The following is a 56124-nucleotide window of genomic DNA, read 5'->3' as shown; positions in this document are numbered from 1 at the left end:
TCCCGGTCGTGGACTCCCCGGTCATGGTCTACGTGTCCGACGGGCTCGACGCCGGGCTGGAGGCCGCCCGCGACCCGGAGGCGAAGGCGTTGGTGACCGCCGTCGACCGGGTGCTGCGGCACGCCGACTCCGTGCGCCGGATGCAGGTGCGCGCCAACGCCGACACCGCACAGGACGCGCGGCGCGCTCGCGACCGGGGAGCCCAGGGGATCGGTCTGTGCCGGACCGAGCACCAGTTCCTCGGCGACCGCCGGGTGTACATCGAGCGGCTCGTGCTGGCCGACGCCGGCGACGCACCCGCCGCGCTGGCCGACCTGCTCCCGCTCCAGCGCGCGGACTTCGTCGGGCTGCTGGAGGCGATGGACGGCCTGCCGACGACGATCCGGCTCATCGACCCGCCGCTGCACGAGTTCCTGCCGGACCTCACCGAGCTGGCCGTCCGCGTGGCCACGGGCGAGGGGGACGCACACGACGCGACCGTGCTGGCCGCGGTCCGCCGGATGCACGAGCAGAACCCGATGCTCGGGCTGCGCGGGGTCCGGCTCGGCCTGACCCTGCCGGGCCTGTTCGCGCTGCAGGTGCGGGCGATCGCGGAGGCCACCGTGTCCCTGCGACAGGACGGCCGGGACCCGAGGCCCGAGATCATGGTGCCGCTCGTCGGCTCGGTCCGGGAGCTGCAGCTGGTGCGCGAGGAGGCCGAACGCGTGCTCGCGGAGGTCTCTGCCGAGACGGGCGTCCCGCTCGACATCCCGATCGGCTGCATGATCGAGCTCCCGCGCGCGGCCCTGACGGCGCACCGGATCGCCGAGGAGGCGGACTTCTTCTCGTTCGGCACCAACGACCTGACGCAGACTACCTGGGGGTTCTCCCGCGACGACGTCGAGCGCGCGTTCTTCGCGGACTACCTGCAGAACGGCGTGCTGACGATCTCCCCGTTCGAGACCCTCGACGCCGACGGCGTCGGCCAACTGGTGCGGGCCGGCGTCGAGGGCGGACGGGCGACCAAGCCGGACCTGCACCTGGGCGTCTGTGGCGAGCACGGGGGAGACCCGGAGTCGATCCACTTCTTCCACGAGGTCGGGCTCGACTACGTGTCGTGCTCGCCGTTCCGCGTCCCGATCGCCCGTCTGGAGGCCGGCCGCGCGGCGGTGTCCGGGCCGTGAGCCGTCGCGGTGGGGACGTGCGGGGCTACGCGCGGTCGCCGGGCTCGTCGATGTCGGCCCGGTCCTGGTCGAGGTCGCCGAGGATCGGGAACCCGATGCCGACGGGGTCGTCGTCGGGCAGGTTCTGCTCGCTCCGCTCTCGCTCCTCGTCGTCCGAGCGGAACGGGTCGTTGCTTCCCGCGATCGGGTCGGGTGTCGTCTGGCTCATGGTGTCGCTCCCCAGGTGAGGGTGTGGGGGACCACGCTGCTGGAGCCCGTACGGCGGCGGCCGGATCGGCCGTGCGCCGTTCCGACGATCATGCGCCCGGGCAGTGCACGCCGCGACCGCTGCAGATGCGTGGCGGGCGACCGGGTGCGACCGTCGAGCGATGACACGTTTCGGCTACACGCTGATGACCGAGCAGTCCGGACCGAAGGACCTGGTCCGCTACTCCATCGCCGCCGAGCGCCTCGGGTTCGACTTCGAGGTGGCCAGCGACCACTACTTCCCCTGGCTCGATGCGCAGGGTCATGCTCCCTACGCCTGGTCACTGCTGGGCGCGGTCGCCCAGGCGACCCGGTCGGTCGAGCTGATGACCTACGTGACCTGCCCGACCCTGCGGTACCACCCAGCCGTCGTCGCGCAGAAGGCAGCGACGCTCGGGGTGCTCTCCGACGGTCGGTTCCAGCTCAACGTCGGTGCGGGAGAGAACCTCAACGAGCACGTGGTCGGCGAGCGCTGGCCGGCGGTCGGGGAGCGGCACGATCTGCTCGAGGAGGCCGTCGAGATCATCCGGGCTCTCCTGACCGGTGAGCGCGTGAACTATGCGGGCGAGTTCTTCCAGGTGGACTCGGCGAAGATCTGGGACCTCCCCGACGATCCCGTCGAGATCGGTGCTGCCGTCTCCGGACCGGACTCGATCGCACGGTTCGCGGCGCTCGTGGACCACCTCGTGGCGGTCGAGCCGGACGGCGGAGCGATCCGCGCCTGGGACGACGCCCGCCCCGACGGCGCTCCCGCGTCGCGCAAGATCGGCCAGGTCCCGGTGTGCTGGGACGCCGACCGGGACCGCGCTGTCGCCCGTGCGCACGAGCAGTTCCGCTGGTTCGCGGGCGGCTGGAAGGTGAACGCCGACCTGCCGACGACGGAGGCGTTCGACGCGGCGAGCCAGTTCGTGCGGCCGGCCGACGTCGCCGAGCAGATCGCCTGCGGACCGGATCTGGACGCGATCGTCGAGTCCGTCTCGGCGTACTGGCAGGCCGGCTTCACCGACGTCGCCATCGTGCAGGTCGGCGACGAGGGCCAGGACGAGTTCCTGGCGACGGCCGCCGGACCGCTGCTGGACCGGCTGCGCAGCGCAGCACCCACCGACTGAGGGGGCGAACCTGGCTGTGACCGCGTTCCGACGAGCCGCCGGCTGCGCCGGACGCGCGGCCTGCCCCCCGGGCCGAGCTCCCGCTCGCCGGAGCCGGCGGCCGACGGGGCGCCGTGACCGCCGGTCCGCTCAGGCGTGCGTCGGCTCGGCGTCCCGTGCCGCCCGGGCACCGTTCCGCGAGGCGAGCACGGCGACGGTTCCCTCGATCTGGGCGAGCAGGGTCCCACCGAGACCACCCTCGGCGGCGGCCGCGGACCGGATCTCCTCGGCCAGCACGCGCACCCGCACGTTGCTGTGCTGCGAGATCAGGGCGAGGCACGTGAACGCGGTCTCGCCGTCGACGCCGCAGGTCGACATCACGACCCCCTTGGCCTGGTCGATGACGGAGCGGGACTCCAGCGCGAGCGCGAGCTGCGCGTTCACCGCCTCGGCCACCGCCCGGCTCCGGGGCGTCGTGACGTCGACGAGCAGGCCCACCACGGTGCCGTCCGGCTGAGCGTCGACGGCCAGGGTCACGATGAGGTCCCTGCCCGCCAGGTCGACGAGCCGGTACTCGCACCCGGCCGGCTCGACGTGCCCGGCACCGACCACGAGGGTCACCTTCGCCCGGTCGTCCGGGTGAACGTGCCGCAGGAAGAGGGCCGCCGTGGGCACGACGGCGCCCGGCTCGATCCCGTGCAGCGCGAACAGGCCGTCGGACCAGACCCAGCGGTCGGTCCCGGGCTGGATGGTGAACCGGCCGGTCGGGGTGAGCGGCGGGGTCGTCCCGGCGGGTGGTTCCTCGTTCTGGTCCACTGGATCTCCTCGTGGTCGCTTCGACGGCGGAGCGCACGGGCGGTCAGGCACCGCGGCGGGGGCCGACGGTGCGCCGCACGGGGGTGCGTCCGCACTCGGAAAGGGCGGGGAATGCTGGGGGAGCGCGCGACACGGTCGGCCGCGTTCCATATACCTTCCGGACTTCGCTCGACGGCACGCACCTGTGGCACACCAGATTCACGTCCGGCGACGTTTCCTGCCCCGGACCGCGGAAGGCGGATCGACGAGTCGACCCAGCAGATCGGACGTTAGGCCACCGGCCGGGCGTCTGCCACTCGAACGGACGCCGGCACTAGGCCCGCTGCTGGAAGCTGTCCGCCTCGCTCGGTTCGCTCCCGGCGACCCTCTCGACGATCGCGGCGGCGACGTCACGGAGCTTGACCTTGCGATGTCCCGACGCGCTGCGCAGGATCGCCATCGCCTCGGCCGGCGTGCAACGGTTCTCGGCCATCACGACGCCGATCGCCTGGTCGATCACGGCCCGTGATGCCAGGGCGGCTCGCAGGTCCGCGTTCAGCTCGGCCTGGTCGGCGCTGCGCAGGCTGAGTGTGACGGCGCGGGCGACCTCGTCCGCGTAGATGTCGGCGACGGCGATCGCGGCGTCGTTCCAGGCGTGCGGCGCGTCGGCGTAGAGGTTCAGGGCGATGTGCGCACCGGGTCGCACGTCTCGGGGGAGGGCCGCCGCCGACGCATAGCCCTTCCGCAGCGTCACCGCTCGCCACTGCGGCCACCGGGTCTCGGTGGCCAGGTCGGGCACGTGCACGATCCGGCCGAGGTCGATCGAGCTCAGGCAGGGGCCGTCGTCGGCGGCGTACTCGACCTCGTCGCACTCGGCCGCCCGCGGGTCGCTCGCCGCGACGAGGGTCGCGCGTCCTTCCCGGCGCAGCGTGATGGTCGCGGAGGTCGCGGGTCCGACGTGCAGGGCCGCCGCCTGGGCGACGCCTTCGAGGAAGTCGTCGACGGTCGCGGTCGTGAGCAGCACGTCCTGGAGCTCGACGATCGCCGCGCTCCGCGTCCGGTCCTCCATGGTCTCCTGGTCCTCCTCGTGCGACGGGTCGTGCTTTTGCGACGGTACGCCACCGTTCCTTCATGCGCCGAGGAGCCATCGCAGGGTGCGGGCGTTGCGGACGGCGTTGCCGCCGCCGTCGTTGTTGAAGTACACGAGGACGTCGCGCCCGCCGTCGGCCCACTCGCGGATCCGGTCCGCCCACCACCGGAGGTCGTCGTCGGAGTAGGAACCGCCGTACAGGTGGTCGTGGTCGGGGCCGTGCATGCGGACGTAGACGAACGGCGCGGTCGCGCGCAGGACGCACGGGAGGTGGGCGCCGCTCATCACGCAGGACGCGGCACCGTGCCGTTCGAGCAGGCCGAAGACCTCGTCGGTCTGCCAGGACGGGTGGCGCAGCTCGACGGCCACGCGGATCCAGCCCGGCAACGAGCCCAGGAACCAGTCCAGGCGGGCGTCGTCGCGCTGCTGGTCGGGGCGCAGCTGCACCAGGAGGACCTCGCGCCGGTCGCCGAGCTCGTGCCACGACCGCGCGATGCGGTCCGACCAGGCCTCGGGTGCGTACAGGCGCTTGGCGTGCGTCAGCCCGCGCGGCGCCTTGACCGACAGCCCGAACCCGGCCGGGAGCCGGCGCCGCCAGCCGGCGAACGTCGCGTCCTTCGGCCAGCGGTAGAAGCTGGCGTTGAGCTCGACCGTGCCGAACTCCTGCGCGTAGCGCGCCAGGCGGTCGCGCACCGGGAGGCCCGGCTCGTACAGGACACCCTCCCAGTGGTCGTACGACCAGCCCGACGTCCCGATCCGGATGCTCACGCCGCGGCCCGCGAGCGCCGCCTCAGGCGGAGTTCAGCGGGCCGTCGGGCGCGGGGTCGTCCGTCGGGTGGTCGGGCGCGTCCGGGATGTTGCCGGGAAGGTCGGGCGGGTCGGGGATCTGCTCGGGCACGTCGCCGGGCACGGTGCCCTGGTCGGGGTGGTCGGGGTGGTCGGGTCCGGGGACCTGGGGGATGCTCATCGCGCACACCTCGTACTGGGTCTCGTCCGAGGTCCCGCCTGCTCGAGGCCTGTGGCGCCGGCGTACGCCGCGCGCTCGTCGTCGATCATGCGTCCTCACGCGCCCGGCCGCGACCCGGCGGGTGGGTCAGCCGCTGATCCGGTCGAGGTGCTGCAGGAGGTCGTGGGCGGCGAGCTCGACGTCCTTGTGGCGCCACTGCGACGCGCGGTACACGCACGCGATCAGTGCGGTGCGGTGCACCCGGCGGAAGTCGCCCGCGACGAACGCGTACCGGGCCTTGGTCTCGTCTGTCGCGCCCTCCGTCAGGCCGAGGTGCCATGCCGCGTACTCGGACCACGAGTGCTTCTCGAGGTAGGCGTTCTGCGCCTCGGCGTCGGGCTGCGCCTCGCCCCAGTCGCTGTCCAGCACGTACTGGCGGGCGTCGATCAACGACCGGAGGTGGGCGACGGCCGTCGGGTTGGAGGTGTAGCTCGCCATGACGACGAGCATAGGAACGGCGGCGCGGTGGCGCAGGTGCACGGCCCGTGATGTTCTCGGACGATGCGCTACGGCACCCTCGGGAACAGCGGGACGGTCGTGTCGAGGCACTGCCTCGGCACCATGACGTTCGGGTCGGAGGCCGACGAGTCGACCTCCGGCGAGCTCCTCACCGCGTTCGTCGAGCACGGCGGCACGTTCGTCGACACGGCGGACGTCTACTCGGCCGGCGCGTCGGAGGAGATCCTCGGCCGGTGGCTCGCGGCTCACCCGACCGAGGCCCGGCAGCTCGTCGTCGCGACGAAGGGACGGTTCGCCACCGGGGCCGGACCCAACGACCTCGGGCTGTCCCGCCGGCACCTGCGCGACGCGCTCGACGCCTCCCTGCGCCGGCTCGGCGTCGAGCACGTGGACCTCTACCAGCTGCATGCCTGGGACGCGCTGACCCCGGTGGACGAGACGCTGCGGTTCCTCGACGACGCCGTCGCCGCGGGCAAGATCTCGCACTACGGCTTCTCCAACTACCTCGGCTGGCAGCTGACCAAGGCGGTGCACGTGGCCCGCGCGCACGGTTGGGCGCCGCCCGTCACGCTCCAGCCGCAGTACAACCTGCTGGTCCGCGACATCGAGCACGAGGTCGTCCCCGCCGCGCTCGACGCCGGTCTCGGCCTGCTGCCGTGGTCGCCGCTGGGCGGCGGGTGGCTGTCCGGCAAGTACGAGCGCGACGTGCCGCCGCAGGGCGCGACCCGCCTCGGGGAGAATCCCGCGCGGGGCATGGAGGCTTGGGAGGCACGCAACGCCCAGGAGCGCACGTGGCGGGTCGTCGACACCGTCCGAGAGATCGCCGACGGGCGCGGCGTGCCGATGTCGCAGGTCGCGCTGGCCTGGTTGGGCAGCCGTCCGGCGGTCACCTCGGTGATCCTCGGCGCCCGCACGGTCGACCAGCTCGTCGACAACCTCGGGGCCGTCGACCTCGAGCTGTCCGACGACGAGCTGGGCCGCGTGACGGACGTCAGCGCCCCGGTCGTCGACGACTACCCGTACGGCGGGCCCGGCGTCTCCCAGCGCTCCCGCCGGCTGACCGGCGGCCGTGACGGGTGACGGTCAGGCGCGGACGGGCGCCACGCCGAGCTCGTCGAGCAGCGTGAGGATGCGGCCCCGGATCTCGTCGCGGATGGGCCGGACGGACTCGATGCCCTGGCCCGCCGGGTCCTCGAGCACCCAGTCCTCGTAGCGCTTCCCCGGGAAGTACGGGCACGCGTCGCCGCATCCCATCGTGACGACGACGTCGGACGCCTGGACCGCCTCGGTGGTCAGGACCTTGGGCTGCTCGGCCCGGATGTCGATGCCGACCTCCGCCATCGCCTCGACGGCGACGACGTTGACCTTGTCCGCGGGCATCGAGCCCGCCGAGCGGACCTCGACCTCCCCGCCGGACAGGGCGGTGAGGAATCCGGCGGCCATCTGCGACCGCCCGGCGTTGTGGACGCAGACGAACAGGACGCTGGGCTTGTCGGTGGTCACGGTGCTCCAGTCAGGTGGGGGACGAGGTGGTCGACCCGGCGCGCGAGGTCGTCGAACGCCGCGTCGAACGCGGCGTCGTCGCCGGCGGGCACCGGGTCAGGGATGGACCAGTGCAGGTCCGCGACGGCGCCGATCTCCTCGTGCGCGTTGTCGCAGACGGTCACGACGAGGTCGCCGTCGTGGCGGACGTCGTCGAGGAGCTGGGGCACCGCGTCGCGGAGCGAGAGGTGGCGGCGCGCTGCGACAGCCAGCGCGCCGGGTGCGACGGCCCGCGCCGGGTGGGTGCCCGCGGAAGCCACGGCGATCGGGCTGCTGCGCCGCCACAGGGCCACGGCGAGGTGCGAGCGCGCGGAGTTCGCCGTGCAGACGAACAGCACCCGCGCCGGGCGCGGCAGCATCCAGCCGGACGGGACGGCGGCCGCGTCGGAGGTGAGGTGCAGGTACGTCCGCCGCCGGTCGCCCTCGGACCTGCTCCGCGAGACCAGCCCGTGCTCGGCCAGGACCCCGACGTGGTGGGCGACGAGGTTCGAGGCCATCCCGAGCGCGGCGGACAGCTCCGAGGGGGAGAGGTCGCCGAGCGACAGCAGCTCGACGACCGCGAGCCGGCCGGGGTCGGCAAGCACCGCGTGCAGCGTCGCGCGCCGCTCGATCTCCTCGTGCCACTCAACGTTCATTGAGTCAATTCTGGCTGAGTGATGTCTGTCGCGTCAACCGGCTGCTCGTCGCGCCGTGCCTGCGCCAGGGCGAGTGCCGCGAACAGCTCCGGGGTGATCACAGGACCACGACGCCCTTGCCGCCGACTGCCCCGGCCTCCATGTCGGCGTGAGCCTGGGCGATCTCGTCGAGGCGGTACACGCGTCCGACGGGTACCCGTGCCCGGCCGTCGGCGACCGCGTCCAGGAACTCCTGGAGCACGGGGGCGGGGAGGTTGGCCGACTCGCCGGAGTAGGCGGTCAGGCGCGTGCCGTTGGGGATCCAGTCCATCGGGTAGAAGTCGGGGATCGTCCAGTGGTCCGAGAGCATGCCGGTGAAGCAGACGGTGCCGCCCGCGCGGACCGAAGCGAGCGTGTCCCGCAGCACGTCGACACCGACCAGCTCGACCGCGCCGTCGGCCCCGTCGGGGTACAGCTCGCGCACCTGGGCGGCCACGGACCCGTCGTCGACGAGGGCGTGGTCCACGCCGACGCCCTCCAGCAGGCCGCGTCGGGCGGCGGACCGCGTCGTCGACAGCACGGTGAGGCCCTGCAACCTGCCGAGGACGGCCAGGGTCAGGCCCACCGACGACGTCCCGCCCCGGACGAGCAGCGTGTCTCCCGACGAGGGTCGAACCCCGACCGAGAGCGTGCCGTGCGCGGTCTGGAGCATCTCCGGGAGCGCGCCGAGCACGTGCCACGGCAGGTCGCTCGTGAACGGGACCACCTGGGCTGCCGGGACGAGCACGTACTGCGCGTAGCCGCCGTCGAACGAGCGACCCATCCCGCCCATCATCGTGACGACCTGGGTGCCCGGCGCCAGCTCGCCCCCCGGGGCGTCCTCGACCACGCCGGCCGCTTCGATGCCAGGGACGCGCGGGAAGGAGCCGGAGGATGCCTGGCCCCGTCGGAAGTGGAGCTCGGAGCGGTTGAGCCCGAAGGCGTGCACCCGGACGAGCACCTGTCCGGGCTCCGCCCTGGGCACGGGGAGGTCCCGCACCCGCAGGACCTCCGGACCGCCCGGGCCGTCGACGACGACCGCACGCATCGTGGCGCTCACGGGGCCACCACCGTCAGGCGGTCCAGGAGTCGTCCGAGCAGGGCGGCGTCGGCGGCGACGTCCTCGTCGGCCAGGTGCGCGGCGAGCTCGGCCTCGAGCACGGCGACGCCGGCGTCGTGGGCGGCGTCGCCGGCCGCGGTCAGCGCGACGACCGACGAGCGCCGGTCGTGCGGGTTGGCGCTCCGCTCGGCCAGACCGTCCCGCTCGAGGCGGTCGACGAGCTTGCTGGCCGCGCCCACCGTGATGCCGAGCTCGTCGCTCAGCTCCTGCACGCGGCCCGACCCGGCGTGCCGTCGCGCGACGCGCAGGGCCATCAGGTTGCCCAGCGACACGGCGCCGGCGGACCTCAGCCTGTCGTCGAGGTGGTTCCAGAGGTAGGTCTCATAGCGGACCAGGCGGTCGAAGAACTCCATACCCCACCACAAGTACATTCGCCAGAACTATATTCCCGAGAATCGAAGGTATATCGGCACATGAGGCCGAGACGCGGACCAGGCAGGATAAGGGGCCTCACCACCCCCGCCGGCGAGAGGCACCCCATGGAAGCAGCGGCCCTGTACCTGGTTGCGGCGGTGCTCGGCGGGCTCCTCGCGGTCACGCTCCGCTTGCCGCCGCTCGTCGGCTTCCTCGCCGCCGGCTTCGCGCTGGGCGCGGTCGGCGCTCCCGACCTGCCCTACCTCGACTCGATCGCGAAGTTCGGCGTCATCCTCCTGCTGTTCGCCATCGGCCTCAAGCTCGACGTCCGCACGCTGCTGCGGCGTGAGATCTGGCTGACGACCCTCGTGCACATCACGCTGAGCGTCGCGATCGCGCTCGGCTTCCTCGGCCTGATCGCCGTGATCGGCTTCGGCTTCGTCGCCGACGAGTCGTGGGGCGCGCTCGCGCTCGTCGGGTTCGCTCTCTCGTTCTCCTCGACCGTCTTCGTCGTCAAGGTGCTCGACGACCGCTCGGACACGACCTCCCTCTACGGGCGCATCGCCGTCGGCGTGCTCGTCATGCAGGACGTCGCCGCCGTGATCTTCCTGTCGCTGTCCAGCGGGGAGGCGCCCAGCCCGTGGGCGCTGCTGCTCTTCCTGCTCATCCCCGGCGCGTGGGTGCTGCACCGGATCTGGGACCGCGTCGGCCACGGCGAGCTGCAGGCGCTGTTCGGGGTGACGGTCGCCGTCGTGCTCGGGTACGGGCTGTTCGAGTACGTCGGCATCGACGGCGACGTCGGCGCGCTCGTGGTGGGGGTGCTGCTCGCGTCCCACCCGCAGGCGGGCGAGCTGTCCCGGTCCCTCATGACGTTCAAGGACCTGCTGCTCGTCGCGTTCTTCCTGCAGATCGGGTTGCACGGCACGCCGCACCCGCTCGAGATCGGGCTCGCGCTGCTCCTCCTGCTGCTCCTGCCGTTCCAGGTCGCGGCCTACGCCGTCGTCCTGTGGATCATGCGGCTGCGGCGGCGCACGTCGTTCCTCGCGGCGCTGGTGCTCTCCAACTTCTCCGAGTTCGGGATCATCGTCGTCGCCGTCGGTGCGAGCACCGGCCTGCTCGACGACCAGTGGGTCGTGGTGGTCTCACTCGCGGTCGCCTTCAGCTTCGCCCTGTCCGCGATCATCAACCGCCGCGGCGTCGAGCTCGCCACCCGGCTCTCGCGCATGCTGCCCCGGCGGGACACCGACAAGCTGCACCCGGACGACCGGCTGGTCGACGTCGGCGACGCGGACGCGATCGTGCTCGGCCTCGGCCGCGTGGGCTCCGCGACGTACGTCCGGCTGCGCGACGAGTACGGGCTGTCCGTCGTCGGCGTCGAGCACGACCAGACGCGCGTGTCCGCCCTCGAGGAGGAGGGGTTCAAGGTCGTGCGCGCGGACGCGACCGACCTGGAGTTCTGGATGCGGGTCCAGCGCGCCGGCCGCGTCCAGATGGCGGTCCTGGCGATGCCGTTCCACAACGCCAACCTGATCGCCCTGGCGCGCCTGCAGGCCGCTGGGTTCAGCGGCAAGGTCGCGGCGGTCGCGCGCTACGACGACGACGTCGCCGAGCTGGAGCGGCACGGCGCGGACGCGGTGTTCCATCTCTACGGCTCGGCGGGCTTCGCGCTCGCGGACCACGCGGCCGAGGTCCTGGTCCGCGGCCGCACCGATGCGATGCCCGAGCCACCGGCGGCCGAGCCGGCCGACGAGAGCGACGCCCTCGACCGGAGCACCGGGCCGGCCTGATGTCCGGCTCCGCCGCGGCGTGGGTACAGGCCCGGGTCGACGCCGTGCGCGACGACCCGGTGGCCCGCCTCGCGGCCCGGACGGACCACGGTCCGTCCGGCCGGGCGCCGCGCCACCACATCCCGCTCGTCCGGGACGCGGGGTTCGGGTGGTCCGCTGGGCGGTAGCGTCTCAGCAACCGACCCCGGAGGGCCCCATGACACCGGTGAGCCAGCCACCGACCGACGATGACGGGCTCGGTGCCGTCGAGGACAACCTCGGCGGACCGCGGCTGAGCAAGGAGGCGTCCGAGCTGTCCGCCGCCGAGGAGTACACCAAGCCGCGGCGCGGTCCGCGCTCGGACGTCACGATCCACGCCGAGATCGTCGTAGCGTCGGCCGACACCGGCGAGCGCGGCGAGTGACGCGGTGTTGTCCGCGACCTTGTGGTGACGCTTACGCCAGGAGCTTCCAGGCGCTCCAGGCCGTGCCCGGGGTGACGCCGGAGGTCCACCACTGCGCCTGGTAGGTGTGGCCGAGGTAGGTCACCTTCTCGCCGCCGACGTAGACGGTCGCTGCGCTCCATGCGGGGAAGGAGCCGGCCGGGACGGGCGCCGGCACCTCGGTCCACGGTCCGCCGACGCCGCCCGGGACCTGGTTACGGGTCCACCACTGCGCCTTGTACAGCTTGGCGTTGTAGACGACCACGTCGCCGGCGTTGAAGACGCGCGACGGCGTCCAGATCGCGGTGCCGTCGGCGGCCGTCGCGAGCTCCTCCCAGGAGCCGTAGGCGCTCGAGCCGGGGACCTCGCCCGAGGTCCACCACTGCGCGCGGAACACCTTCCCGGAGTAGGTCACCTTGTCGCCCGTGGTGTAGATCTTCGACGAGATCCAGGCGGCTGGTCCCGGCGGTACGCCCTGCCCGCCCAGGCCCAGGTCACAGCTGACCCGGCCGCTGTACAGCGCGTGCCCCTCGCCGGGCGTGCCCGCGCCGGTTCCCCAGAGGCCGTCGTCGGACCAGACGACCTCCTTGGTGCCGTCGACGCACGTCGAGCTCGGCGCCACGGCGAAGCCCTCGATGTTGTCCACGGGCAGGGTCGTCGGCCGGCTGTATGCGACCTCGGGGACGATCGTCCCGGTCGAGCTCACCTTGAGCACCGTCGAGGTGACCCCGCACGTGTTGTCGCAGAGCGCCCAGATCCGCTGGGCGTCGGCGTCGTACTGCACGTCCATCACGTGGCCCATGCCGGTGTCGACGGTCGCGACGCGGTGGAACGTGTGGTCGCTGTTCAGCGCGTAGGCGTAGAGCTTTCCGTCGTTCTCCAGCGCCGCGAAGTACAGGCCGGTGCCGTGCAGCGGGTAGCTGCTCGGCGCGTAGGTCAGGCCCGTGGAGGCGTCGACGAAGCCGTTGGCCACCAGGTAGCTGTCGGGGACGAACGTGACGCCCTCGAACCCGAGGTTCGCCTCGGTCTTGCTGCCGGCGTGCAGCTCGGGGAACTCGGCGGTCAGGTTCCACTGGTCGGTGGCGACGAGCTGCGTGCCCGGCTGGGTCGGGTCGATGCGGAGCACCGAGTTCAGCGGGACGGTGTTCGCCGCGTTGTTGCGCTCGGTGGTCACGTACAGCGCGCCGTCGGGGCCGACGGTCAGGCCCTCGGAGTCGGGCTGGTTCGTCGCGGTTTCCGTGCTCCCGGGGAAGAAGATCTGCTTGCCGGCGCCCCAGCCGTTGCTGGTGTCGGGGACCCAGAGGGTGCCCTGCTTCACCAGCCGGTACACCCAGCTCTTGTTCTTCACCGAGTACAGGACGTTCGCGTTGCTCGGGTCGAAGACCAGACCGCTGACGTCGCGTCCCTCCGGACCCGTCGACGTGATCCATGCACACTGCGTGTCCGCGACGGCGACCGTGGCGGAACCCGGCCAGGTGCCCGGCACGAGGGCCGTGGCGGGCAGGGCGCCGGCCGGGTCCGGTGCCTCGGGCTGGCAGAGCAGCGTGGTGCCGCCGCCGGGCGTGCTCGGGTCGGTCGCGGGTGTCTGGCACGCGGTCGCGTTCGAGGCGCCGAAGCTCTTGGTCGTCACGGGGACGAAGGCACCCGAGCCGTCGGGGCAGCGCGCGTACGCGCCCGCGCCGAAGCCGTTCGTCTCGTCGGAGCCCGCCTGGCCCGCGGTGTACGACACCGAGTCGACCAGCGTCCCGGCGGTACCGGACGGGCCGTCGGGCAGGTAGATCTTCACGCCGTCACCGCCGCTGCCCAGACCCTTCGTGGAGCCGAGGTAGACGAAGCCGTGCGCCGCGACGACCGTGGTCGCCGTGCCGTCGGGCAGCCTTGCCGCCAGAGGAGCGGCCGCGCTGGCCAGGCCGCTGTCGATCTGCAGCCAGCCGGCGATGCTGACGTCGGCCGCACCGCTGTTGTACAGCTCGATCGCGTCACCCACGGGGGTGGCCGTGTTGTCCGAGGAGACCTCGTTGATGCGGACGTCGGCCCAGGTGCTCACGGGCGCGACCGGCGCGAACCGGCTCGTGCCCGGCGAGCCGACGTCGCCCACGGTCGAGGCGCGGGACGCCTCGGCGTCAGCGACGACCGAGACCTGCCACTGCGACGCGTCGTTGGCGCCGAGCGCCGCCGCGGTCGTCGGGACCCCGGCGACGCCCAGCGTGCGCGGACCCTTCACGGTGCCGGTGCCCTGGTCGTTGTAGGTCAGCCGGTCGACGAGGTCGGCGGCCGCGTCGGGCCCGTCGAAGAGGTTGATCTCGTCCGCGCGGCCCAGGTTGGTGGTGTTGCCGGCAAGGATCTTCACGGGCCCGCTCAGGCCCCACTGGCTGCGGAACGTCCCGTCCGCGGACTCGGTGATGATCGCGGACTCACCGACCGCGAGGCTGCCCAGCGCGTCCAGCGGCACCGTCCCCGGCGCCCTGCTGTCGTCGTCGAACGACCAGCCGGCCAGGCTCACCGGGGCCGTGCCGAGGTTGGTGATCTCGACGTACTCGCCCGAGGAGAGGACCGGGTTGTACATCCACTCGGTGATCCTGACGGCAGGCGCCGCCTCGTCGGCGGACGCCGAGACGGGCAGCGCGATCGCCAGCGCGCTCACGGTGGCCAGCAGGGCGAGGGGCGCGACGGCGCGCGAGATGCCAGGTTTCACGTGCAGAGTCTGGCGAGGCCGCACATACGGACAAAGACGGCAGAGCCAACGTCAGGGAAACAGCTGGGGGTGCGTCAGTGCGCGTCGTGCTGGCGGATCTCGTCGGCCACCTTGTGCTCGACCAGCACGGGCACGAAGTCGCGGACGACCGAGCCGTCGAGCTCCGCCACCGCCGCGTCCACCTGCTCCTGCACCTGCTCGGCCGGGACCTGCGGGAACTTGGCCTCGATCCGCTCGACCACTTCGTGGAGGGCCTTCGCTTCGTCTTCGATGGGCATGGATCGAGCGTGACAGATCTCCCGGGCGCGCGCCCATCGGGCCCGTCCGGATGCGTCGGCGGCTCTCCGGTGCCACCGTCGACCGGAGACACCGACGACCGTCGAGCGAGAGAGGAACGGACATGGCTGTGACCGCATTCGGAGACTTCCCGCTGGCCGACCGCGACCGCGCGTGGGACGGCGACGCCGCCGAGAGGCGCGTCCGCGAGTGGGCGAAGGCGACGGACGAGCCGAACGAGAAGTACCGCGACGCGCACGTCTGGTACGACGCGGATGCGAAGGAGAACTTCACCGCGTACAAGCTGCTCATCGCGGACGTGGTCGACGGTCGGCTGAAGGCCGTCCCGCGTGGGGTGTTCGCGGCGGCCGCCGTGATGCAGGGTTCGCGGGGCGGCGTCGACGTGCCGGACAAGGACCGCGACCGGATCAAGAGCCATCTGGCCAAGTACTACGCCAAGCTCGACGACACGCCGCCCTGGGACGACTGAGAACTCGCGACAGGGTCTTGCACCTCACGTTGCGTGAGGGCCTAGCGTCGTGAACCGCAACGGTCCCGACGACCCGAGGAGCCCACGATGACGAAGCTGGTTCCCTACCTGACGGTGCACGACGCCGAGGCGGCGATCGCGTTCTACGCCGCGGCCTTCGGGGCGCAGGAGGTTGGCGGGCGCGACGAGGGCGGCGGCCGGATCGGCTTCGCCGCGCTCGCGGTGGGCGACGACGCGTTCTACCTCTCCGACGAGTTCCACGAGTACGGCGCCTACGCGCCGGCGACGCTGGGCCACAGCTCCTGCGCGATCGTCCTCGAGGTGGCCGACGTGGACGCCGTCTACGCGGCCGCGGTCGCCGCGGGCGCGACCGCCGACCGTGAGCCGGCGGACCAGGGCGACGAGCGGCGCGGGTGGCTCGTCGACCCGTTCGGGCACCGGTGGGCGCTGCACACACCCCTGGCGTAGACGTGTCCGAGGGCGGCGAGACCTCCTGGCGGGTCGGCGAGCTCGCCGAGGTGTCCGGCCTGACCGTGCGGACGCTGCACCACTACGACGACATCGGGCTGCTGCGCCCCGATCGCTCAGCCGCCGGTCACCGGGTGATCGAGGCGCCGGACGCGAGCGTGCTGGCCCAGCTCTTGTACGGCCGGGAGCACGTCGAGCGGCTGTACCGCATCAGCGTCCTGCGCAGGTTCGGCGCGACGCTCGACGAGGTCGGTCGCGCCCTCGACGACCCCGCGTGGAGCCTCGACGGTGCGCTGCGCGGTCATCTGGCCGCGCTCGAGGACCAGGTGCTGCGCATGGAGCGGTTGCTGCACCGGCTGACCGACGTGCGGGCCGACGAGCTGGTCGAACGCGCCGACGAGAACGTCTGCCGCCGCCTCCTCGCCGTCCTGGAGGACCGGCCCGTGGCCGCCATCGAGCCGCTGCGCCGGATCGCGGTCCTGGTGTACTCCGACCTCGAGGCCGCGCACCGGCACCTCGTCGACGTCTTCGGGCTGGAGCCGGGGCCGCTCGTGCGGGACGACGACGGGGTGGTGGTGCACGCCGAGGTCCGCACCGCCGACGGCATCGTCATGCTCCACCGGGTCGCCGCCCGGTGGCGGCTCGCCTCCCCGTCGATGCTCGGCGCGGCCACCGGGATGCTCGTCGTCACGGTCCGGGACGTCGACGCGCACCACGCGGCAGTCGTCGCCCGGGGCGGAACGATCACGTTCCCACCGGAGGACCAGGCCTACGGCGTGCGGGAGTACGGGGCGCTGGGGCCGGAGGGGGAGCCGTGGTCGTTCTGGGCGCCGCTGCCGAAGGGCTGACGCGTCAGACGCGTTCGAGGACGGCCGCAAGGGCCGGCACATGGTCTCCAGGGCGGCGAGCGTACTTTGCGCGCAGGGTCGTCGACGTCAGCACAGGTCGGGCCCTGGGCGGCCGGCACCGACCCATCGTTCGAGCGCGCTCGGGGCGAACACCTCGTCGATCACCGTGAACGCGACGCCGGTGATGCCGACGACGTCGCTGTCGAGCGAGCGAGCGATGACGAGGTCGCGCGTCGCGAGGGGCAGCGATCGCTCGTAGATCGCCTGCCGGACGGCCGCGAGGAGGAGGTCTCCCGACTCGGCGACGTGCCCGCCGAGGATGATGAGCGCAGGGTTGAGCGTGTTGATCAGCGACGCGAGCATCTCGCCCACCCGACGCCCCGCGGTCCGCAGGAGCTCGGCGGTCGTGCGGTCGCCGTGCTCGGCCGCTTCGGTGAGGTGCCGGACCGTGAGGGTGCCGTCCCGGTCGAGCAGGCCGGCAAGGATCGGGCTCGTGCCGTCCTGGGCCGCGCCACGCGCCTGGGCGACGAGTGCCGCGCCGCCCGCGACCGCCTCGAGGCAGTCGGTGCGCCCGCACCGGCACGGCACGCCGAGCTGCTCGCGTACCGCGATGTGACCGACGTCGCCGGCGACTCCCTGGGCTCCCCGGTGCAGGCCGCCGCGGGACACGACCCCGGCGCCGATGCCGGTGCCGATCTTGACGTACACCACGTCGCTGCGGCCGCGCGCGACGCCCGTGCGGAGCTCGCCGAGCGCCATGGCGTTCACGTCGTTGTCGACCCACACGGGCACGGGCCACGTGCGCTGGACGTGCTCGCGGATCGGGTAGTCGTCCCAGCCCGGCATGATCGGTGGGGACACGGGACGCGCGGTCGAGAACTCCACCGGACCGGGCACACCGAGACCCACGCCCCACACCCGCGCCTCGGGCTGGTCGACGGACACGGCGTCGAGCAGCTCGCGCCACAGCTCCAGGACGAGGTCGAGGGCRGGTACCGGTCCGTCGGCGATGCTGTGCGTCCGGTAGGTCTGCGTCAGCACCTGCCCGGAGAGGTCGGCGAGCCCGGCGCTCACGCCCGTCGCGCCGAAGGCCGCGACCAGGACGAGTCCGGTCTCCGGCTCGAACCGCAGCCGGCGAGGTGCGCGCCCACCGGTCGACGGGCCCAGGGCGCCCTCGGACAGGAGTCCGAGCTCGATCAGCTCGGCGACGCGCTGGGCGACGACCTTGCGCCCGAGCCCCGTCAGGTGCTCGACCTCGGACCGGGTGGTGGCGCTGCCGCTGCGCACGAGGTCGAGCACGGCGGACAGCGACGTGATGCGGGGGTCGAGCACGGACCGCGACGGCGCGGAGGGCGACGGGTTCATGGCTACCACCGGGACATCATGGCCGACGAGGGATCGCCGCATGGCTGGTTCGGTGCGTGAGGTGTCGAACCATGCACATCTGCGCCCGATCGGCGGGCAGTGCGCGAAGGCGGGTCCGCCTCGACGAGGACGGACCCACCTTCGTGCAGCGATCGAGCAGGGAAGGTCAGAACCTGACGGTCTGGAGGTACTCGAGACCTGCGAGGCTCGGACCGAACGGGTCGTAGGTCGGGTCCGTGAACGGCGGGTCGCGCTCGATGACGTAGTACTTGATGCCCTTCCCAGCCGCCGCGAAGATGCTCGGGAAGTCGATCGTGCCCTGGCCCACGGTGGTGATCGACCCGTCAGCAGCCATGTCCTTCACGTGGAACAGCTTGATCCGGTCGCCGTACTTGTGAATGACCGTGATCGGGTCGACGCCGGCCTTGGTGACCCAGTAGAGGTCGAGCTCGAAGACGACGTTCTTCGACCGGGTGTACTTCTGCAGCAGGTCGTAGCCTGTCGTGCCCTCGACCGGCGCGAACTCCCAGTCGTGCGAGTGGACCATGTACCGCAGTCCCTGCTTGCGGGCCAGCTCGCCGAAGTGGTCGATCTTCTTCGCGAACGCGATCCACTCCGCGGCCGTCGTGAACGTCCTCGGGTCGGCCCCGGCTCCGACGTACGGCGAGCCGATCTCCTTCGCGATCGCCACCTTGGCGTTCCACTCGTCGTCCGTGGTGTCCATGGTGATCGACGTGTGCAGCCCCGACGCCTTGAGGCCGTACTTGTCCAGCAGCGCCCGGTACTGGGCCGCACCCAGACCCTGGAAGCTCGTGTAGTCGACCGGTTCGACGTTGCGGTAGCCCGCCGCGGACAGCCGGCTCAGCACCTCCTCCTGGCGGGCCTGCGCCTCGGGCGACGCGTCGAACCCGATGTAGGCGAAGAAGTTGAAGAGCTGGACGCTGATCTCGTGGTCGGAGATCGACTTCCCGTGCTTCTGTGGTTCATGACCGCCGCCCGGGCCTGCGGACGCGGCCCCGGCGAAGCCGAGAGTCATCGCTACCGCCGTGGCCGCGACCACGGCCAGTCGTCCTGCAGTGGACCTCTTTATCCATCGCAACGCCATCACTCCTTCGATCGGAGCCACCCTTGGCTCCTCGGTGCGGACTCAGACAGGTTCTGCGCGTTGCGCGCATAAGTCAAGCCTTGACGCACGGAAGTTTGTCTGATCTGCCGGAGATCTCCGCCGTTCCGCGGGGCAGATCGACGCGCAACCGAACCAGTGGCCCGTGGCGGGTGGGCGCACCTGACGCGTCCGGCGTGTTCAGGCGTCGTGCGTGACCGCGATCCAGTCGGGCGAGCGGCTGCCGGGACGATAGGGCGCCGACCGCCGCTTGGCGACGACGCCCGCGAGCCGGTTCGCCCGGCTCGCGGCCAGGACGTCCGACCCTGGGCCGTCGAACGACGGGGGAGTCTGCCAGAACGCGCCCGTGAGGGCGAGGCCCTCGAGCAGGCTGCGGCGCTCGTCGTAGGAGAGCGCGACCGTCGACGTCCCGTCGAGGTGGAGCACGTCGAACACGAGATAGACCACGGGCACGGTGCGGGCCAGCCGTCGGGCCGCCGGCGCGTCCGTCACCTGCACGCGCTGCTGGAGCAGGCCGTCGTCCGGGGCGCCGCCGGAGTCGAAGGCCACGAGCTCCCCGTCGAGCACCACGGGCGTCGAGCCGACCTGCAGGCCCATCGCGGCGATCTCGGGGTAGGAACGCGTGATGTCCTGGTCGTCGCGGGACATGAGCCGCACGCGGCCGCCGTCGACGTACGCGACCGCGCGCACGCCGTCCCACGTCATCTCGTACGCCCAGTCCTCGTCGTCGGTGGGCAGCCCGCCCGCGGACGCGAGCATCGGCCGGACGAGGTCCGGCAGAGGCTGCCAGTCCGGCCGCGTCGGCGGGTCCATGCGGTGCACCATCCAGCTCTTGCCGTCGTCCGGGGCGCCGGCCGGCCGGCCCTTCGGGCGGGTGGCGAACAGCACGTACCGACCCTGGACGCGCTCGCCGTGCAGCACCACCTGCACCTCGCGGTCGGACCACTTCACCAGGTCGTACGTGCCGTGATCCCAGACGGTGACCTGACCGCCGCCGTACTCGCCCTCTCCGATCCGGCCCTCGAACGTCGCGTACTCGAGCGGGTGGTCCTCGGTGTGGACCGCCAGGTGGTTGGTCATCTGGTCCTGCGGCAACCCCTTGGGCACCGCCCAGGACACGAGCACCCCGTCGCGCTCGAGACGGAAGTCCCAGTGCAGCGCGCGGGCGTGGTGCTCCTGGATGACGAACGACCGGCCGTCACCCGGCGGCGGTCCCTCGCCCGGCGCCGGCACGGGCTCGGGTGTGCGCGCCGGGTCCCGCTTCGCGCGGTACTCGGCGAGCCGCTCGCCGTCGTCGCTCCGATCGGGCACGACCCGAGTCTCCCGCCGTCGGGCCCGGACGGCGAGGGGATCGACGGCGGCGAGAGGGTCTGGTCGACGGCGCCCGCGGACCGTGCGACGACGGACGCGGCGTCAGTCATCCGTCCCCGCTTCGCCAGTGCCTGAGAGGAAGGCCCCGACCCCGGTCAGCGGGTGAGCTGATCCCGCAGCCGGGCGAGCCGGTCCCGCAGGGCCGACGGCACCCGGTCGCCGAAGATCGCGAAGAACTCCTCGGTCAGGTCGGCCTCGAGAGCCCAGGAGTCGGGGTCGATCGCGAACAGCTGGTCCAGCGCCCCCTCGTCGAGGTCGAGTCCCCGCGTGTCGAGGGCCCCGGGCGCGGGCAGCAGGCCCACCGGACTCGGCACGGCGCCCACGTCCGTGCGCAGGCCGCGCGCGCGGTCGACCTGCTCGACCATCCAGGCGAGCACGCGCGAGTTCTCGCCGAACCCGGGCCACAGGAACCGGCCGTCGTCGTCCTTGCGGAACCAGTTGACCTGGAAGACGAGCGGGCGGTGCGAGGCGTCGAGGGAGGCCCCGACGCGCAGCCAGTGCGCCCAGTGGTCGGCCATGTCGTAGCCGCAGAACGGCATCATCGCGAACGGGTCGCGACGCAGCTCGCCGACGACGCCCTCGGCCGCGGCCGTGCGCTCCGACGAGATCGTCGCGCCCATGAACACGCCGTGCTCCCAGCTCTCCGCCTGGGCGACGAGCGGGACGTTGGTCGCCCTGCGGCCGCCGAACACGATCGCGTCGAGAGCCACGCCCTCGGGCGCGTCCCAGCCGTCGGCGATCGTCGGGCACTGGTCGGCCGCGACCGTGAACCGGGAGTTGGGGTGAGCGGCCGGGCGGTCGGCGTCCGGGGTCCAGGCGCGACCGGTCCAGTCCACGAGGTGCGGGGGAGCCTCCTGCGTCAGCCCTTCCCACCACACGTCGCCCTCGGGCGTCAGCGCCACGTTGGTGAAGATCGTGTCGCGGCGCAGCGTCTCGATCGCCGCGGGGTTCGTCGTCGGACTCGTGCCCGGCGCGACCCCGAAGAAGCCCGCCTCCGGGTTGATCGCCCGCAGCGAGCCGTCCGGGCCGGGGCGCAGCCAGGCGATGTCGTCGCCGATCGTCTCGACGCGCCAGCCCGGCAGCGTGGGGACGAGCATCGCCAGGTTCGTCTTGCCGCAGGCCGAGGGGAACGCGGCGGCCACGTGGTAGCGGCGACCCTGTGGCGAGGTGAGCCGGACCAGGAGCATGTGCTCCGCCAGCCAGCCCTCGTCGCGGCCCATCACCGAGGCGATGCGCAGCGCGAAGCACTTCTTGCCCAGCAGCGCGTTCCCGCCGTAGCCCGAGCCGTACGACCAGATCTCGCGGGTCTCGGGGAAGTGGGCGATGTACTTCGTCGGGTTGCACGGCCACGGCACGTCTCGCTCGCCGTCCTGCAGGGGAGAGCCGAGGGAGTGCACGGCGGGCACGAACGGCGCGCCCGCCTCGACCAGGTCGAGCACCGCGCGCCCGACGCGGGTCATCACGTGCATGCTCACGACGACGTACGGGGAGTCGGTGACCTGGACGCCTACCTGGGACAGCGGTCCGCCCACCGGGCCCATCGAGAAGGGCACGACGTACATCGTGCGGCCGCGCATGCTCCCGGCGAACACCGTGTCGAGCTCCGCGCGCATGGCGGACGGCTCGCGCCAGTTGTTGGTCGGCCCCGCGTCGGCCTCGTCGGCCGGGCAGATGAACGTCCTCCCCTCGACCCGCGCGACGTCGTCGGGGTCGGAGCGCGCAAGGTAGCTGCCCGGGCGCAGGTCGGGGTCGAGCGGCAGGAGCGTCCCGGTGCGCACCATCTGCTCGACGAGCGCCCGGCGTTCACCGTCGGAACCGTCGCACCACACCACGGCGTCCGGCTCGGTCAGCTCGGCGACGGCCTCGACCCACGCGTGCACGTCGCCCCTGACGGCCGCCGCCGTGACGTCCGCGAGGGAGGTCACGTGACTGCGAGCAACGACGGGGGACTCGGACAGCAAGGTCATCTCGGTGTCTCCTTCGGCGGACCTCCGGTGGTCCGCGCTCTGCGATATCACCATCGTTTCGTCACACCGAGTCGATCTGAGGCCCTCGCGCGGCGTCAAGAATCAAGGAATTTGACCGAGAGTCAGATTCGACGCGGTCTCGACGGGTCCCCGGCTCGCGATGAGCCGTCGACGGGCGCCATCGGGTCAGCTGAGCCGAGCGGCGAGCTCCTCGGAGCCCCGTGCCAGGAGCGTCACGTCGGCGCCAAGGAGCACGAACGACGCGCCGGCATCGACGTACGAGCGCGCCAGGGCCGGGTCGAACGCGTTGACACCGACCGGCTTGCCCGCCCCGCGCACGGCCTCGAACGCCCGGTGCACGGCGGCGACGACGTCCGGGTGGCCCTGCTCGCCGAGCAGCCCCATCGAGGCGGCGAGGTCCGACGGCCCGACGAAGACGCCGTCGACGCCGTCGACCGCCGCGATCGCGTCGGCAGCGTCCACGCCCTCGGCGGTCTCGATCTGCACGAACAGCGACACGTGGTCGTCGGCGTGCTCCAGGTACCCGTCGACGCGGTTCCACCGGGCCGAGCGCGCGAGCGCGGAGCCGACGCCACGGCGTCCGCGGGGCGGGTAGCGGACGGCCTCGACAGCGGCCCGCGCCGACTCCGCCGACGACACCATGGGCACGAGGAGGTTCTGCGCCCCGAGGTCGAGCACCTGCTGGATGAGGACGGCGTCGCCGGTCGACACCCGCACGACCGGGGTCACGGGGTAGTCGGCGACGGCCTGGAGCTGCGCGAGCACGGACTCCAGCCCGTTGGGCGAGTGCTCCATGTCGACGAGCAGCCAGTCCAGCCCGGAGCCGGCACAGATCTCCGCGACCAGGGGGCTGCCCGTGCACACCCACATGCCGGCCAGCGGCCGGTCGGCCGCCGCGAGGGCGTCGCGGAACGTCGGCGTCAGTCGAAGCGGCATGTGATCGTCCCCAGGTCGCGGTAGTCGGCCAGCACGGTGTCGCCCGGGTGCACCCACATCGGACGGGTGAACGAGCCCGCGAGCACGAGCTCGCCGGCCTCGAGACGGTCGCCGTGCTGGGCCAGCTTGTTCGCCAGCCAGACGACGCCCCTGGCGGGATGGTCGAGCACGGCACCCGCGACGCCGGACTCCTCGACCTCCCCGTTCCGGTACAGCAGCGCGGCGACCCAGCGCAGGTCGACGTCGCCGGGCGCGACGTGGGTGGTGCCGAGGACCATCGCTCCCATCGCCGCGTTGTCGCTGATGGTGTCGACGATCGTGCGTCCCTCCAGCTCGATGCGGGACGACAGGATCTCGAGGGCGGGCACCACGTACTCGGTGGCCCGCAGGACGTCGTCGAGGGTCGCGTCCCTGTCGACGGGCTCGGCCAGCCGGAACGCCAGCTCGACCTCGATGCGGACGTTCGAGAACCGGGCGTGCTCGACGACCGAACCGCTCTCGACGACCATGTCGTCGAAGATGGCCCCGTAGTCCGGCTCGTCGATGCCGGTCGCCACCTGCATGACCTTCGACGTCAGGCCGATCTTGTGGCCGACGGGCCGCCGACCGGCGGACACCGCCCGGCGCCGCCACTCGCCCTGGACCGCGTACGCGTCCTCGACGGTCATGCCGGGGTGGCGGGCGGTCAGCAGCGGCACCGTGGCGCGGTCGCGCTCCGCGACGGCGAGCTCGTCGGCGATCGCCGTGATGGTGCCGGAGGGCAACGACCACCCGGTCACAGCTGGTGACCCAGCTTGTACTCGCCCTGCTTCCAGCTCGGAAGCTCGTCGGGAGCGTCGCCCTTGCGGGTGTACGAGAAGCCGTCCGCGCCGATCGTCACCTCCATCTCGCTGGTGTCCGTGCGCGCGACGACCGGCTGCGGGACACCGTCGAGGTCGAGCACCAGGGACGCCTCGGTGTACCAGGACGGGACGACGGGGTTGCCCCACCAGTCCCGGCGCTGGTTGTCGTGGACGTCCCAGGTGACCACCGGGTTGTCCGGGTCGCCCGTGTAGTAGTCCTGGGTGTAGATCTCGAAGCGGTGCCCGTCGGGGTCGCGCAGGTAGAGGTAGAACGCGTTGGACACCCCGTGGCGACCGGGACCCCGCTCGATCCGGTCCGACATCCGCAGCGCACCGAGCTTGTCGCAGATCGCCAGGATGTTGTGCTTCTCGTGGGTCGCGAAGGCGACGTGGTGCAGGCGCGGGCCGTTCCCGCCGGTCATCGCGGTGTCGTGGACGGTCGGCTTGCGACGCATCCAGGCCGCGTAGGTGGTGCCGGCCTCGTCCTGGATGTCCTCGGTCACCCGGAACCCGAGGTCCTCCATGTACGCCACGGCGCGCGGCACGTCGGGGGTCACCTGGTTGAAGTGGTCGAGGCGCACCAGGGTGCCCGGCGTGTAGAGGTCGTAGCGCCACGCGAGCCGCTCGACGTGCTGGACGTCGTGGAAGAACTCGTAGGGGAACCCCAGCGGGTCCTGCACGCGCACCGAGTCTCCGATGCCCTTCACGAAGCCCTCCGGCCGCCGCTCGACCCGGCACCCGAGCTCGCCGTAGAACGCGACCGCCTTGTCGAGGTCCTCGGGGGAGCGGACGCGGAACGAGAGCGCGGCGACCGCCGCGACGGGCCCCGCGCGCAGGACGAGGTTGTGGTGGATGAACTCCTCGAAGCTGCGCAGGTAGACGCACTCGTCGTCCTCCTCGGTCACGACCAGACCGAGGACGTCCACGTAGAAGCTGCGCGACGCCGCGAGGTCGGTGACGACGAGCTCCATCGAGGCGGCGCGCAGGATGTCGGGTGGCGGCGACGACGGCGTCGGGATGGGGTCGGCGGTCCGGATCGGGTCGTCGGCGGTCACGACGGGCTCGGTCCCGTCCGGGGTGATCGGGGTGCTCACGTCAGCGTCCTTTGCCGAAGGTCGGGTGGTGCGGCTCGCCCAGCGTCACGTGCACGGCCTGCTGGTGGGTGTAGAAGTCGATCGAGCGGTAGCCGCCCTCGTGGCCGAGCCCGGAGGCCTTGACCCCGCCGAACGGGGTCCGCAGGTCGCGGACGTTGTTGCTGTTGAGCCAGACCATCCCCGACTCGACCGCCTGGGCGAAGGTGTGCGCGCGGCGCAGGTCGTTCGTCCACACGTACGCCGCGAGCCCGTACCTCACGCCGTTGGCCAGCGCGAGCGCCTCCTCCTCGGTGTCGAACGGCGTGATGGCGACGACGGGGCCGAAGATCTCCTCCTGGAAGATCCGCGCGTCGGCCGGGACGTCGGCGAAGACCGTCGGCGCCACGTAGTTGCCGGTCGGGAATCCGTCGGGCCGACCGCCGCCGGCGACCAGACGCCCCTCGGCCCGGCCGATCTCGATGTAGCCCATGACCTTCTCGTAGTGCTCCGGGTGCACGAGGGCGCCGACCTCGGTGCTCGCCTCGTGCGGGGGACCGACGACGACGCGCTTGGCCTGGGCCGCGTAGCGCTCGACGAACTCGTCGTAGATCTCGCGCTGGACCAGGATCCGGCTGCCCGCCGTGCACCGCTCGCCGTTGAGCGAGAACACCCCGAAGATCGTCGCGTCGATCGCAGCCTCGAGGTCCGCGTCGGCGAAGACGACGGCGGGGGACTTGCCCCCGAGCTCCATCGAGAGGCCCTTGAGGTGCGGTGCCGCGTTGGCGAAGATGAGCTGCCCGGTCCGGCTCTCGCCCGTGAACGAGATGAGCGGGACGTCGGGGTGCTTGACCAGGGCGTCGCCCGCCTCCTCCCCGAGTCCGTGCACGAGGTTGAACACGCCCGTCGGCACGCCCGCCTCCTCGAAGATCCCGGCCCACAGCGACGCCGACAGCGGCGTGAACTCCGCAGGCTTGAGGACGACCGTGTTGCCGGTCGCCAGCGCGGGTCCGAGCTTCCACGACTCGAGCATGAACGGCGTGTTCCAGGGCGTGATGAGGCCGGCGACGCCGATCGGCTTGCGGTTGACGTAGTTGAGCTGTCGCCCGGGCACCTTGAACGCGTCGTCGGACTGGGCCACGACGAGGTCGGCGAAGAACCGGAAGTTCTCCGCGGCCCGCCGTGCCTGGCCGAGCGCCTGGGTGATCGGCAGGCCGGAGTCGAAGCTCTCGAGCTCGGCCAGCCGGGCGTCGCGCGACTCGACGATGTCCGCGATCCGGTGCAGGACGCGCGAGCGCTCGCGGGGCAGCATCCGCGGCCAGGGACCGTTCTCGAACGCGTGCCGAGCCGCCGCGACGGCCCGGTCGACGTCCGCGGCCTGACCCGCAGCGGCGTGCAGGTACGTCTCGTTCGACACCGGGTCGAGCACCCCGAACGTCCCGCCGTCCGCGGAGTCGGCGTGCTCGCCGCCGATGTAGTGCTGGAGGCGCGAGGGGAGGTCGGCGGGCAGGTGGGTCTCAGCCATGGGTGGCCTCTTCCAGTGCGGTCGTCACGTCAGGGTGCTCGTGGCTCAGGTACGCGGCGAGCGTGGCCGAGCGGTGCCGGCGGGCGGCACGCTCGATGTCGGCCAGCGGTGCGCCGGTCTCGATGAGGTCGACGATGGTCTCGTGCTCGCGCACCGACTCCTGCGCGCGGCCGGGCACGAAGCTGAACGTCGAGTCGCGCAGGTGGCCCAGCCGCACCCACTCGGCCTCGACGAGCGCGAGCATGCGCGGGTTCGGGCAGGCGGCGAAGAGCACCGAGTGGAACCGCTGGTTCAGCGAGGTGAAGAGCCGCGGGTCGAAGTCGTCGAGCGACTCGACCAGCCGGCGGTTGAGCTCGCGCGCGTGCCGCAGGTCGTCGGTGGTCAGGCGTCGGGCGGCGAGCGCGGTGGCCGATCCCTCGAGGATGGCGAGGGTCTCCATGCTGTGCCGGTACTGGGTGTCGTCGATCATCGACACCCGCGCCCCGACGTTCCGCTCGTACGTCACCAGGCCCTCCGCCTCGAGCCGACGGATCGCCTCGCGTACCGGCACGACGCTCATGTCGAGCTCGTCGGCGATCGAGCCGAGGACGAGCCGGTAGCCCGGCGCCAGCTCCTGGCGGGAGATCCGCTCCTTGAGCCAGAGGTAGGCCCGCTGCGACTTGCTCCGTTCGCTCACCGGTCGCGCCTCCGTGCGTCGAACCGCGCCTTCCACTGTGCGTTCATGGGGAAGAGGCCGTCGACCGGGTGACCGGCGGCGACCTGCTCGGCGATCCAGCCGTCCTCCTCCTCCTGGGCGAGGGTCGCGTCCACGACCTCCTCGACGAGGGCCGGGGGGATGACGACGACGCCGTCCCGGTCGCCGACCACGACGTCGCCCGGCTCGACGGTCGTCCCGCCGCAGGCGACCGCGACGTCGACGTCCCACGGCACGTGCCGACGACCGAGCACCGCGGGGTGCGGGCCGGCCGAGTAGACGGGGATGCCGACGGCGGCGACCGCGTCGACGTCGCGCACGCCACCGTCGGTGACGATGCCGGCGGCGCCGCGCACGTGGGCGCGCAGCGCGAGGATGTCGCCGAACGTCCCGGACCCGGTCTCGCCCCGCGCCTCGATGACGATCACCTCGCCCTCGTCGACGGCGTCGAAGGCGCGCTTCTGGGCGTTCTGCCCGCCGCCGTGGGTGGCGAAGAGATCCTCGCGGGCGGGCACGAACCGCAGGGTGCGTGCCGTGCCGACGAGCTTGGCTCCGGGGTGCATCGGATGCACCCCGTCGATCGTGACGGCGTTCAGACCCCGCTTGCGCAGCTGTGCGCTGAGCCCGGCGACCGGCGCCCGCACCAGCTTCTCGCGCAGCTCCGGCGTGAGGCGGACGCGGACGGGCTCGGACGTCCCCGCTCCCCACGCCTCGGCGCGCTGCACGTCGTCGACGGCGGGCAACGACCCGAGCGCGCCGTCGAACGGGTGCGCGCCCTGCGTGACGGTCGTGACGAGTCGGCCCGAGGTCGGCGCCCCAGCCGCGTCCGGCGCGTCCACCTCGACCTCGACCACGTCGCCGGGGACGACCACCGAGGAGCCCGCCGGGGTGCCCGTCAGGATGATGTCGCCGGGCTCGAGCGTCAGGTGCTGCGAGAGGTCGGCCACCAGCTGCTCGAGGGGGAACAGCAGGCCCGCGGTCGTGTCGTCCTGGCGCGGCTCGCCGTTGACCCACGTCCGCAGCCGCAGCGCACCGGGGTCGACGGCCCGGGCGTCCAGCAGTCCCGGGCCGACCGGGGTGAACCCGTCGCCGCCCTTGGACCGGACGTTCGAGCCCCGGTCGTTCGCGCGCAGGTCGTACAGCCCGAGGTCGTTCGCCGCCGTGACCCAGGCGACGTGGTCCCACGCGCGCTCGAGCGGGACGCGTCGTGCCGTGGTGCCGACGACGAGCGCGATCTCTCCCTCGAAGGCCAGCAGCTCGGTGCCGAGCGGACGTTCGACGGTGCCACCGGAGGCGGCCACGGAGCTCGACGGCTTGAAGAAGTACGACGGGTGGGTCGGGCGGCGGCCGCGCTGGTCGGCACGCGAGGCGTAGCTGAGGTGGATCGCGACGATCTTGCCCGGGCGGCCGGGAAGCGCGGAGAACCTGGCGTCCGCGCCGCCGTCGTTGTCGTGGGTCATGGCTCCCTCGTCTGGTGGTGAGAAGTCGGTCGTCCGCCGGCCTCAGCCGCTCGCCCGGGTGATCTCCTCCCAGAACGGTGCGACCACGGACCCGGAGATCCGCAGGTCCAGGAGCAGGAACGGGCGTTCGTCGGCCGGTCGGGCGCGCCACGTGGTGAGCGCCTCGAGGTCCTCCACCGACCGGACGGCCACGCCCTGGGCGCCGAGCGCGGTGGCCACGCCGGCGAAGTCGACGTCCGGGATGAGCATCGGCTCGCGCGCCAGACCCTTGCGACCGTAGAGGTGCATCTCCGCGCTGTACGCCCCGTCGTTCCACACGACCGCGATCCCGTGGCCGGCCGCGACCCGCACCGCCGACTCCAGGTCGGACAGGGCCATGAGCCCGCCCCCGTCCCCGGTCGTCAGCACCACCGTGGCCTCGGGCCGGGCGAGCGCCGCGCCCACCATGCTGGGGAAGCCGAGCCCGATCGCCTGGAAGGCGGTGCCGACCATCACCATCCGGTCCGGCGCGGTCACCGGCCAGTACATGTTCGACCAGCCCAGGAAGTGCCCGCCGTCCGAGACGACCACCCGGTCCTCGGGCAGCAGCTCCCCGAGGCGCGCCGCCGCGGTGCGGGGGTCGAGCCGGCCGTCCGGTGCGGTCCCGTCGCCGGGCTCGTGCCGGCGCGCGGCGGCCAGGTCGACGGACTCGCGCCATCCGCTGGGCTCGGCGCCGCCGAGCTGGTCGAGGATCGCCTCCGCGACGACCGTGGCGTCCCCGCGGACGTACCCACCCACGTGCGGGTGGGTCGCGGCGGGTGCGACGTCGACCTGGAAGACCCGGCACCCCGGCGCGAAGAGGTCCCCGAACCGCATCGTGAACTGGTTGAGCGAGGCGCCCACCACGAGCGCGACGTCGGCCTCGCGGACCAGCGCCATGGCCTCCTGTGCGCCGAACCCGCCGGAGACGCCGAGGTCGAACTCGGTCCGGGGGAAGACCCCGCGCCCCAGCGCCGTCGTGGTCGTCAGCGCGCCTGTGGCGTCGGCGATCGCGCCGAGGGCCTCGCCCGCACCGGCCGCCCAGGCACCGCGTCCCGCCAGGAGCAGCGGGCGCCGTGCAGCGGCGAGGGCGAGGGCGATCTCCCGCACGACTCCGCCGGCGAACTCCCCGCGCACGGCGAGCGGCGGGGGAAGGCGGGGGACCGGCCTCTCGGGCACCGGGCCGGTGTCCAGGGTCGCGACGTCGTAGGGGATCGCGAGCACCGTCGGCACCCGGTAGGTCAGCGCGTGCTCGACCGCGATGACGGTCGTGGCGGCGGCGTCGGTGCGGCCCACGGTGTACGTGCGGGCGCCGACGGCCGAGGCCATCGCGATCTGGTCGACGTCCCATGGGCGGGGCCCGGAGGTCGGCTCGTCGCCGACGACGAGGACGAGCGGCACGTGGGCCTGCACCGCCTCGGCGAGGGCGGTGAGCGTGTTGGTGAACCCGGCGCCGTAGGTCGTCGTCGCGGCGGCGAGCCGGCCGGAGGTCCGGTGGAACGCGTCGGCCGCGACGACGGCGCCGGCCTCGTGCCGCACGGGGACGAAGTCCGCGTCGGTCTGGCAGGTCAGGGCGTCGAGGAAGTAGGCGTTGCCGTTGCCCATCACCCCGAACACGTGGTCGACGTGCGCGGCCAGCGTGATCGCGACGTGCGCGGAAACCGTCGGCATCTGAGCAGGGCCTCCCGGACCAGGTCGACCGCAGCGGCATCGATGCGGTTCGAGGAGATAATATACGATCGGTTCCACCTCGACATCGGCGTCAGAGGAGTCGCATGCAGTTCCACGACCACGGTTACGTCTCCGGCGACCCGCGCGTCCAGCCCGCGGCCGGCGTCGGCCTCGACCGGCCCGACGAGCTTCCCGACGAGGTGGACGTCCTCGTCGTCGGCACCGGTCCGGCCGGAATGATCACAGCCGCGCAGCTGTCGCAGTTCCCGGGCATCACCACGCGGATCGTCGACCGGCGCGAGGGACGGCTGGCGATCGGCCAGGCGGACGGGATCCAGCCGCGCAGCGTCGAGACGTTCCAGGCCTTCGGGTTCGCCGGACGGATCGCCGAGGAGTCCTACCGGGTCATGGAGGTCTGCTTCTGGCACCCGGACCCGGACGACCCCACCCGGATCGTCCGCGGTGAGCGCACGCCCGACGACCCGTCCGGGATCAGCGAGTTCCCGCACCTCTATGTCAACCAGGCCCGCGTGCTCGACTACTTCGCCGAGTTCATGGCGAACGCCCCGACGCGGATGGCGCCCGACTACGGCTACGAGTTCCGTGACCTCGAGATCGCCGACGGCGGCGACCACCCGGTCACCGTGCACCTCGCGCGCACCTGCGGCCCGGACGTCGGGCAGGAGAAGGTCGTCCGCGCGAGGTACGTGGTCGGCGCCGACGGCGCGCACAGCGGCGTCCGGCGGTCCATCGGCTGCACGGCGGTGGGCGGCTCCGCGGCCCATGCCTGGGGCGTCATGGACGTCCTCGCCGTGACCGACTTCCCGGACATCCGCCGCAAGTGCGCGATCCAGTCCGGCTCCGGCGGCAGCATCCTGCTCATCCCGCGCGAGGGCGGGCAGCTGTTCCGGATGTACGTAGACCTCGGCGAGGCCCGGGCCGACAACCACGACGCGCTGCGCGGCACGACCGTCGAGCAGATCGTCGCCCACGCGAACGCGATCCTGAGCCCGTACTCGCTCGACGTGAAGAACGTCGCCTGGCACAGCGTCTACGAGGTCGGCCACCGGGTCACCGACCGGTTCGACGACGTCCCTCTCGACCAGATCGGCGTGCGCGCCCCGCGTGTGTTCATCGAGGGCGACGCCTGCCACACGCACAGTGCGAAGGCCGGCCAGGGCATGAACGTCTCGATGCAGGACGGCTTCAACCTCGGCTGGAAGCTCGGCTACGTCCTGTCCGGCCGCAGTCCGCAGAGCCTGTTGGCCACCTACTCGGCCGAGCGCCAGGTCATCGCGCAGAACCTCATCGACTTCGACAAGCAGTGGTCGTCGCTCATGGCGAAGAAGCCCGAGGAGTTCTCCGACCGGGCCGAGCTCGCGGACTTCTACGTGCAGACCACCGAGTTCCTCTTCGGGTTCATGACGCAGTACCCGCCGTCGATGCTCGTCGCCGAGCCCGCCCACCAGGACCTGGCCACCGGGTTCCCCGTCGGGAAGCGGTTCAAGTCCGCCCCGGTCGTGCGCGTCGCCGACTCCAACCCCCGGCACCTCGGGCACGAGCACCGCGCCGACGGCCGCTGGCGCGTCTACGCCTTCGCCGACGCGGACGCCTCCGCGCTGGCGACGTGGTCCGACTGGATGGCGGCCTCACCCGACTCCCCAGTGGTCGCGCACACGGGCGAGGGGGAGGAGGTCGACGCCGTCCTGGACCTCAAGGTGGTCTACCAGCAGCGGCACGACGCGGTCGACGTCGCGGAGGTGCCGGAGCTCTTCCGCCCGCGCACCGGGCCGTTCGGGCTGGTCGACCACGAGTTGGTGTTCGCGACCCACCCGGACGAGGACATCTTCGAGCTGCGGGGCATCGACCGCGCCGGCTGCGTCGTCGTCGTGCGGCCCGACCAGTACGTCGCGGCGGTCCTGCCGCTGCACGCCACGGACGAGCTCGCGGCGTTCTTCCGGCAGCACCTGCTCGTGCGGGACCGGCAGCCGGTCGCGTAGAGGTCAGCGGCTGACCGCGGCCTCGCGGGCGAGCCGGGCCGGCGTCTCGTCGTCGAACTCCGCGAAGAATCCGCCCACCCGGTCGGTGAGCTCGCCCATGCCGTCGCACGCGAACAGGATCGGCTGGTAGTGCGAGATGTCGTACTCCAGGGTGGCCATCGCGTGGAAGTCGACGGGACGCACGTCCGCGCCGCGGAACTCCTCGATCTCGCCGTACGAGGAGAGCAGACCTGCGCCGTACGCGCGCAGCTCGCCGGCCTCGTACATCACGCCGAACTCGATGGTGAACCAGAAGACGTCCGCCACGTACTGCAGCCCCTCGGGCGTCTGGCACCGTCGCGCGGCCTCGCCCGCGCGGCGCTTCACGTCCGCGATCGCGGGGTTCGCGAGCAGGTTGCAGTGCCCCACCACCTCGTGGAGGATGTCCGGCTCCGGCGTGTAGAGCGGTTGCGACGGGTGCCGCAGGTACTGGGTGGAGTGGAAGATCCCGTCGGCCAGCGATCCGTAGAACACGTCGAGCGGGACGAGCCCGGCGGCGGGGTGCAGCCGGAAGCCGCTGAGCGGCTCGAGCCCGTCGCTGACCTCGTCGAGCTGCGGCACGCGGTCGCTCGGGAGGGCGAGGGCTTCCTTGCCCTCCAGGAAGCCGCGGATGGCGAGCCGCTCGTGCTTGGGCGCGAGCTCGCGGCACACGGTCGCCCAGATCTCGTTCTCCGAGTCGGTGTACTCCACGCGCGGCACGGCGTCGCCCGGCCGCCACGCGAGTGCCGGGGCGGCGATCTCGTTGCGACGACGGCGGTACTCCTCGTCGTTCGCACCGGGGTGGTCGTCCGCCAGGTGCACGGTGGCCTTGCCGTCCTTGTCGGCGGTGACAGGGGCGTACAGCTGACCTTCTTCGAACATGGCTCCGTTGTACGCCGAAAACAGGGGAGACGCATCCTCCGTGAACCCGGAGCCACCCGGTCTCGTGTCAACAGGTGTCGGGCCTGTCCCGGGCCCGCGGAGAAAGGGTTGACGATGAAGACGATCCTGAGGCGCGCAGCGATGGCGGGGGCGGTCGTGGCGACTGTCGGGCTGCTGGGGGCTCCCGCGGCCTTCGCCGACGGCGGCCACGGCGGTGGTGGCGGGCGGACGATCCTGACCGCGGAGGTCGCCGGCAGCCTGACGACCGACCCGGTGCTGTTCGGGGCGGTCGCGCCCGGCGGTGCGGACTGGGTGATCGGCGACGGCGACGTCAAGCTGCGCCACGACGGCCGGCTGGACGTCAAGGTCGAGGGCCTCGTCCTGACGTCGACCGGCGCGAACCCCGTCGCGACGGTCTCGGCCAGCGTGGCGTGCAACGGCGCGGTCGTCGCGACGACGGCCGCCGTGCCGTTCTCGCCCACGGGTGACGTCCGGATCCGGGCCACGGTCGCCCTGCCGCAGCGGTGCATCGCACCGGTCGTGCTGCTCAACCCGCGCGGCAACCCGGCGGTCTACATCGGCGTGACCGGCACCGAGGGGTGAGGTCGGCCCGGTCCGCGGTCCCGTCGGCTCCGACCGCGGACCGGGCAGTCGCACGCAGCGCCACTCGCGTCGGTTCACGGACTCCTCGTGTTCCTCGGCCGTCGGGCTCATGTTGGGCGCCCGAAGGGTCGATGGAGTGGAGAGGTCGAGGGCGACCAAGGAGCGGAGCCATGGCACTGACGTTCGACGCAACGCCGCCGCAAGCGCGCTCGAACGCGGATGCCAGCCCCGCGAAGCTGCGCGACGAGATCAGCCGACTCTCGCAGCGGCTCGTGCGCGCTCGGGAGTCCTACAACCAGGACTTCGTCGGCGGCGAACCCGAGGTGCCGCTCGACGATCAGCTGGCCGTGATCGAGAGCTACCGGGCCAGGCTGGAGATCGTGACCGCACAGCTGCGCGAGCACGAGGGCCCGGGCGGTCCGGTGACCGCGGTGCCTGAGCAGCCGTCCCCGGCCCGCGCGTCGGCGCCGCCCGAGCCACAGACGCCGCCCGTCCAGGTCCGTGCGCACGAGGTCCCGCAGCCGTCGGCGTCGGCGTCAGCGTCGGTCGGGCCTCGCCCGACCGGCACCGGAATCGCGAACCCGGACGGGACCCCACTTCTCGCCGACGGAGGAACCATCCTGCGCACCGAGGACGCCGCCGTGGGCGAGTACGTCCGCCACGTCGCCGACCAGCGCTGGCTGACGACGACCGGTCGCTCGGCCGGCGACGAGTTCGACGCGATCTGCTCCGACATCCTCGCGGCCCTCGCGCACAAGCACGGCGTGACGCTCGAGGACGAGCGCCAGCTGCTCGCCCGCCAGGTCGACGCTCGGTACCGCCGCGACTACGGGTGACGCCCGCGGTACGCACCAGGTCGACAGTCTCCGCCGGCCGTTCCGGTGATGCAGGGCCTCGGCGAGCGCGAACCGACCCAGCTCAACGGGCCGTCGGCTCGAGCGACTCCTGGCCCTGGGAGGTCCACTGGATCAGCAGGATCGTCGCGTCGTCCTGAAGGACGCCGTTCTGGTGGTCCAGGATCCGGCGGCCGACCCGGCGCACGATCTCGGGCAGCGGCACCCCGTCCGCCGCCTCGCGCTCGATGAAGTCGACGAGCCTGTCGAGTCCGAAGAACCGTCCCTCGGTGTCGCGCGCCTCCGTGATCCCGTCCGTGTACAGCACGAGCACGTCATCCGGTTCCAGCCACTCCTCGGCGACGGTGACCTCTCGGGTGTCGAGTCCCAGGAGCGGTCGGCGACCGGAGGACAGCGTCTTGACGACGCGGCCTCGGCGCAGGAGCAGCGGTGGAGCATGACCGGCCGCGATGTAGCGCAGCTCGCCGGTGTCGAGCGCGAGGGTTCCCAGCACGCCGGTCGCGTAGGTGCTCCCGGCGAACTCGTCGCTGACCGCGCGGTGGATCGCTTCGGTCTGCTGGAGCAGACCGTGCCCGTGGCGCCGCGAGTTGCGGTAGGCGGCGAGCGCGGTCGCCGCGGCGAGCCCCGAGTGCAGGTCGTGACCTGTGGCGTCCAGGATCGCGAACTGCGCCTGGGCGTTCGACAGCGCGTAGTCGAACACGTCGCCGCCCACGTGGGACGACGGCTCCAGACGGCCGCTGACGACGACCTTGTCGGTGCCCGACGTCAAGGGCGGGAGCAGCTGCCAGATCAGCTCGGCGGACACCGTCCGCGGCGCCTGGCGTCGGACCTCGTCGACCGCGTCGCCGTACTCGTCGAGGATCGTGACGAGGTGTCCGAGGAGGTGCGCGAACGACCACAGGTCACGCAGGAACGCGTCGTCCCCGAGCCGCTCCTCGTCCGGCACGACGACCTGCAGGACGCCGAGCCGTTCGACCCCGTCGATGATCGGCATCCAGATCACCGGACCTTCGGCCGCCACCGTGGTCTGCACGGTCAGCAGGCGGTAGGCGCGACCAGCGAGGGTGGCGTCGATGCCGAGCGTGTCGGGCCGTGCTCGGCCCGCCGCGACCATCGGGACGAGCACCGTGTTGCTGTAGTCCGCGAGGTACGTCACCGCCGACGCGCGCAGGTGCGCGACACCCGCCTCGACCGCGTCTGGCAGCACGTCGGGTGCAGCCAGGTGCGTCCGGTGCAGGAGCGTGAGCAGCGCGTCGAGCGCTGCGCGCCTCTGGTCGTCCGATCGTGCGGCCATGTCGCCTCCCGCTCCGATCGGGGAGTGGGCCTCCCGGGCGCCTCGCCCTTCGAGTCGAACGGCGACTACCCCGACGGTAGCCGGGGCACGGGCCAGCCGTCGTCGTCCGTGTCCAGCGGGATTCGGACTGGAGCCGGCTCCGCCGAGCACGACGCGCACTCCGTGGCCCTCGAAGGGACGTGCGAGTCGTGCGGCTGACGCCCGCCCCGATCGGACACGGGGCGGGCGTCAGGATGTGGCGGACCTATCCGACCGTGAAGGTCCCGGTCACAGAGGCGGTCACGGCCGACGGACCGACCTGGACGGTGTAGGTGCCGGGTGCGATCGTCCAGGCGTGGCTGGCCGTGTCGTAGTACGACAGCGGCAGGTCCGCCGCCTGCGGATCGATGGTGACCGTCGCCTTCTCGCCGCGCCCGACCTTGGGCGACACCTTGGCGTACCCGACGAGCCGCGTCGGCTCACCCGTCGCTGAGGGGAGCGTCAGGTAGACCTGGGCTGTCTCCGTACCGAGCTTCGGGCCGGTGTTGGTCACCAGGAAGGTGACGTCGATCGGCTTCTTGCCGTTCGTCTTGCCCGTGACCTTGAGGTTGTTGTAGGCGAAGCCGGTGTAGGACAGGCCGTACCCGAACGGGAACAGAGGCGTGATGTTCTTCGCCGTGTACCACTTGTAGCCGACGAGCAGCCCCTCGCTGAAGCTGACCTGTCGGATCTCGGTGCTGCCTGTGGGGCGGGTCGTGCTGCCGTTGGCGAACGTGCCGGGGTATTGCTGCGGGGTGTTCGTCGGGGTGTCCGCGAGCGACTTCGGGAACGTCATGGGGAGTCGGCCCACGAAGTTGTCGTCGCCGTAGAGCAGGCGGGCGATCGCCGTGCCCTGCTGCTCGCCCGGGTACCAGGCCTCGAAGACGGCCTTGACGCTGCCGAGCCAGGGCATCGGGGTCGCCGTGCCGGTCTCGAGGATCGCCACCGTCCTGGGGTTCGCGGCGGCGACCGCGGCGATGAGCGCGTCGCCGTTGTTGTCCAGGTCCAGCGTCGTGCGGTCGGCGAACTCGCCCTGCTTGGAGTAGCCGAAGACGATCGCGACGTCCGCGGCGGCTGCCGTCGCGGCGGCGCTGGTGAGGTCGGCTCCGTTGTCGAAGGTGACGGTCGCTCCGACCTGTGCAGCGCGTGCCGTGATCGCGTCGAGCGGTGCGACGGGGTTCGGGCATGGGTTGCCGCTGCCGCCGAAGGGACCTGAGGCCTGGGCGCAGACGCTGCCAGCGCTGATCCCGTTGGTCGGGGTGTTCGAGGCGGTCGGGCCGATGATCGCGATCTTCGTGGTCGATGCGGTCAGGGGGAGCACGTTGCCGTCGTTCTTGAGCAGCACCGAGCTCTCGGAGGCGATCTGAGCGGCGAGCGCCTTGTGGGCGTCCGTCGACGAGCTGGTCGAGGGGACGTCCGGGAGCGGGTGGTCGAACAGCCCGTTCGCGATGTACGCCCGCACGACGCGGAACGCGGCACCGTCGATCTGCGCCATCGTCACGGAACCGTTGTCGAGCGCGGCGCCGATGTTGGCCGGCGTGTAGAACCGCGGGCGGTTCAGCTCCTGGTCCAGCCCGGCAGCCAGCGATGGTGCAGTGCTGTGCACGGCACCGAAGTCGGACACCACGTAGCCCTGGTAGCCGGTGTCGCCCTTGAGGAGGTTGTTCAAGACGGGGTTCTCGCACGCGAAGACGCCGTTGATCTGGTTGTACGAGCACATGATCCCGCCAGGGTTCGACTTGTCGATCAGAATCTTGAACGGCAGGTTGTACACCTCGCGCAGCGTGCGGCCGTCGACGTTCGACGAGCTCGTCTGCCGGTCCAGCTCCTGCTCGTTGGCGACGTAGTGCTTGACCACGGCCATGACGGGCTGGCTCGGGTTGCCCTTCTGGATGCCGTTGATGGTGGCCGCGGCCATGTTCCCCGAGAGCAGGGAGTCCTCGCCCAGATACTCCGGGGTCCGGCCGGAGAGAGGGGTCCTTCCCGAGGCGACGCCCGGGCCGAGGATGACGTTCTTCCCGGAGCGGAAGGCCTCGTCCGCCTGCGCGACGCCCTTGTCGTAGGCGAGCTGCTCGTCGAACGTGGCGGCCAGACCGATCTGGTCGGGGAAGACCGTGACGCCGGTCGACCCCCGCACGTAGTCGGGGCCGTCGGTGTAGACGACCTTCGGCGTGCATGCCACCTGGGCCGGGTAGGTCACGCCGTTGAACGTGGTCTGTGCCGGGCTGTTGGCGGCCTGCTCGTCCAGCCAGCGCAGCTTCTGGTCGAGCGTGCTGGCCTTGAGCAGGAGGTTCGCCCGCTGGTCGGCGGTCTTGCTGGTGTCCATCCAGGGGCAGGCCGCGTTGGCCGGCGCGGCTTGCGCCGACACAGCCAGGGGGACGCCGACCGCGAGGGGTACCAGGACCGCGAGCGACGACGCGAAGGCGATCGACCGGCGTGAGCCGGGCAACCGGAGGCGGGGCAACGAGACGTGCATCGGTTCTCCTCATTGAGAGACGGATACGACAAGGTCCGTGCGCAAGTCCGCTCCAACCCTTGAGTTGAAGCGTTTCAAACAATGAAGTCGAAACTACTCAGAAGGCCACAATCTCGTCAAGCGGTGCAGATCTCTGGGCTGCGCAGATTTTGGTGTCGGCGCCGTTTCGCAAGCGACAGGAGGGCAGGATGAAACGCTCCACCTCGGTCGGGTGGAGCGTCTCTCCGATGCGGTCAGGTGCTGATCAGATGGTCGAGCCCTGCCGTCAGCTCGTGGCGCCCGGACGTGACGTCGACGACGCCGGCTCTACCGAGATCGACGCGTGCCCGAGCGCCGACGGGGACCGTGACGGTGATGGCCACCTGGTCGCCCTCGATCTCCCAGCGGACATCGGCACGCCCGTAGGAGGTCTCCAGCCACGCCCGTGCCCAGTTCAGCCCGCCGCCGGGGCGAGGCGCCACCTCGAAGACGTCGCCTTCTGGTGAGGCCTGGCGCAGACCGGCGACCGTCCCGTGCAGCCACTCGGCGACGCTGCCGAGCGCATAGTGGTTGAACGAGGTCATGTCCCCGGGGTTGACGGTCCCGTCCGGGAGGATCGAGTCCCAGCGCTCCCACATCGTCGTCGCGCCCTGCCCGACCATGTAGAGCCACGACGGGCACTCTGTCTGCATGAGGAGGGCGTAGGCGCGATCGAGGTGCCCGGTGCTGGCGAGTGCGTCGAGCACGACCGGGGTTCCGACGAATCCGGTTGCCACGACGTCACCGCCCTCCTCGACGAGCCGGGCGAGCCGGTCGCCGGCGACCGCGCGGAACTCGGTCGGGATGAGGTCGAACGCGAGGGTGAGGGCGTATGCGGTGGGCGCATCGCTCGCGAGCTGGCCGTCTGCCTGCACGTAGCGGCGCACGAACGCCTCGCGTACCTCGTCCGCCAGGGCGCCGAATCGTTCCGCTTCTTGGCGGCGTCCCAATGCGTCGGCCATGCGAGAGAGCAGCCGCGCCGAGTGGGCGAAGTAGGCGCTCGCCACGAGGTAGCGGTCGGTGCGCGCACCGGCGGGGTCGTCTGGCGGAGCGGCGGGGTCGAGCCAGTCGCCCAGCTGGAAACCGTCGTCCCACAGCCTGTCGGGGCCGGCGAGTCGTTCGACGCACTCCACCCACGCGCGGGCCGAGTCGAACTGCCGGCGGAGCACGTCGAGGTCGCCGTACCGCTGGTACACGGTCCACGGCACGATGACGGCTGCGTCTCCCCAGGCGGCGCCCGGGCGAGGAGGTGACCACATCGGGTTGCCGTAGATCGTCGGCACGAACCACGGCACCGTTCCGTCGGGCAGCTGCTCGAGGGCCAGGTCTCGAAGCCACGACGACAGCAGACCGGCGCAGTCGTAGAGGAACGTCCCCGCTGGGCCGAACACCTGGATGTCACCGGTCCACCCGAGGCGTTCGTCGCGCTGGGGGCAGTCGGTCGGCAGTCCGACGAAGTTGCCCCTCATGCTCCACACGACGTTGTCGTGCAGGCGGTTGAGGCGGGTGTCCGACGAGGCGAAGCCTCCGGTGCGCCGCATGTCCGTGTGCAGGACCCGAGCAACGACGTCGCCACGCCGCAGCTCGCCCGGCCAGCCTTCGATCTCGACGTACCGGAACCCGTGGATCGTGAAGCGTGGTTCCCACTCCTGCGGCCCACCAGGGCCGAGCGTGTACTCGTCGACGGACTGCGCACCGCGCAGCGGTCGCACGTAGACGTCTCCGTCCTGGAGCACCTCGGCGTGACGGAGACGGATGAGCGTTCCCTCGGGGCCGTCGACCGTGATGCGGACCCGGCCGACCAGGTTCTGCCCGAAGTCGACCAGAGCGGTCCCGCGAGCCGTCCGCGTGATCGACTCGGGCTCGAGCTCCTGCGTGCACCTGATGGACGGACCCTCCGGGGCGACGAGCGTCGCCGGGTCCCGTTCGACCACGTCGACCGGCGACCACGTGCTGTCGTCGAATCCGGCCACCGACCATCCCGCGGGGTCGAGTCGTGCGTCATGCCTCTCGCCTTCGTAGAGGCCGGAGCTCAGGATCGGCCCTACGCCTGCCTGCCAGTCCGGTCCGGTTCCGATGACGCGACGGGTGCCGTCGGCCAGTACCACCTCGAGCTGGGCGATCAGGGCGAGGCGGTCGCCGTAGATGTCGCGGCTGCCGCCGTCGAAACCCAGACGTCCCCGGTACCACCCGTCGCCCAGGAAGGCGCCGATCGCGTTCGGCCCGACCTTGAGCAGGTCGGTGACGTCGTACGTCGCGTACACGAGGCGGTGCGGGTACACGGTCCAGCCGGGGGCCAAGACCTCGTCGCCGACGCGGACGCCGTTGAGGTAGGGCTCGACGAGACCGTGCGCGGACGCGTACAGGCGCGCCGAGACTGGTCGCTCCGCGAGCTCGAACTCGTGTCGCAGGAGCGGTGGACGACGGAGGTCGGTGTCCTCGACCGGTCCGGCCGGCGTGACGGCTCGGGCGACCCAGTCTGCGGTCTCGAGGAGTCCGGCCTCGACCGCTGTGGGCGACGACCACGGCGACCGTCGGCCGTCCTCGTCCTGTACCCGGACGGCGATCAGGACCTGCTCCCGCGACCGCAACGACTCGAAGGGCCACTCGACGAGCCTCTGCGTCCCACTGCTCACCCAGCCCGAGCTGACGGCCGGCCGGCCGGCACCGCTCATGCGTACCTCGTAGGCCGAGGACTGCCAGCCGCTGGGCGCGCGCTCGATCGTCCACGAGATCCGCGGACGCGGTGCGCCGATACCGAGGGCGTCGGCGCGGTGCTCGACGACGGGCGCGCTGACGGCGATCTCGGGTGCGGGCATGTCGGGCTGGTCCGGCGGCAGGGCCGGCCTGGGTTCGGTGATCACTCCTCAGCCCTTGACCGCTCCGGCGGACAGGCCGCGCATGACTCGTTGGTTGAGGAAGATGTAGAGCACCAGGATGATCAGCATGTTGATGCAGATGGCGGCGAACGTCGGTCCGTAGTCGACGGCTCCGAACTGCCCGGTGAAGTTGAGCAGGCCGACCTGGACGGTGCGCAGGTTGTCCTGGGTGGTGAACGTCAGGGCGATGAGCAGGTCGTTCCAGAGGAAGAAGAACTGGACGAGGGCGATGGTGAACACCGCGTTGCGCATCATCGGGAAGCCGATCGACCAGAACGAGCGGACTGCGGACGCGCCGTCGAGGGTGGACGCCTCGAACACTTCGCGAGGTATCGAGCGGAAGTAGGTCGCCATCATGAACACGGTCAGCGGTAGGCCGATCGCTGTGTAGGTGATGATCAGCGGCCACAGCGTGCTGGTCAGGTGCAGCTTGAAGTACACCGTGAAGAGCGGGAGCAGGATCATCTGGCCGGGGATCATGATCCCGGCCAGGAACAGCAGCAGGACGCCCCCGCGACCACGGAAGACCATGACCTCGAGCGCGTACCCGGCGGCAGTGCCGAGCACGACGACGAGGGCGAGGGCCGGGAAGACGGCGAGCACCGAGTTCCGCAGGTAGAGCGCGATGCTCGACCAGGCCTCTGCGTAGTTGCTGAAGTTGGTGAAGCTCTCGGGGAGCGACCAGGTGGGGTCGTTGAGGAACTCGTCCTGCGTCTTGAAGGACCCGAGCAGGAGCCAGATCAGCGGGTACACCATCACGACCAGGAGGACCGTCACGCCGGCATACAGCGGGATGCGGCGGAGGCGGCGGCGCGTCCGGCCGGGGTGGGCCGGTGCGGCGACGGACTTCGGTGTCTGCGTCAGGGTGGTCATGGCTCAGTCCTGGGTGATGTCGCGACGGTTCGCGCGGAAGATGAAGAGAGTGACGATCAGGCACAGGATCGTGAGCGCCAGCGCGATCGTTGAGCCGTAGCCGTAGTCGCCGTAGAAGAACGACGTCCGGTACATCAGCAGCGTCAGGGGAGTGGTCCCGCTGCCTGGGCCTCCGCCGGTCAGTGCGTAGATCGAGTCGAAGACCTTGAGGGTGCCGTTGATGCTGAAGATGATCGACGAGACCAGCACCGGCAGCGAGAGCGGCAGCACGATGCTGCGCACGAGCCGCCAGCCGGCAGCGCCGTCGAGGCGCGCGGACTCGAGCAGCTCGTCCGGCACGTCGACCAGCCCGGCGTAGAGCAGGACGGCGTAGAAGCCCATCGAGCGCCAGATGTCCATCAACGCGATCACCCAGAACGCGTGGCTCGCAGTCCCGAACCAGTCCACGGCGTTCAGCCCGACGGCTTCGAGCAGGGCGTTGACCGGCCCGGTCTGCGGCGCGAACTCGAAGAACTTCTGGAACAGCAGCGCGACGGCAACCGTCGGCAGGACGACGGGGAAGAACACGAGCGTGCGGATCGTGGCCGACGCCTTGCGCAGGAAGAAGATGTACAGCAGGGCCAGCCCATAGCCCACGAGCACCTGCCCGATGGTGATCACCACGGCGTACTTCAGGGTGAACAAGAGCGCCTCGCGCGCGGCCGGATCCGTGAAGAGCTTCTGGAAGTTCTCCAGACCGACCCAGTCGAACCCCGTGACGACGCTGCCGCTGAAGAACGTGTATCCGAGCGACCAGATCATCGGCAGCAACATGACGAGCGAGTACACGAGCAGTGCTGGCCCGAGCAGCAGCAGGATGGCGCGCTTGTCGCCGAGGACACGGTTCATGGCAGGAGCTGCCTCTCATCGTCGAGGGGTGTGAGACGGGCCGGTGCCGCAGGCACCGGCCCGCCTCGTTGGTCGTGCGCCGACACTCAGGGTGTGTCAGGAACCGAGGCTGGCCTGGACCTGGTTCATGAAGTCCTCACCGCTCAGCTGTCCCGAGCCGAGCAGACCGCCGTCGTTCTGGCTGGTCGTCGTCGCCTCTGGGCTGAAGTAGGCCTCGAACCACAGGATGCTCTCCTGGGTCTTGCCGATCTCGTCCTGGACGAGCTGGCTCAGCGGGGAGACCTCGACGTCGCCGTTGACCTTGAAGCCGGTCACCTGGCCGCTGTCGCGCAGGGCGACGGTGCCGTAGTTCGCGGCGATGCACTTGACCCAGTCCTGCGTGGCCGAGTCCTCGAAACCCTTCGTCGAGATCGCCACGGCCGTGCCGACGTTTGCGGGCATCTGCTCGGCCGAGCCCTTGCCGCCGTCGACGTCGGGGAAGTGCATGAAGCCGATGTTGTCGGCGCCGATCTTGTTCTGCTCGGGGTCGCTGAAGTTCGACACGGCCCACGAACCCATGTAGATGAACGCGGCGTCGCCCGTCAGGAACGTGTTGAGCGCCGTCGTGTAGTCGATCGACGTGGGGGACTCGCCGAAGTAGCCCTGCTTGCCGAGGTCCGCGATCGCGTCGGCGGCCTTGACGTATTCCGGGTCCGTGAGCTTGGCCTTGCCGTCTCGCACGTCCTGAAGCGCCGTCGGACCGAGGTCACGAGCGATGTAGTTTCCGACCCATCGGGTCACGCCCCAGCCGTCGCCACCCTTGCCCGCGTTCGAGATCGGCTGGACGCCGGCCGCCTTCAGCTTCGCGAACGCGTCGGTGAGCTCGGTCCACGTCGTCGGGACCTCGATGCCGTTGTCGGCGAGGAGCTTCTTGTTGTACCAGATGCCCTCGATGTTCAGCTCCGTGGGCAGGACGAGCTGCTTGCCGTCGTACAGGTTCTCGATGACCGACGATGCCGCAGGCAGGACGTCGTCCGAGATGCCGAGCTGGTCGAGTGCGTCGCCGGCGTCCTGGAGGGTCCCCTGCTCGGCCAGCTGGGCGTTGAGCGACGGAGCGTTGGCGCTGATGAACAGAGACGGCAGCGCGTCCTGGCCAGCGAGCAGCTGCAGCTGCTGGTCAAGGGTCGACTGCGCCTGCTTGGTGATCTTCAGGGGCTGCGCCGCGTCCTGCGCCTTGCACTCGTCCTTGCTCAGCGTGGTCAGCGTGGTCGGGATGGTCTCGTTCTCGTTGATGGCGAGGAACGACAGGTCGGCGGCTGACTTCCCGGACCCGCCCGACGACGATGCGCTGGACCCTGAGTCCGAGCCACTACATGCGGCGAGCGCGAGAGTTGCGCTCACACCGACGACGCCCACCAGCAGCGTGCGCCGGCGCTTCAGCATCGAGTTCACAGTTCCTCCTTGAATTGCGAAGTATGGATTGAAGCGTTTCAAAACGTAGACCTCCGGTCCGCGTCGGTCAACCGGCGTTGCCAAACTGTGATTTGACCAGGTTCGATGGCCGATGGGTCCCGGCAGCAGTGCGCGGGGTCCGGTCTAGGGTTGGCTCGATTCAACGAGTGCCACGGATGCGGCGCTGCATCCGGCTCGCCGCCTGGGACAGACCGCTACTCTCGTCTCGCCATCGATCACTGGACCACGAAGGAGCCATCGGTGCCTCCCCGAGAACCGACGAACCGTCCAGCCGCGAGGTCACGACCGAGCGTGGACGATGTCGCGTCCCTCGCTGGGGTGTCGCTCGGGACGGTCTCCAACGTCCTCAACCACCCGGACAAGGTCGCGGCCGCCACGCGAGAGCGGGTCGAGCGCGCCATGGTGATGCTGGGGTACGTCCCCAACACGGCCGCCCGGTCCTTGAAGTTCGGATCGACGCGGTCGATCGGACTCATCGTCTCGGACCTGAGCAACTCGCTGTTCGTCGACATCGCACGCGGCGCGGAGAACGGTGCCGAGCAAGGCGGTCTGACGCTCCTGATCGCCAACAGCGACGCACGGATCGAACGGGAGTCGAACTATCTGGCCATGTTCGCCCAGTCCCGGGTCACGGGCGTGCTGATGACTCTGAACGACGCGGCACACTTCGCCGCGGTCGCGCGGCGCGCGCCGGCGGGGATCCCGCTCGTTCTCCTCAACTTCAGCGCCCCGTCGTCGCAGTACTGCAGCGTCGACGTGGACAACGCTCTCGGTGGCTACATCGCGACCAAGCACCTGATCGAGACGGGCCGTCGCAGGCTGGCGTTCGTCGGTGGTCCCTACGAGCTCCAGCCCGTCGTCGACCGTGGCAAGGGGTTCCACCGTGCCGTCGGCGAGCACCCGGACGTCACCTCCGAGGTGATCACGCCCGAATGGATCAACCGCTCCGACGGCTGGTCCGTGGGCGTGCACCTCGCGTCGCGCGTCGCAGCCGGCGAGATCGACGGGATCTTCGCCGCCTCCGACCTCCTCGCGGCCGGCATCGTGCAGGCGCTGTCCGTCTCGGCGGGCGTCCGTGTTCCCGAGGATGTCGCGATCGTGGGCTACGACAACAACCAGGCCGCATGGGACAGCCCGATCCCGATATCCACCGTCGCGCAGCCCGGCGACGAGGTGGGGCGCCTCGGTGCCACCCTCCTGCAGGAAGAGGCCGCACACGGCGACGGACCGCACGAGCACTCGACGATCGTCCTGCCGCCGAAGCTGATCGTGCGTCAGAGCTCTCGGGCCTGACCCGGCGCACTTCGCCTGCAGGCAGCCCGCGGTGCCGTGACGTGTGCGCACCTGGAGCGGTCTGGCGCGCGCACGCGAGTCGCACCACGACGACATGAGAAAGGCCCCCGCCGCGTTTCGCTGGTCAGGGGCCCGTCTGCTGGCTCCCTCGACTGGACTCGAACCAGTAACCGTCCGATTAACAGTCGGATGCTCTGCCAATTGAGCTACGAGGGATCGTGCGGGGAAAACTGTAGCAGCCGTCGGAGGGTGCTCCCGCACTCAGCGGGGGAGCCCGACGGCGTCGCGGACCTCGTCCTCGGCGGCGTCCACGACGGCCGCGACGGCCGGGTCGGAGAGGTCGACGGAACCCTCGCCGAGCACCTGCGTGAACAGCTCGCCGTCCTCGCCGCGGCGCAGCGCGACCCGGATCCGCTGGCCGTCGGGAAGGGTCGCGGCGACCGCGTGGACGACCGACTGCTGGACCCGTTCGCGGAAGGTCTGGGCGAACGCGGTGGACCCGGGGGCGTCGGTGAAGAGGAACCGGCTCGTGCGACCCCAGACCCAGCGGACGCTCAAGGTCCGGGTGGTGGGGTCCATCGCGCCGTGGTCGACGTCCGACCACGGGTGGCGGACGGCCTCCTGCCCCGCGTCGAGCACGTGCAGGGCGAGGCGGGTGGCCACGACCCAGCGGTCGTCGACCAGCTCGGTGCTGACCAGGACGGCGTCGCCGGGTCGCAGCTCGAGGCGCGAGCGCACGGTGTCGGGGAGTCGTCGACGGGAGAACAGGGCCACGGCAGAAACCTACCCGCGTGGCGTGGTGCCCCAGGTCGGGCTTGAACCGACGACCTCTCAGATTATGAGTCTGGCGCTCTGACCGGCTGAGCTACTGGGGCATCGGAACAGTACCGAAGGTGCACTCCGCGGGGTGAACACGTTGCTGCGTCGGAGGGAACGGCGTCGACGCGCTTACCGCCGGGTACGCAACGGGTCGATGAACGTCAGGAGCGCCCGGATCGGGTGCGACGGCTGGAAGGAGCACAACGACGTGCGCTACGGATTCGACATCTACCGGAAGACTGCCGACCCGGTCCAGGAGCCGGCGAGCCCCTGGGGCTGGACCCCACGACGCGGTGAGGTCTGCACGGGGGAGCACGTGGTGCAGGAGCACGACAACACGCTGACGTACATCGGGGCCGACGAGGACCTGGCGGCCGCGTTCGCCCGCGGCTCCCGCCTGTCGCAGGTAGCCCTGCTCCGCCCCGACCTCGTCTTCTACCCCTCCGGCTACGACGGCTGCTCGCCGGACGCGACCATGTTCGTCCCGACGCAGCGGCGCGGGCTCTTCGGGCGCACCCGGGGCATGGTCGGCAGCCGCCCGGCGTAGGTCGCCCGCTCCGGTCGCCGCCCGGCGTGGTCGCTGGGATCATCGGCGCCGAGGACGCCACCCCCGGCGGTCCACGAGGGAGTGTTGTCATGGCGACGACGAGCGGGACACAGAACGCCCAGCGGGGCTGGGAGGCCGCGGCGCGAGGCGGCTATGTCGTCAGCGGCGTGCTGCACGTGCTCATCGGTCTGCTCGCGCTGCGCGTGGCGTTCGGCTCGGGCGGCGAGCAGGCGGACCAGTCCGGAGCCCTCGCGGCGATCGCCTCGACCCCGTTCGGCGGCGTGGTCCTGTGGTTCAGCGTGCTGGCGTTCGTCGCGCTCGGTGTGTGGCAGCTGGCCAAGGCGATCGGCAAGGGCGCGCCGGGCCGTTCGACCGCGACCGCGAGCGGGGGCGACCGGGCCAAGGCCGCGGGCCGCGCGATCGTGTACCTCGCCCTGGCGTTCACCGCGTTGTCGTTCGCGCGCGGGGGAGGGTCCGACAGCTCGGCGCAGACGCAGGACCTGACCGCGAAGCTGATGTCCGCGCCGGGCGGCCGGTTGCTCGTGGGAGCCGTGGGCATCGCCGTGATCGCGGTCGCCGGCTACCACGTCTACAAGGGCGCCACGAAGAAGTTCCTCGACGACCTGCGCGGCCTCCCACCCGCGCCGGCCGACTCGGTGGCTCGGCGCCTGGGCGTCCTCGGCTACGTGGGCAAGGGCATCGCGCTCGCGGTCGTCGGGGTGCTGTTCGTCGTCGCCGCGGCCACCGCGGACCCGTCGAAGTCGACCGGGCTCGACGGTGCGATGCACACCCTGCGCGGCCATCCGGCCGGCGTGGTGCTGCTCGTGGTGGTCGCCGCCGGCCTCGTCGCGTACGGCGTCTACTCCTTCGTCAGGGCCCGGTACGGCCGCATCTAGGCCCGCGGCGCCCGTCGTCTCTACGGCAAACGGGTGAAATGCGCCACATGTTGGGAAGTCTGCCCAGGTCTGTCCCTTCTGTCCCTCGGACCGGTTTGACGGGCCCGGTCAGGACCGCCCCGGCGGGTCACTGTGACGAAACGGACACCGCCTGGTTTGCTTCGACCGGCGACATAACTCCTGGTCAGGGCCGCTTCACCGGTGGCCTCGAGGTTCGCGCTCTCACCGGGGACCGCGGGTCGGCCGATGCCACAGGTCCGGTCCCGAGGGAAGGTGAACATGGCCGTCCGCCCGGTTTTGGAGGGTTTGAATCACCCGTTTGCCCGCGAAACGGCCTGGTCAGCCTGTTGCACACGTGTCCAGAACCGGGCATAGTTCCCCTTGTCAGCGACAAACGGCAAACCCGCTGCAAGGCGGGGACGCAAAGCCACGGGGCCCACGAGGCCAGCCGAGCTACCGAACGACAGGAGAACGATCATGGCTGTTACCACCATCGAAGCCCCCCTCTCGCAGGGCGCCCTTCTCACCCCCGGTGAGGTCGCGGTCCTCTTCCGCGTCGACCCCAAGACGGTCACGCGCTGGGCCCAGGCCGGCAAGCTCTCGGCGGTTCGGACCCTGGGCGGCCACCGCCGCTTCCACGAGTCCGAGGTCCGCTCGCTCCTCACGGGTGTCCCCACCCAGCGCGGCGAGTGATCTCGACCCACACTGACGTCCCTCGGGACGACGCAGGAAGCCCGCCGGAGACGGCGGGCTTCTTGCATTTCCGGGGACGGATCGCGATCTAGACGACGGTGGCGAGGATCGCCGCACGGACCTCGGCGAGCGTGCGGTGCGGCTGGAACACCAGCCACTCGAGGCCGCCGAGGAGAGTTGCGCCGAAGAGGGCTGCGGCCGCGAGCAGCGCGTTGCGCTCGGGCCAGGCCTCTGCGACGACGTCGGCGAAGGTGCCGATCGACTCGTCGCGCAGGTGCCGGATCGAGTCCTGCCAGCTGCGCCCGGTCCGGAACGACTCCGCCGCCATCAGCTTGGCGAAGTCGGGGTGCGCCTGGATCTGGGTGAGCAGCTCGGTGACGAGCGCCTCGAGCGCCTCGCGGCCGTGCAGCCCGTGCGACGACGACCGCAACGCTTCGGTGAGCCGTCCGACCCCCTGGCTGATGATCGACTCGAAGAGCCCGGCCTTGGAGCCGAAGTTGTAGAAGATGCTGCCCTTGGCCACTCCGGCCGCCGCGGCGATGTCGTCGACGGACGTGGCGGCGAAGCCACGCTCCGCGACCAGCGCGAGCGCTGCATCGACGATCTGTTCCTTGGTGTCCCCTGCTCGCATTGCCGCAGCCTGTCAGATCGCTCGGGCACTCATATGCTCAACGCCGGGTGAAGCCGGGCAACTGTCCAGGTCCGCATCCGTCCGGCCTTCCAGGCGGTGACGGCCAACGACGCCAGCAGCACGGCGACCAGGTAACCGACGGCCACCCAGAGGCGGGCGTCGGGCGTGCCCGTCACAAGGTCGCGCAGACCCTGCACCGCGTAGGTCATCGGCAGCAGCGGGTGCAGCACCTGGAAGAACGTGGGCGTGGTCTGCACCGGGTAGGTGCCGCTCGCCGAGGTGATCTGGAGCATGAGCAGCGCGATCGTCGCGACCCTGCCCGCGGCGGTCCCGAGGACGGCGATCAGCATCTGCTGGACCGCGAGGAACGTCGCCGCGACGAGCACGAGGAACAGGGCGGCTCCCACGGGGTGTCCGATGCTCAGGCCGAGTCCGAACCCGACGACCCCGAGCAGGAAGAGCACCTGACCTGCGCCGATAGCCACGGCCGGCAGGTAGCCGGCGATCGCGACACGCCAGCCGGACGCGGGGGTCGCCAGAGCCCGGGTCGGCAGCGGTCGGAGCAGCATCCACGTGATGATCCCGCCGACGAACAGCGCCATCGGCAGGAACATCGGGGCGAAGCCCTCGCCGAGGCTGTCGGCGGTCGCCAGGTCGGTGGTCGCGAGCGCCACCGGGCTCGCGATGGTGCTGGCGCGTGCGGTCCGCAGGGCGGGCGAGTCGTCCGGGATCTTCGCGGCGCCGTCGGTCAGCCCGTCCGCGAGCTGCTGCGCGCCGTCGCCGACCTGGGTGGTGCCGGACGCCACCCGGGAGGCGCCGTCGGCGAGCGTCGCCGTGCCCGCGGCCAGCGACGCAGCCCCGTCGGCGGCGTCCGACGCGCCGTCCGCGACCTGTGACGCCCCAGCGGCGAGCGAGCCCGCTCCCGTGGACAGGGTCTGCGCGCTGCCGGCGAGCGTCCCGAGGCCGCCGTTCAGGGCGGCCGCTCCCGACGCGACCTGCGCCGCGCCCGTGTCGAGCTGGCGCAGCTGGTCCGAAGCACCGGACACGTCCGCGGCGCCGAGGGCCGCGAGCAGCGCGGCCGCGTCGGGGTCGCCCGTCGCGGCGCGTGCGGAGAGGTAGGCGCCGACCTGAGACAGCCCCGACGTCACGGCCGCGACCTGACCGACGGTCGCATGCACCCCGTCGGCGACCTGCCGCGCACCCGCCGCGACAGCCGCGCTCGACGTGCTCGCGGTCTGGGCACCGGTGGCGAGCCGTCCGGCACCGTCGGCCAACGACGCGCTGCCGTCGGCGACCTGGGCCGACCCGGTGCGCAGCGCCGCCGTGCCGGCCGCCAGCGCCGCGGCGCCGTCCCGCGCCTGCGCGGCCCCGGAGGCCACCTGCGCGGCGCCGTCGCCCAGCTGGGTCGCGGCGTCGCGCAGCGAGATGGCACCGCCGGACGCCTGGACGAGACCGTCGCGTGCGTCCCCGAGCCCGACCAGGACCTGGTCGACGGCCTCCTGACCCGCGGTCTCGGCGACCGCGTCGCGCACCTGCGTCATGGCCGAGCGGCCGAGCGTCGTCCCGATGAACGAGTTGGCGTCGTTGTAGGTGACGTCGATCCGCGCGCTGGTCGGCTCGTCGCCGCCGGCCGAGACGAGCGACGTCGAGAAGTCGTCGGGGATCGTGACCGCGAAGTAGTAGTCACCGTCACGCACCCCCGCGGCGGCGTCGGCGGGGTCGGTCACGCGCCAGTCGAGCGCCCCGGCGTCGGTGAGCTGGTCGGTCAGGTCGGCGCCGGCCGAGAGCCGGGTCCCGTCGTCGCGCGTGGCCCCGGTGTCCGCGTCGACCAGGGCGACCGGCAGCCGGTCGAGGTGCGACGTCGGGCTCCAGAACGCCCAGAGATACAACGCGCCGTAGAGCAGCGGGACCAGCAGCATCGCGGCGACGGCGAGGCGGGGGAGCCGTCCGCGGCGGAACCGGCGAAGCTCGGATCCGGAAGTCAGCGAGAGCATCAGGCGTCCTTCATGACGGAGAGATCGAGAACGGTGCGGGGGGCTGCCGCCGCACTGGCGGCGACGACGGTCAGCCCGTCGGCGGTGAGGGCGTCGAGCCGCTCCCAGACGAGGGCGCGGCGGTCGGGGTCGTGCACCTGGTCCAGGTCGTCGACCACGAGCAGGCGCGGACCCTGGGCCATCGCCAGCGCGATCCGCAGCAGCAGGGCCTCGACCTCGTCGAGGTGCCAGACGACGGTCTCCGCGGCGGGCACCGGCAGGTCGCCGAAGACGGGTCGCAGGAGTGCGTCCACGTCGGCCTGGTCCGGTCGACGCATCCGGCGGTACCACGGGGACAGCCACGCGAGCCGCTCGCGGACGTGCTGCGCCACGGTCACCGAGTCGTCCAGCTCGTCGATCCCCGCGAAGCCGGCCAGGGCCGCCTCGCGCTGCAGTGCCGTGCGGTCGCGGGGGAGCACGTGCCCCAGGACGACGAGCTGCGACGACGCGTCGGGGACCATCCGGCCGGCGAGCGTCAGCAGGAGCGTGGTCCGGCCCGACCCCTGCGGGCCGCGCACGACGGCGAGGGTCCCTTCCTGGACGTCGAGATCGAGCGGGCCGTAGACGGTTCCCCGGTCCGAGGTCAGCCCGAGGGTGCGCGCCTGCGCGGCGAGGGTTGGGGTGATGATCGACACGACGACTCCTTAAACTGACCGGTCAGTACAAAGATACGCTCGGCTGCTGGACCGAGCACGGGCTCGGGCTGTCGTGCTGGTCACACCCCGGCTGCCGCCGCGCCTCGGGAACGCGTCGGCCATGAAAGGATCACCGCATGGCCATGCGAGAGATCCGGACCGTCGGAGACCCCGTCCTGCGCACCCCGTGCGACCCCATCACCACGATCGACGCCCGGGTGCGCGGTCTCGTCGAGGATCTCGTCGAGACCGTCGACACCGACGGGCGCGCGGGCCTCGCGGCCAACCAGATCGGCGTCGGCCTGCGGGCGTTCTCCTGGAACATCGACGACGAGGTCGGCTACGTCCTCAACCCCGTGATCGTCGAGCTGTCGGAGGACGAGTACCAGGACGGCGACGAGGGCTGCCTGTCGGTCCCGGGTCTCTGGTACCCGACGCGGAGGGCCTGGTACGCGCGCGTGGTCGGGACGGACCTGGACGGCAAGGAGGTCGTCGTCGAGGGGACCGAGCTGATGGCCCGCTGCCTGCAGCACGAGGTGGACCACCTCGACGGGATGCTCTACCTGGACCGCCTCGAGCGGTCGGTGCGCAAGAAGGCCATGCGCACCATCCGCGACCAGCTCTGAGGCGCGTCAGGCTGGCGTTCCCCCGGGCGCTCGTGCATGCTGTCACCAGCACGCCGCGAGACCGTGCGTACTGCTGGACAAGCTGAGGCCGTTGGGGAAGACGAACCTCGAAGCCCGTTCAGGAGGACGACATGGCAGGTGCGATCGCCCGCGGTGTTCTTTTCGTGCACTCTGCACCCCGCGCTCTGTGCCCCCACATCGAGTGGGCGGCAGGCAACGTGCTGGGCGGACGTGCGTCCTTCGACTGGATCGAGCAGCCTGCCGGCCCGGACTTCTACCGGACCGAGCACTCGTGGCAGGGCCCCCAGGGCACGGGGGCCCGCCTGGCCTCCGCCCTGCGCGGCTGGGCGCACCTGCGCTACGAGATCACCGAGGAAGCCAGCCACGGCGTCGACGGGTCGCGCTGGAGCCACACCCCGGAGCTCGGCATCTTCCACGCCGCGACCGACGTGCACGGCAACATCGTCGTGCCCGAGGACCGCATCCGCGCCGCGCTCGAGCACGCCGCGGACCCGGTGCGGCTGCGCACCGAGCTGGACCTCGCGCTCGGTCAGGCCTGGGACGACGAGCTCGAGCCCTTCCGGTACGCCGGCGCGGGTGCGCCCGTGCGCTGGCTGCACCGGGTGGGCTGAGGCCGCGCCGCACCACCGACGGCGCGGTGGACGGGCGGGTGCTGGAAGCTCCGAGCCGCCTCAGACCGACGCGACGACGAGCGCCACGTTGTGGCCGCCGAAGCCGAACGAGTTGTTCACGGCGCCGATCTGCCCGTCGCGCAGCGCGCGGGGCTTGTCGCGGACCAGGTCCAGGACGAGCTCCGGGTCGGGGTTCTCGACGTTGATCGTCGGCGGTGCCTGGCGGTCGTGCAGCGCCAGCACGGTGAAGATCGTCTCCAGCGCGCCTGCGCCACCGAGCAGGTGGCCGGTCATCGACTTCGTGGCCGAGAGCGCGACGTGGTCGGCCTCGTCGCCGAGCAGGCCGCGGATCGAGCGCGCCTCGATGAGGTCGCCGACGACGGTCGACGTGGCGTGCGCGTTGACGTGCACGATGTCGGTCTGCGCGATCCCGGACTCCTCGAGGGCGGCCCGCATCGCGCGGACCTGACCGTCGCCGGAGGGCTCGGGGGAGGTGATGTGGTAGCCGTCGGCGGACAGGCCGACACCCGCGATGCGCGCGTAGACGCGGGCGCCACGGGCGGCGGCGTGCTCGGCGCTCTCGAGGATGACGACGCCGGCGCCCTCGCCGATGACGAACCCGTCGCGGTCGACGTCGTAGGGGCGCGAGGCGCCCTCGGGGTCGTCGTTGCGCAGCGAGAGCGTGCGGGACGCGGCGAAGGCGGCCACGGGCATGGGGTGGATCGACGCCTCGGTGCCGCCGGCGATGACGACGTCTGCACGGCCGGTCCGGATCATGTCGACCGCGTAGCCGATCGCCTCGGCACCCGAGGCGCAGGCGGACACGAGGGCGTGCGCGCCGGCACGGGCACCGAACTCCAAGGACACGTAGGCCGTCGGCGAGTTGGGCATGAGCATGGGGACGGTCATGGGCAGGACGCGGCGTGCGCCGCCGTCCGGGCTCCCGAGGAGCTTCTCCCACGCGTCGAGGATCGTCTGGATGCCGCCGATGCCGGACGAGACGACCGAGCCGAGCCGGTCACCGTCGACCTCGGGCGAGCCCGCGTCGGCCCAGGCCTCGCGCGCCGCGATGATCGCGTACTGCGCGGAGAGGTCCATCTTCTTCTGCTCGGGGCGGGTCAGGACCTCGCCCGGGTCGACCTTGATGGTCGCCGCGAACTCGACCGGGATGCCGAACCGGCCTGCGCGCTCGAACCAGGCGTCGTCGAAGCGCCGTGCGCCGGACTCGCCGTTCAGCGCGGCGGCCCAGGTGCTGGCCACGTCCCCACCCAGCGGGGTGGTCGCGCCCAGTCCCGTGACGACGACATCAGGTACGTGGCTCATCGGTGCTCCAGGTCGGATCTTGGGGACGTTTCAGGTGTGGACCGCCCGGACGGGCACGTGATGTGCCCGTCCGGACGGGCGGGTCGGGACAGGCTCAGGCCTGCGCACCCGCGATGAAGCTGACGGCGTCGCCGACGGTCGCGAGGTTCTTGACCTCGTCGTCGGGGATGGTGACCTCGAACTTCTCCTCGGCCAGCGTGACGATCGTCATCATCGACAGCGAGTCGATGTCGAGGTCGTCGGTGAAGGACTTCTCGGGCAGGACGGAGTCCGTCGGAAGGCCGGTCTCCTCGCTGACGATCTCGGCCAGGCCGGCCAGGATCTCCTGCTCGCTGTACGCCATCGGTGTCTCCTCGTTAGTTGGGGGTCATGCTGTGTGGGGTCGGACGAACGGTACAGCGGGGGCCGCACCGGAAGCGTGCTCAGGGCAGGACCACGACCTGCGCGGCATAGACGAGACCGGCGCCGAAGCCGATCTGCAGAGCGAGCGCACCGCTGGACACCTGGCCCTCGCGGAGCAGGCGCTCGGCGGCGAGGGGGATCGACGCGGCCGAGGTGTTGCCGGTGTCGGCGATGTCGCGGCCGATCACGACGGTCTCGGGCAGCTTGAGCGTCTTGATCATCTGATCGATGATCCGCATGTTCGCCTGGTGCGGGATGAACGCCTCGATCTGGTCGGCCGTCACGCCCGCGGCGTCCATGGCCTTCTGCGCGACCGGCGCCATCTGCCACACGGCCCACTTGAAGACGCTCTGCCCCTCCTGGCGCAGCGTGGGCCAGCCGGCACCCTCGTCGCGCGTGGCGAGCCACGAGTGCGTCTGGCGGATCGCCTGCGACTGCGCGCCGTCGGAGCCCCAGATCGTCGGGCCGATGCCGGGCGTGTCCGACGGGCCGATGACGACCGCGCCGGCGCCGTCGCCCAGCAGGAACGAGATGGTGCGGTCGGTCGGGTCGATGAACTCGCTCATCTTCTCGGCGCCGATGACGAGCACGTTGCGCGCGGTGCCGGCGCGCACGAGGGCGTCCGCCTGGCCGATGCCGTAGCAGTACCCGGCGCACGCGGCAGAGATGTCGAACGCGGCCGCCGGCGAGGCGCCGATGCGGTCCGCGATGATCGCGGCGCCCGCGGGCGTCTGGTGGAAGTAGGTGACGGTCGACAGGATCACGCAGTCGATGT

At 71.6% G+C, this 56124-nt stretch carries 54 protein-coding genes, 2 tRNA genes and 1 riboswitch (2 of these 57 only partly in view); of the genes, 17 read left to right on the top strand and 39 right to left on the bottom strand.

The features are described from left to right. Positions 1-1163, top strand: the end of a protein-coding gene (gene ppdK / locus AC1DZC_RS06565) for a pyruvate, phosphate dikinase (RefSeq protein WP_477042658.1). The gene continues 1510 nt to the left of window position 1, outside the view; the window shows 1163 of its 2673 coding nt (coding positions 1511-2673); its start codon lies beyond the left edge, outside the window; its stop codon occupies positions 1161-1163. Positions 1164-1188: 25 nt separating this feature from the next. On the opposite strand, the gene AC1DZC_RS06560 is transcribed toward ppdK, so the two are convergent. Then, entirely contained in the window at positions 1189-1371 is a 183-nt protein-coding gene (locus tag AC1DZC_RS06560) for a hypothetical protein (RefSeq protein ID WP_477042657.1), read from the bottom strand. 160 nt (positions 1372-1531) lie between these two features. Here AC1DZC_RS06560 and AC1DZC_RS06555 point away from each other — a divergent pair, with 160 nt between their 5' ends. Beyond that, positions 1532-2518: a TIGR03557 family F420-dependent LLM class oxidoreductase gene (locus AC1DZC_RS06555; protein WP_477042656.1), complete on the top strand. Its 987-nt coding sequence runs from the start codon at positions 1532-1534 to the stop codon at positions 2516-2518. A gap of 129 nt (positions 2519-2647) precedes the next feature. Here AC1DZC_RS06555 and AC1DZC_RS06550 read toward each other — a convergent pair whose 3' ends face one another. The 5 genes from AC1DZC_RS06550 to AC1DZC_RS06530 all read right to left on the bottom strand — a co-directional run bounded on the left by AC1DZC_RS06550 (position 2648) and on the right by AC1DZC_RS06530 (position 5826). Next, positions 2648-3313, bottom strand: a complete 666-nt coding sequence (locus AC1DZC_RS06550; protein ID WP_477042655.1) for an ANTAR domain-containing protein — start codon at positions 3311-3313, stop codon at positions 2648-2650. A 313-nt stretch (positions 3314-3626) separates the two neighbouring features. Next, on the bottom strand, positions 3627-4361 hold the full coding sequence (locus AC1DZC_RS06545; RefSeq protein ID WP_477042654.1) for a GAF and ANTAR domain-containing protein: 735 nt from the start codon (positions 4359-4361) through the stop codon (positions 3627-3629). A 60-nt stretch (positions 4362-4421) separates the two neighbouring features. Next, positions 4422-5150 (bottom strand): DUF72 domain-containing protein, encoded by a 729-nt coding sequence (locus tag AC1DZC_RS06540; protein ID WP_477042653.1) that lies wholly within the window; start codon positions 5148-5150, stop codon positions 4422-4424. Between the two features lie 22 nt (positions 5151-5172). Beyond that, positions 5173-5349 (bottom strand): hypothetical protein, encoded by a 177-nt coding sequence (locus AC1DZC_RS06535; RefSeq protein WP_477042652.1) that lies wholly within the window; start codon positions 5347-5349, stop codon positions 5173-5175. 126 nt (positions 5350-5475) lie between these two features. Next, a complete protein-coding gene (locus AC1DZC_RS06530) occupies positions 5476-5826 on the bottom strand; it encodes a hypothetical protein (RefSeq protein ID WP_477042651.1) in 351 nt (116 codons plus the stop codon). Positions 5827-5889: 63 nt separating this feature from the next. On the opposite strand from AC1DZC_RS06530, the gene AC1DZC_RS06525 reads away from it, so the two are divergent. Beyond that, positions 5890-6927: an aldo/keto reductase gene (locus AC1DZC_RS06525; protein ID WP_477042650.1), complete on the top strand. Its 1038-nt coding sequence runs from the start codon at positions 5890-5892 to the stop codon at positions 6925-6927. A 3-nt stretch (positions 6928-6930) separates the two neighbouring features. On the opposite strand, the gene AC1DZC_RS06520 is transcribed toward AC1DZC_RS06525, so the two are convergent. From AC1DZC_RS06520 to AC1DZC_RS06505, 4 genes are all read right to left on the bottom strand, one after another. After that, on the bottom strand, positions 6931-7350 hold the full coding sequence (locus tag AC1DZC_RS06520) for an arsenate reductase ArsC (protein WP_477042649.1): 420 nt from the start codon (positions 7348-7350) through the stop codon (positions 6931-6933). Then, complete coding sequence (locus AC1DZC_RS06515; protein ID WP_477042648.1) at positions 7347-8024, bottom strand: arsenate reductase/protein-tyrosine-phosphatase family protein; 678 nt, start codon at positions 8022-8024, stop codon at positions 7347-7349. Before AC1DZC_RS06515 ends, AC1DZC_RS06520 begins: the two co-directional genes overlap by 4 nt. A gap of 97 nt (positions 8025-8121) precedes the next feature. After that, positions 8122-9102: an alcohol dehydrogenase catalytic domain-containing protein gene (locus tag AC1DZC_RS06510; protein ID WP_477042647.1), complete on the bottom strand. Its 981-nt coding sequence runs from the start codon at positions 9100-9102 to the stop codon at positions 8122-8124. After that, a complete protein-coding gene (locus AC1DZC_RS06505; RefSeq protein WP_477042646.1) occupies positions 9099-9533 on the bottom strand; it encodes a MarR family winged helix-turn-helix transcriptional regulator in 435 nt (144 codons plus the stop codon). Before AC1DZC_RS06505 ends, AC1DZC_RS06510 begins: the two co-directional genes overlap by 4 nt. A gap of 108 nt (positions 9534-9641) precedes the next feature. On the opposite strand from AC1DZC_RS06505, the gene AC1DZC_RS06500 reads away from it, so the two are divergent. Together AC1DZC_RS06500 and AC1DZC_RS06495 are read left to right on the top strand one after the other, a co-directional pair. Beyond that, positions 9642-11303, top strand: coding sequence for a cation:proton antiporter domain-containing protein (locus AC1DZC_RS06500; protein ID WP_477040118.1), 1662 nt, complete (start codon positions 9642-9644; stop codon positions 11301-11303). 205 nt (positions 11304-11508) lie between these two features. Then, a complete protein-coding gene (locus AC1DZC_RS06495) occupies positions 11509-11706 on the top strand; it encodes a hypothetical protein (RefSeq protein WP_477042645.1) in 198 nt (65 codons plus the stop codon). Positions 11707-11737: 31 nt separating this feature from the next. Here AC1DZC_RS06495 and AC1DZC_RS06490 read toward each other — a convergent pair whose 3' ends face one another. Together AC1DZC_RS06490 and AC1DZC_RS06485 are read right to left on the bottom strand one after the other, a co-directional pair. Beyond that, on the bottom strand, positions 11738-14419 hold the full coding sequence (locus tag AC1DZC_RS06490) for a lamin tail domain-containing protein (RefSeq protein ID WP_477042644.1): 2682 nt from the start codon (positions 14417-14419) through the stop codon (positions 11738-11740). Between the two features lie 74 nt (positions 14420-14493). Further along, positions 14494-14697 carry a three-helix bundle dimerization domain-containing protein gene (locus tag AC1DZC_RS06485; protein ID WP_477040115.1) on the bottom strand — a complete coding sequence of 68 codons (204 nt, stop codon included), beginning with the start codon at positions 14695-14697 and terminating at the stop codon, positions 14494-14496. 122 nt (positions 14698-14819) lie between these two features. Between AC1DZC_RS06485 and AC1DZC_RS06480 the strand changes: the two genes are divergently transcribed. From AC1DZC_RS06480 to AC1DZC_RS06470, 3 genes are all read left to right on the top strand, one after another. Beyond that, on the top strand, positions 14820-15185 hold the full coding sequence (locus AC1DZC_RS06480; RefSeq protein WP_477042643.1) for a hypothetical protein: 366 nt from the start codon (positions 14820-14822) through the stop codon (positions 15183-15185). A gap of 87 nt (positions 15186-15272) precedes the next feature. Beyond that, positions 15273-15653: a VOC family protein gene (locus AC1DZC_RS06475; protein ID WP_477040113.1), complete on the top strand. Its 381-nt coding sequence runs from the start codon at positions 15273-15275 to the stop codon at positions 15651-15653. A gap of 2 nt (positions 15654-15655) precedes the next feature. Further along, positions 15656-16501 carry a MerR family transcriptional regulator gene (locus AC1DZC_RS06470; protein ID WP_477042642.1) on the top strand — a complete coding sequence of 282 codons (846 nt, stop codon included), beginning with the start codon at positions 15656-15658 and terminating at the stop codon, positions 16499-16501. An 87-nt stretch (positions 16502-16588) separates the two neighbouring features. Here AC1DZC_RS06470 and AC1DZC_RS06465 read toward each other — a convergent pair whose 3' ends face one another. The 11 genes from AC1DZC_RS06465 to AC1DZC_RS06415 form a co-directional block, all read right to left on the bottom strand. Continuing rightward, on the bottom strand, positions 16589-17866 hold the full coding sequence (locus AC1DZC_RS06465; RefSeq protein WP_477042641.1) for an ROK family protein: 1278 nt from the start codon (positions 17864-17866) through the stop codon (positions 16589-16591). A gap of 166 nt (positions 17867-18032) precedes the next feature. Then, complete coding sequence (locus AC1DZC_RS06460; protein ID WP_477042640.1) at positions 18033-18902, bottom strand: sugar phosphate isomerase/epimerase family protein; 870 nt, start codon at positions 18900-18902, stop codon at positions 18033-18035. 267 nt (positions 18903-19169) lie between these two features. Beyond that, positions 19170-20300 carry a DNA polymerase ligase N-terminal domain-containing protein gene (locus AC1DZC_RS06455; protein WP_477042639.1) on the bottom strand — a complete coding sequence of 377 codons (1131 nt, stop codon included), beginning with the start codon at positions 20298-20300 and terminating at the stop codon, positions 19170-19172. Between the two features lie 155 nt (positions 20301-20455). Next, entirely contained in the window at positions 20456-22327 is a 1872-nt protein-coding gene (locus tag AC1DZC_RS06450; RefSeq protein ID WP_477040108.1) for a phosphoenolpyruvate carboxykinase (GTP), read from the bottom strand. Between the two features lie 186 nt (positions 22328-22513). Beyond that, a complete protein-coding gene (locus tag AC1DZC_RS06445; RefSeq protein WP_477040107.1) occupies positions 22514-23284 on the bottom strand; it encodes an HpcH/HpaI aldolase family protein in 771 nt (256 codons plus the stop codon). After that, positions 23269-24048: a 2-keto-4-pentenoate hydratase gene (locus AC1DZC_RS06440; RefSeq protein ID WP_477042638.1), complete on the bottom strand. Its 780-nt coding sequence runs from the start codon at positions 24046-24048 to the stop codon at positions 23269-23271. The genes AC1DZC_RS06445 and AC1DZC_RS06440 overlap by 16 nt, the downstream gene beginning before the upstream one ends. Before the next feature lie 11 nt (positions 24049-24059). Beyond that, a complete protein-coding gene (hpaD, locus tag AC1DZC_RS06435; protein ID WP_477042837.1) occupies positions 24060-25208 on the bottom strand; it encodes a 3,4-dihydroxyphenylacetate 2,3-dioxygenase in 1149 nt (382 codons plus the stop codon). Between the two features lie 13 nt (positions 25209-25221). Then, complete coding sequence (hpaE, locus tag AC1DZC_RS06430) at positions 25222-26721, bottom strand: 5-carboxymethyl-2-hydroxymuconate semialdehyde dehydrogenase (RefSeq protein WP_477042637.1); 1500 nt, start codon at positions 26719-26721, stop codon at positions 25222-25224. Then, on the bottom strand, positions 26714-27397 hold the full coding sequence (locus AC1DZC_RS06425; protein WP_477042636.1) for a GntR family transcriptional regulator: 684 nt from the start codon (positions 27395-27397) through the stop codon (positions 26714-26716). The genes hpaE and AC1DZC_RS06425 overlap by 8 nt, the downstream gene beginning before the upstream one ends. Next, positions 27394-28875: a fumarylacetoacetate hydrolase family protein gene (locus tag AC1DZC_RS06420; RefSeq protein ID WP_477042635.1), complete on the bottom strand. Its 1482-nt coding sequence runs from the start codon at positions 28873-28875 to the stop codon at positions 27394-27396. The genes AC1DZC_RS06425 and AC1DZC_RS06420 overlap by 4 nt, the downstream gene beginning before the upstream one ends. A 42-nt stretch (positions 28876-28917) precedes the next feature. Beyond that, positions 28918-30564, bottom strand: coding sequence for a thiamine pyrophosphate-binding protein (locus tag AC1DZC_RS06415; RefSeq protein WP_477042634.1), 1647 nt, complete (start codon positions 30562-30564; stop codon positions 28918-28920). Between the two features lie 104 nt (positions 30565-30668). Here AC1DZC_RS06415 and AC1DZC_RS06410 point away from each other — a divergent pair, with 104 nt between their 5' ends. Continuing rightward, positions 30669-32564 carry an FAD-binding monooxygenase gene (locus tag AC1DZC_RS06410; protein WP_477042633.1) on the top strand — a complete coding sequence of 632 codons (1896 nt, stop codon included), beginning with the start codon at positions 30669-30671 and terminating at the stop codon, positions 32562-32564. A 3-nt stretch (positions 32565-32567) separates the two neighbouring features. Here the strand turns inward: AC1DZC_RS06410 and AC1DZC_RS06405 are convergent, their stop codons facing one another. Continuing rightward, positions 32568-33464, bottom strand: a complete 897-nt coding sequence (locus AC1DZC_RS06405; protein ID WP_477042632.1) for a phenylalanine 4-monooxygenase — start codon at positions 33462-33464, stop codon at positions 32568-32570. 114 nt (positions 33465-33578) lie between these two features. On the opposite strand from AC1DZC_RS06405, the gene AC1DZC_RS06400 reads away from it, so the two are divergent. Next, positions 33579-34067: a hypothetical protein gene (locus tag AC1DZC_RS06400; protein ID WP_477042631.1), complete on the top strand. Its 489-nt coding sequence runs from the start codon at positions 33579-33581 to the stop codon at positions 34065-34067. Positions 34068-34237: 170 nt separating this feature from the next. After that, entirely contained in the window at positions 34238-34903 is a 666-nt protein-coding gene (locus tag AC1DZC_RS06395) for a hypothetical protein (protein ID WP_477042630.1), read from the top strand. Positions 34904-34985: 82 nt separating this feature from the next. On the opposite strand, the gene AC1DZC_RS06390 is transcribed toward AC1DZC_RS06395, so the two are convergent. The 6 genes from AC1DZC_RS06390 to AC1DZC_RS06365 form a co-directional block, all read right to left on the bottom strand. Continuing rightward, positions 34986-36215, bottom strand: coding sequence for a PP2C family protein-serine/threonine phosphatase (locus AC1DZC_RS06390; protein ID WP_477042629.1), 1230 nt, complete (start codon positions 36213-36215; stop codon positions 34986-34988). A gap of 244 nt (positions 36216-36459) precedes the next feature. Continuing rightward, positions 36460-38709 (bottom strand): beta-glucosidase, encoded by a 2250-nt coding sequence (locus AC1DZC_RS06385; protein ID WP_477042628.1) that lies wholly within the window; start codon positions 38707-38709, stop codon positions 36460-36462. A 233-nt stretch (positions 38710-38942) separates the two neighbouring features. After that, the gene (locus AC1DZC_RS06380) at positions 38943-41591 is read right to left on the bottom strand and encodes a family 78 glycoside hydrolase catalytic domain (protein ID WP_477042627.1); all 2649 of its coding nucleotides are present in this window, start codon (positions 41589-41591) and stop codon (positions 38943-38945) included. A 3-nt stretch (positions 41592-41594) separates the two neighbouring features. Further along, the gene (locus AC1DZC_RS06375) at positions 41595-42479 is read right to left on the bottom strand and encodes a carbohydrate ABC transporter permease (RefSeq protein WP_477040094.1); all 885 of its coding nucleotides are present in this window, start codon (positions 42477-42479) and stop codon (positions 41595-41597) included. A 3-nt stretch (positions 42480-42482) separates the two neighbouring features. After that, the gene (locus tag AC1DZC_RS06370; RefSeq protein WP_477040093.1) at positions 42483-43367 is read right to left on the bottom strand and encodes a carbohydrate ABC transporter permease; all 885 of its coding nucleotides are present in this window, start codon (positions 43365-43367) and stop codon (positions 42483-42485) included. A gap of 96 nt (positions 43368-43463) precedes the next feature. After that, on the bottom strand, positions 43464-44789 hold the full coding sequence (locus AC1DZC_RS06365) for an ABC transporter substrate-binding protein (RefSeq protein ID WP_477042836.1): 1326 nt from the start codon (positions 44787-44789) through the stop codon (positions 43464-43466). A 321-nt stretch (positions 44790-45110) separates the two neighbouring features. Between AC1DZC_RS06365 and AC1DZC_RS06360 the strand changes: the two genes are divergently transcribed. Next, entirely contained in the window at positions 45111-46112 is a 1002-nt protein-coding gene (locus tag AC1DZC_RS06360; protein WP_477040092.1) for a LacI family DNA-binding transcriptional regulator, read from the top strand. 140 nt (positions 46113-46252) lie between these two features. Here AC1DZC_RS06360 and AC1DZC_RS06355 read toward each other — a convergent pair. From AC1DZC_RS06355 to AC1DZC_RS06345, 3 genes are all read right to left on the bottom strand, one after another. Next, positions 46253-46328: transfer RNA gene (locus tag AC1DZC_RS06355), tRNA-Asn, on the bottom strand. A gap of 45 nt (positions 46329-46373) precedes the next feature. Continuing rightward, a complete protein-coding gene (locus AC1DZC_RS06350) occupies positions 46374-46886 on the bottom strand; it encodes a hypothetical protein (protein WP_477040091.1) in 513 nt (170 codons plus the stop codon). 23 nt (positions 46887-46909) lie between these two features. Further along, a tRNA-Ile gene (locus AC1DZC_RS06345) sits at positions 46910-46987 on the bottom strand. Between the two features lie 98 nt (positions 46988-47085). On the opposite strand from AC1DZC_RS06345, the gene AC1DZC_RS06340 reads away from it, so the two are divergent. The 3 genes from AC1DZC_RS06340 (at position 47086) to AC1DZC_RS06330 (ending at position 49067) form a co-directional block, all read left to right on the top strand. Continuing rightward, a complete protein-coding gene (locus tag AC1DZC_RS06340; RefSeq protein WP_477042626.1) occupies positions 47086-47478 on the top strand; it encodes a hypothetical protein in 393 nt (130 codons plus the stop codon). An 89-nt stretch (positions 47479-47567) separates the two neighbouring features. Further along, complete coding sequence (locus tag AC1DZC_RS06335; protein WP_477042625.1) at positions 47568-48374, top strand: DUF1206 domain-containing protein; 807 nt, start codon at positions 47568-47570, stop codon at positions 48372-48374. Between the two features lie 386 nt (positions 48375-48760). Then, positions 48761-48835, top strand: a riboswitch (cyclic di-GMP riboswitch). 16 nt (positions 48836-48851) lie between these two features. Beyond that, complete coding sequence (locus AC1DZC_RS06330; RefSeq protein WP_477040088.1) at positions 48852-49067, top strand: BldC family transcriptional regulator; 216 nt, start codon at positions 48852-48854, stop codon at positions 49065-49067. 88 nt (positions 49068-49155) lie between these two features. Here the strand turns inward: AC1DZC_RS06330 and AC1DZC_RS06325 are convergent, their stop codons facing one another. Genes AC1DZC_RS06325 through AC1DZC_RS06315 form a run of 3 tightly spaced genes read right to left on the bottom strand, consistent with a single transcriptional unit; the run spans position 49156 to position 52366 of the window. Continuing rightward, complete coding sequence (locus AC1DZC_RS06325; protein WP_477040087.1) at positions 49156-49698, bottom strand: TetR/AcrR family transcriptional regulator; 543 nt, start codon at positions 49696-49698, stop codon at positions 49156-49158. A 29-nt stretch (positions 49699-49727) separates the two neighbouring features. Next, positions 49728-51692 carry a YhgE/Pip family protein gene (locus AC1DZC_RS06320; protein ID WP_477042624.1) on the bottom strand — a complete coding sequence of 655 codons (1965 nt, stop codon included), beginning with the start codon at positions 51690-51692 and terminating at the stop codon, positions 49728-49730. Then, positions 51692-52366 (bottom strand): ATP-binding cassette domain-containing protein, encoded by a 675-nt coding sequence (locus AC1DZC_RS06315; RefSeq protein ID WP_477042623.1) that lies wholly within the window; start codon positions 52364-52366, stop codon positions 51692-51694. The genes AC1DZC_RS06320 and AC1DZC_RS06315 overlap by 1 nt, the downstream gene beginning before the upstream one ends. Positions 52367-52503: 137 nt before the next feature. Between AC1DZC_RS06315 and def the strand changes: the two genes are divergently transcribed. Together def and AC1DZC_RS06305 are read left to right on the top strand one after the other, a co-directional pair. Further along, the gene (gene def / locus AC1DZC_RS06310; RefSeq protein ID WP_477040082.1) at positions 52504-52992 is read left to right on the top strand and encodes a peptide deformylase; all 489 of its coding nucleotides are present in this window, start codon (positions 52504-52506) and stop codon (positions 52990-52992) included. Between the two features lie 131 nt (positions 52993-53123). Continuing rightward, positions 53124-53624, top strand: a complete 501-nt coding sequence (locus AC1DZC_RS06305; protein WP_477040081.1) for a DUF3145 domain-containing protein — start codon at positions 53124-53126, stop codon at positions 53622-53624. Positions 53625-53684: 60 nt separating this feature from the next. On the opposite strand, the gene AC1DZC_RS06300 is transcribed toward AC1DZC_RS06305, so the two are convergent. The 3 genes from AC1DZC_RS06300 to AC1DZC_RS06290 all read right to left on the bottom strand — a co-directional run. Continuing rightward, positions 53685-54947, bottom strand: coding sequence for a beta-ketoacyl-[acyl-carrier-protein] synthase family protein (locus tag AC1DZC_RS06300; RefSeq protein ID WP_477042622.1), 1263 nt, complete (start codon positions 54945-54947; stop codon positions 53685-53687). A 94-nt stretch (positions 54948-55041) separates the two neighbouring features. After that, positions 55042-55290: an acyl carrier protein gene (locus tag AC1DZC_RS06295; protein ID WP_028048687.1), complete on the bottom strand. Its 249-nt coding sequence runs from the start codon at positions 55288-55290 to the stop codon at positions 55042-55044. Between the two features lie 79 nt (positions 55291-55369). Next, positions 55370-56124: the 3' portion of a beta-ketoacyl-ACP synthase III gene (locus AC1DZC_RS06290; RefSeq protein WP_477040079.1), read on the bottom strand. The gene runs 250 nt beyond the window's last position; the window shows 755 of its 1005 coding nt (coding positions 251-1005); the start codon falls outside the window, past its right edge; it ends in the stop codon at positions 55370-55372.

The sequence above is a fragment of the Cellulomonas sp. P2_B4 genome, assembly GCF_056404795.1.
Note: the sequence above shows the minus strand (reverse complement) of the source record. Positions and strands in the feature narration are given on the sequence as shown.

Bases quoted from the DNA above. Each gene is read 5' to 3' on its own strand.
- AC1DZC_RS06560 (WP_477042657.1), bottom strand. From the start codon at position 1,371: ATGAGCCAGACGACACCCGACCCGATCGCGGGAAGCAACGACCCGTTC.
- AC1DZC_RS06555 (WP_477042656.1), top strand. From the start codon at position 1,532: ATGACACGTTTCGGCTACACGCTGATGACCGAGCAGTCCGGACCGAAG.
- AC1DZC_RS06545 (WP_477042654.1), bottom strand. From the start codon at position 4,361: ATGGAGGACCGGACGCGGAGCGCGGCGATCGTCGAGCTCCAGGACGTG.
- AC1DZC_RS06535 (WP_477042652.1), bottom strand. From the start codon at position 5,349: ATGAGCATCCCCCAGGTCCCCGGACCCGACCACCCCGACCACCCCGAC.
- AC1DZC_RS06530 (WP_477042651.1), bottom strand. From the start codon at position 5,826: ATGGCGAGCTACACCTCCAACCCGACGGCCGTCGCCCACCTCCGGTCG.
- AC1DZC_RS06525 (WP_477042650.1), top strand. From the start codon at position 5,890: ATGCGCTACGGCACCCTCGGGAACAGCGGGACGGTCGTGTCGAGGCAC.
- AC1DZC_RS06515 (WP_477042648.1), bottom strand. From the start codon at position 8,024: ATGAACGTTGAGTGGCACGAGGAGATCGAGCGGCGCGCGACGCTGCAC.
- AC1DZC_RS06505 (WP_477042646.1), bottom strand. From the start codon at position 9,533: ATGTACTTGTGGTGGGGTATGGAGTTCTTCGACCGCCTGGTCCGCTAT.
- AC1DZC_RS06500 (WP_477040118.1), top strand. From the start codon at position 9,642: ATGGAAGCAGCGGCCCTGTACCTGGTTGCGGCGGTGCTCGGCGGGCTC.
- AC1DZC_RS06485 (WP_477040115.1), bottom strand. From the start codon at position 14,697: ATGCCCATCGAAGACGAAGCGAAGGCCCTCCACGAAGTGGTCGAGCGG.
- AC1DZC_RS06480 (WP_477042643.1), top strand. From the start codon at position 14,820: ATGGCTGTGACCGCATTCGGAGACTTCCCGCTGGCCGACCGCGACCGC.
- AC1DZC_RS06475 (WP_477040113.1), top strand. From the start codon at position 15,273: ATGACGAAGCTGGTTCCCTACCTGACGGTGCACGACGCCGAGGCGGCG.
- AC1DZC_RS06460 (WP_477042640.1), bottom strand. From the start codon at position 18,902: ATGACTCTCGGCTTCGCCGGGGCCGCGTCCGCAGGCCCGGGCGGCGGT.
- AC1DZC_RS06450 (WP_477040108.1), bottom strand. From the start codon at position 22,327: ATGACCTTGCTGTCCGAGTCCCCCGTCGTTGCTCGCAGTCACGTGACC.
- AC1DZC_RS06445 (WP_477040107.1), bottom strand. From the start codon at position 23,284: ATGCCGCTTCGACTGACGCCGACGTTCCGCGACGCCCTCGCGGCGGCC.
- hpaE (WP_477042637.1), bottom strand. From the start codon at position 26,721: ATGGCTGAGACCCACCTGCCCGCCGACCTCCCCTCGCGCCTCCAGCAC.
- AC1DZC_RS06420 (WP_477042635.1), bottom strand. From the start codon at position 28,875: ATGACCCACGACAACGACGGCGGCGCGGACGCCAGGTTCTCCGCGCTT.
- AC1DZC_RS06415 (WP_477042634.1), bottom strand. From the start codon at position 30,564: ATGCCGACGGTTTCCGCGCACGTCGCGATCACGCTGGCCGCGCACGTC.
- AC1DZC_RS06410 (WP_477042633.1), top strand. From the start codon at position 30,669: ATGCAGTTCCACGACCACGGTTACGTCTCCGGCGACCCGCGCGTCCAG.
- AC1DZC_RS06405 (WP_477042632.1), bottom strand. From the start codon at position 33,464: ATGTTCGAAGAAGGTCAGCTGTACGCCCCTGTCACCGCCGACAAGGAC.
- AC1DZC_RS06400 (WP_477042631.1), top strand. From the start codon at position 33,579: ATGAAGACGATCCTGAGGCGCGCAGCGATGGCGGGGGCGGTCGTGGCG.
- AC1DZC_RS06395 (WP_477042630.1), top strand. From the start codon at position 34,238: ATGGCACTGACGTTCGACGCAACGCCGCCGCAAGCGCGCTCGAACGCG.
- AC1DZC_RS06390 (WP_477042629.1), bottom strand. From the start codon at position 36,215: ATGGCCGCACGATCGGACGACCAGAGGCGCGCAGCGCTCGACGCGCTG.
- AC1DZC_RS06385 (WP_477042628.1), bottom strand. From the start codon at position 38,709: ATGCACGTCTCGTTGCCCCGCCTCCGGTTGCCCGGCTCACGCCGGTCG.
- AC1DZC_RS06375 (WP_477040094.1), bottom strand. From the start codon at position 42,479: ATGACCACCCTGACGCAGACACCGAAGTCCGTCGCCGCACCGGCCCAC.
- AC1DZC_RS06370 (WP_477040093.1), bottom strand. From the start codon at position 43,367: ATGAACCGTGTCCTCGGCGACAAGCGCGCCATCCTGCTGCTGCTCGGG.
- AC1DZC_RS06365 (WP_477042836.1), bottom strand. From the start codon at position 44,789: ATGCTGAAGCGCCGGCGCACGCTGCTGGTGGGCGTCGTCGGTGTGAGC.
- AC1DZC_RS06340 (WP_477042626.1), top strand. From the start codon at position 47,086: ATGAACGTCAGGAGCGCCCGGATCGGGTGCGACGGCTGGAAGGAGCAC.
- AC1DZC_RS06335 (WP_477042625.1), top strand. From the start codon at position 47,568: ATGGCGACGACGAGCGGGACACAGAACGCCCAGCGGGGCTGGGAGGCC.
- AC1DZC_RS06330 (WP_477040088.1), top strand. From the start codon at position 48,852: ATGGCTGTTACCACCATCGAAGCCCCCCTCTCGCAGGGCGCCCTTCTC.
- AC1DZC_RS06325 (WP_477040087.1), bottom strand. From the start codon at position 49,698: ATGCGAGCAGGGGACACCAAGGAACAGATCGTCGATGCAGCGCTCGCG.
- AC1DZC_RS06320 (WP_477042624.1), bottom strand. From the start codon at position 51,692: ATGCTCTCGCTGACTTCCGGATCCGAGCTTCGCCGGTTCCGCCGCGGA.
- def (WP_477040082.1), top strand. From the start codon at position 52,504: ATGGCCATGCGAGAGATCCGGACCGTCGGAGACCCCGTCCTGCGCACC.
- AC1DZC_RS06305 (WP_477040081.1), top strand. From the start codon at position 53,124: ATGGCAGGTGCGATCGCCCGCGGTGTTCTTTTCGTGCACTCTGCACCC.
- AC1DZC_RS06300 (WP_477042622.1), bottom strand. From the start codon at position 54,947: ATGAGCCACGTACCTGATGTCGTCGTCACGGGACTGGGCGCGACCACC.
- AC1DZC_RS06295 (WP_028048687.1), bottom strand. From the start codon at position 55,290: ATGGCGTACAGCGAGCAGGAGATCCTGGCCGGCCTGGCCGAGATCGTC.